General features: G+C 43.1%; 45 protein-coding genes. 16 read left to right on the top strand and 29 right to left on the bottom strand.

From position 1 onward, the window contains the following. Positions 1–23: 23 nt before the first annotated feature. The 3 genes from B5Y40_RS08795 to B5Y40_RS08785 are packed head-to-tail and all read left to right on the top strand — an operon-like array spanning position 24 to position 1,390. Complete coding sequence (locus B5Y40_RS08795) at positions 24–458, top strand: hypothetical protein (protein ID WP_079686304.1); 435 nt, start codon at positions 24–26, stop codon at positions 456–458. 1 nt (position 459) lies between these two features. Then, positions 460–849 (top strand): VOC family protein, encoded by a 390-nt coding sequence (locus B5Y40_RS08790; protein ID WP_079686303.1) that lies wholly within the window; start codon positions 460–462, stop codon positions 847–849. A 25-nt stretch (positions 850–874) separates the two neighbouring features. After that, positions 875–1,390 (top strand): L,D-transpeptidase family protein, encoded by a 516-nt coding sequence (locus B5Y40_RS08785; RefSeq protein WP_079686302.1) that lies wholly within the window; start codon positions 875–877, stop codon positions 1,388–1,390. Between the two features lie 175 nt (positions 1,391–1,565). Here B5Y40_RS08785 and B5Y40_RS08780 read toward each other — a convergent pair whose 3' ends face one another. The 7 genes from B5Y40_RS08780 to B5Y40_RS08750 all read right to left on the bottom strand — a co-directional run bounded on the left by B5Y40_RS08780 (position 1,566) and on the right by B5Y40_RS08750 (position 13,661). After that, positions 1,566–2,660 carry an MFS transporter gene (locus tag B5Y40_RS08780; RefSeq protein WP_245840502.1) on the bottom strand — a complete coding sequence of 365 codons (1,095 nt, stop codon included), beginning with the start codon at positions 2,658–2,660 and terminating at the stop codon, positions 1,566–1,568. A gap of 96 nt (positions 2,661–2,756) precedes the next feature. After that, positions 2,757–4,625, bottom strand: a complete 1,869-nt coding sequence (locus B5Y40_RS08775) for an FAD-dependent oxidoreductase (RefSeq protein ID WP_221408880.1) — start codon at positions 4,623–4,625, stop codon at positions 2,757–2,759. Positions 4,626–4,661: 36 nt separating this feature from the next. Further along, positions 4,662–6,665 carry an FAD-dependent oxidoreductase gene (locus B5Y40_RS08770; RefSeq protein ID WP_079686301.1) on the bottom strand — a complete coding sequence of 668 codons (2,004 nt, stop codon included), beginning with the start codon at positions 6,663–6,665 and terminating at the stop codon, positions 4,662–4,664. A 63-nt stretch (positions 6,666–6,728) separates the two neighbouring features. Continuing rightward, complete coding sequence (locus tag B5Y40_RS08765; protein ID WP_079686300.1) at positions 6,729–8,168, bottom strand: RagB/SusD family nutrient uptake outer membrane protein; 1,440 nt, start codon at positions 8,166–8,168, stop codon at positions 6,729–6,731. A 94-nt stretch (positions 8,169–8,262) separates the two neighbouring features. Then, on the bottom strand, positions 8,263–11,586 hold the full coding sequence (locus B5Y40_RS08760) for a SusC/RagA family TonB-linked outer membrane protein (protein ID WP_245840501.1): 3,324 nt from the start codon (positions 11,584–11,586) through the stop codon (positions 8,263–8,265). A 187-nt stretch (positions 11,587–11,773) separates the two neighbouring features. Beyond that, on the bottom strand, positions 11,774–12,889 hold the full coding sequence (locus B5Y40_RS08755) for a FecR family protein (protein WP_079686299.1): 1,116 nt from the start codon (positions 12,887–12,889) through the stop codon (positions 11,774–11,776). A gap of 175 nt (positions 12,890–13,064) precedes the next feature. Next, on the bottom strand, positions 13,065–13,661 hold the full coding sequence (locus B5Y40_RS08750) for an RNA polymerase sigma factor (RefSeq protein ID WP_079686298.1): 597 nt from the start codon (positions 13,659–13,661) through the stop codon (positions 13,065–13,067). A gap of 216 nt (positions 13,662–13,877) precedes the next feature. Between B5Y40_RS08750 and B5Y40_RS08745 the strand changes: the two genes are divergently transcribed. After that, complete coding sequence (locus B5Y40_RS08745; RefSeq protein ID WP_079686297.1) at positions 13,878–15,344, top strand: potassium/proton antiporter; 1,467 nt, start codon at positions 13,878–13,880, stop codon at positions 15,342–15,344. Between the two features lie 15 nt (positions 15,345–15,359). Here the strand turns inward: B5Y40_RS08745 and B5Y40_RS08740 are convergent, their stop codons facing one another. Both B5Y40_RS08740 and B5Y40_RS08735 read right to left on the bottom strand, forming a co-directional pair. Then, entirely contained in the window at positions 15,360–16,676 is a 1,317-nt protein-coding gene (locus B5Y40_RS08740) for a PQQ-dependent sugar dehydrogenase (RefSeq protein WP_079686296.1), read from the bottom strand. Between the two features lie 17 nt (positions 16,677–16,693). After that, positions 16,694–17,467, bottom strand: coding sequence for a TerC family protein (locus tag B5Y40_RS08735; protein WP_079686295.1), 774 nt, complete (start codon positions 17,465–17,467; stop codon positions 16,694–16,696). Positions 17,468–17,714: 247 nt separating this feature from the next. Here B5Y40_RS08735 and B5Y40_RS08730 point away from each other — a divergent pair, with 247 nt between their 5' ends. After that, the gene (locus B5Y40_RS08730; RefSeq protein WP_079686294.1) at positions 17,715–18,089 is read left to right on the top strand and encodes a hypothetical protein; all 375 of its coding nucleotides are present in this window, start codon (positions 17,715–17,717) and stop codon (positions 18,087–18,089) included. An 89-nt stretch (positions 18,090–18,178) separates the two neighbouring features. On the opposite strand, the gene fucP is transcribed toward B5Y40_RS08730, so the two are convergent. After that, on the bottom strand, positions 18,179–19,405 hold the full coding sequence (gene fucP / locus B5Y40_RS08725; RefSeq protein ID WP_079686293.1) for an L-fucose:H+ symporter permease: 1,227 nt from the start codon (positions 19,403–19,405) through the stop codon (positions 18,179–18,181). A 300-nt stretch (positions 19,406–19,705) separates the two neighbouring features. Between fucP and B5Y40_RS08720 the strand changes: the two genes are divergently transcribed. Beyond that, complete coding sequence (locus B5Y40_RS08720) at positions 19,706–20,491, top strand: murein L,D-transpeptidase catalytic domain family protein (protein ID WP_079686292.1); 786 nt, start codon at positions 19,706–19,708, stop codon at positions 20,489–20,491. Positions 20,492–20,516: 25 nt separating this feature from the next. On the opposite strand, the gene B5Y40_RS08715 is transcribed toward B5Y40_RS08720, so the two are convergent. The 4 genes from B5Y40_RS08715 to B5Y40_RS08700 form a co-directional block, all read right to left on the bottom strand. Next, positions 20,517–22,319 (bottom strand): L,D-transpeptidase family protein, encoded by a 1,803-nt coding sequence (locus tag B5Y40_RS08715; protein WP_159453634.1) that lies wholly within the window; start codon positions 22,317–22,319, stop codon positions 20,517–20,519. Positions 22,320–22,742: 423 nt separating this feature from the next. Continuing rightward, complete coding sequence (locus tag B5Y40_RS08710) at positions 22,743–23,105, bottom strand: SpoIIAA family protein (RefSeq protein ID WP_079686290.1); 363 nt, start codon at positions 23,103–23,105, stop codon at positions 22,743–22,745. A gap of 231 nt (positions 23,106–23,336) precedes the next feature. Further along, on the bottom strand, positions 23,337–24,410 hold the full coding sequence (locus B5Y40_RS08705; RefSeq protein WP_079686289.1) for a PAS domain-containing sensor histidine kinase: 1,074 nt from the start codon (positions 24,408–24,410) through the stop codon (positions 23,337–23,339). Positions 24,411–24,451: 41 nt separating this feature from the next. Next, on the bottom strand, positions 24,452–25,129 hold the full coding sequence (locus B5Y40_RS08700; RefSeq protein WP_079686288.1) for a response regulator: 678 nt from the start codon (positions 25,127–25,129) through the stop codon (positions 24,452–24,454). A gap of 209 nt (positions 25,130–25,338) precedes the next feature. Between B5Y40_RS08700 and B5Y40_RS08695 the strand changes: the two genes are divergently transcribed. Next, positions 25,339–25,755: a response regulator gene (locus B5Y40_RS08695; RefSeq protein ID WP_079686287.1), complete on the top strand. Its 417-nt coding sequence runs from the start codon at positions 25,339–25,341 to the stop codon at positions 25,753–25,755. 7 nt (positions 25,756–25,762) lie between these two features. On the opposite strand, the gene B5Y40_RS08690 is transcribed toward B5Y40_RS08695, so the two are convergent. Beyond that, positions 25,763–26,773 carry an AraC family transcriptional regulator gene (locus B5Y40_RS08690; protein WP_245840500.1) on the bottom strand — a complete coding sequence of 337 codons (1,011 nt, stop codon included), beginning with the start codon at positions 26,771–26,773 and terminating at the stop codon, positions 25,763–25,765. A gap of 147 nt (positions 26,774–26,920) precedes the next feature. Between B5Y40_RS08690 and B5Y40_RS08685 the strand changes: the two genes are divergently transcribed. Together B5Y40_RS08685 and B5Y40_RS08680 are read left to right on the top strand one after the other, a co-directional pair. Beyond that, the gene (locus tag B5Y40_RS08685) at positions 26,921–27,301 is read left to right on the top strand and encodes a hypothetical protein (RefSeq protein ID WP_079686286.1); all 381 of its coding nucleotides are present in this window, start codon (positions 26,921–26,923) and stop codon (positions 27,299–27,301) included. 210 nt (positions 27,302–27,511) lie between these two features. Continuing rightward, on the top strand, positions 27,512–28,531 hold the full coding sequence (locus B5Y40_RS08680) for an LLM class flavin-dependent oxidoreductase (RefSeq protein ID WP_079686285.1): 1,020 nt from the start codon (positions 27,512–27,514) through the stop codon (positions 28,529–28,531). A 79-nt stretch (positions 28,532–28,610) separates the two neighbouring features. Here the strand turns inward: B5Y40_RS08680 and B5Y40_RS08675 are convergent, their stop codons facing one another. The 5 genes from B5Y40_RS08675 to B5Y40_RS08655 form a co-directional block, all read right to left on the bottom strand. Beyond that, positions 28,611–32,087 carry an endonuclease/exonuclease/phosphatase family protein gene (locus B5Y40_RS08675; RefSeq protein WP_079686284.1) on the bottom strand — a complete coding sequence of 1,159 codons (3,477 nt, stop codon included), beginning with the start codon at positions 32,085–32,087 and terminating at the stop codon, positions 28,611–28,613. Between the two features lie 375 nt (positions 32,088–32,462). Further along, positions 32,463–33,221, bottom strand: a complete 759-nt coding sequence (locus B5Y40_RS08670) for a sensor histidine kinase (protein WP_079686283.1) — start codon at positions 33,219–33,221, stop codon at positions 32,463–32,465. 293 nt (positions 33,222–33,514) lie between these two features. Then, the gene (locus B5Y40_RS08665; RefSeq protein WP_079686282.1) at positions 33,515–34,174 is read right to left on the bottom strand and encodes a response regulator; all 660 of its coding nucleotides are present in this window, start codon (positions 34,172–34,174) and stop codon (positions 33,515–33,517) included. A 95-nt stretch (positions 34,175–34,269) separates the two neighbouring features. After that, complete coding sequence (locus B5Y40_RS08660) at positions 34,270–34,644, bottom strand: response regulator (protein WP_079686281.1); 375 nt, start codon at positions 34,642–34,644, stop codon at positions 34,270–34,272. Then, positions 34,613–37,984 carry a PAS domain S-box protein gene (locus tag B5Y40_RS08655; protein ID WP_159453633.1) on the bottom strand — a complete coding sequence of 1,124 codons (3,372 nt, stop codon included), beginning with the start codon at positions 37,982–37,984 and terminating at the stop codon, positions 34,613–34,615. Before B5Y40_RS08655 ends, B5Y40_RS08660 begins: the two co-directional genes overlap by 32 nt. A 383-nt stretch (positions 37,985–38,367) precedes the next feature. Here B5Y40_RS08655 and B5Y40_RS08650 point away from each other — a divergent pair, with 383 nt between their 5' ends. Then, positions 38,368–40,095 (top strand): LytTR family transcriptional regulator, encoded by a 1,728-nt coding sequence (locus B5Y40_RS08650; protein WP_079686279.1) that lies wholly within the window; start codon positions 38,368–38,370, stop codon positions 40,093–40,095. Here B5Y40_RS08650 and B5Y40_RS08645 read toward each other — a convergent pair. The 6 genes from B5Y40_RS08645 to B5Y40_RS08620 all read right to left on the bottom strand — a co-directional run bounded on the left by B5Y40_RS08645 (position 40,076) and on the right by B5Y40_RS08620 (position 47,294). Then, positions 40,076–40,810 (bottom strand): RNA polymerase sigma factor, encoded by a 735-nt coding sequence (locus tag B5Y40_RS08645; protein WP_079686278.1) that lies wholly within the window; start codon positions 40,808–40,810, stop codon positions 40,076–40,078. The two genes, B5Y40_RS08650 and B5Y40_RS08645, sit on opposite strands and share 20 nt — an antisense overlap. A 12-nt stretch (positions 40,811–40,822) precedes the next feature. Continuing rightward, positions 40,823–41,305, bottom strand: coding sequence for a hypothetical protein (locus B5Y40_RS08640; RefSeq protein ID WP_079686277.1), 483 nt, complete (start codon positions 41,303–41,305; stop codon positions 40,823–40,825). A gap of 166 nt (positions 41,306–41,471) precedes the next feature. Next, positions 41,472–41,879 carry a hypothetical protein gene (locus B5Y40_RS08635; protein ID WP_079686276.1) on the bottom strand — a complete coding sequence of 136 codons (408 nt, stop codon included), beginning with the start codon at positions 41,877–41,879 and terminating at the stop codon, positions 41,472–41,474. Positions 41,880–42,003: 124 nt separating this feature from the next. After that, positions 42,004–43,497, bottom strand: coding sequence for a SusD/RagB family nutrient-binding outer membrane lipoprotein (locus tag B5Y40_RS08630; protein WP_079686275.1), 1,494 nt, complete (start codon positions 43,495–43,497; stop codon positions 42,004–42,006). Positions 43,498–43,516: 19 nt separating this feature from the next. Beyond that, positions 43,517–46,777 (bottom strand): SusC/RagA family TonB-linked outer membrane protein, encoded by a 3,261-nt coding sequence (locus B5Y40_RS08625; RefSeq protein WP_143785660.1) that lies wholly within the window; start codon positions 46,775–46,777, stop codon positions 43,517–43,519. A gap of 181 nt (positions 46,778–46,958) precedes the next feature. Further along, a complete protein-coding gene (locus tag B5Y40_RS08620) occupies positions 46,959–47,294 on the bottom strand; it encodes a DUF6496 domain-containing protein (RefSeq protein WP_245840499.1) in 336 nt (111 codons plus the stop codon). A 20-nt stretch (positions 47,295–47,314) separates the two neighbouring features. Between B5Y40_RS08620 and B5Y40_RS08615 the strand changes: the two genes are divergently transcribed. The 4 genes from B5Y40_RS08615 (at position 47,315) to B5Y40_RS08600 (ending at position 51,603) form a co-directional block, all read left to right on the top strand. Further along, a complete protein-coding gene (locus B5Y40_RS08615) occupies positions 47,315–48,526 on the top strand; it encodes a DUF763 domain-containing protein (RefSeq protein WP_221408879.1) in 1,212 nt (403 codons plus the stop codon). Between the two features lie 247 nt (positions 48,527–48,773). Then, a complete protein-coding gene (locus B5Y40_RS08610; protein WP_079686273.1) occupies positions 48,774–50,315 on the top strand; it encodes an FAD-dependent oxidoreductase in 1,542 nt (513 codons plus the stop codon). A gap of 97 nt (positions 50,316–50,412) precedes the next feature. After that, complete coding sequence (locus tag B5Y40_RS08605; protein WP_079686272.1) at positions 50,413–51,147, top strand: DNA-formamidopyrimidine glycosylase family protein; 735 nt, start codon at positions 50,413–50,415, stop codon at positions 51,145–51,147. Between the two features lie 6 nt (positions 51,148–51,153). Further along, entirely contained in the window at positions 51,154–51,603 is a 450-nt protein-coding gene (locus B5Y40_RS08600) for a hypothetical protein (protein WP_079686271.1), read from the top strand. A 40-nt stretch (positions 51,604–51,643) separates the two neighbouring features. Here B5Y40_RS08600 and ligD read toward each other — a convergent pair whose 3' ends face one another. The 3 genes from ligD to B5Y40_RS08585 form a co-directional block, all read right to left on the bottom strand. After that, positions 51,644–54,244: a DNA ligase D gene (ligD, locus tag B5Y40_RS08595; protein WP_079686270.1), complete on the bottom strand. Its 2,601-nt coding sequence runs from the start codon at positions 54,242–54,244 to the stop codon at positions 51,644–51,646. Beyond that, positions 54,244–55,005 (bottom strand): non-homologous end joining protein Ku, encoded by a 762-nt coding sequence (gene ku, locus B5Y40_RS08590; RefSeq protein WP_079686269.1) that lies wholly within the window; start codon positions 55,003–55,005, stop codon positions 54,244–54,246. The genes ligD and ku overlap by 1 nt, the downstream gene beginning before the upstream one ends. 204 nt (positions 55,006–55,209) lie before the next feature. Further along, on the bottom strand, positions 55,210–55,689 hold the full coding sequence (locus tag B5Y40_RS08585) for a hypothetical protein (RefSeq protein ID WP_079686268.1): 480 nt from the start codon (positions 55,687–55,689) through the stop codon (positions 55,210–55,212). A gap of 511 nt (positions 55,690–56,200) precedes the next feature. On the opposite strand from B5Y40_RS08585, the gene B5Y40_RS08580 reads away from it, so the two are divergent. Further along, the gene (locus B5Y40_RS08580) at positions 56,201–56,755 is read left to right on the top strand and encodes a type 1 glutamine amidotransferase domain-containing protein (protein WP_079686267.1); all 555 of its coding nucleotides are present in this window, start codon (positions 56,201–56,203) and stop codon (positions 56,753–56,755) included. A gap of 218 nt (positions 56,756–56,973) precedes the next feature. After that, positions 56,974–57,671, top strand: a 698-nt coding sequence (locus B5Y40_RS08575) for a HAMP domain-containing protein (RefSeq protein WP_221408878.1), incomplete at its 3' end; no start/stop codon positions are given.

Raw genomic sequence — 57,671 nt, 5'->3', positions numbered from 1 at the left:
TACTTGAAGTGTTATACCAGGCTATGGAACAACCACCGAAGAAGAAATTCAACATCCAGATAATTGTGGGAATAATCACTACTGCGATCGTATCGATTATTGTACAACAATACTTTTTTAAAACTCCTTCGTATGACGAGGCTATAAAAAAAGCGGCAACAGAAATAAACAAAACGTGTCCGTTGATGGTGGATACTGAAACGCGACTGGACAGTGTAGAAGCTTTTGGAAGAATGTTACAATACAACTATACACTTGTCAACATGGAGAAAGCGAGCGTAGATACAACAGATCTGAAAAATTTTCTAGAGCCTACGATCCTTAATAATATGAAGACGAGCCCTGAACTTAAATATTATAGAGACTGTAACGCCACCCTGGCGTACCTCTATCTGGATAAGAACAAGCAACGGCTGCTTAAAATATCGATCACGCCAGACCGCTACAAAACACCTTAACATGCAAACTATATTTCAGATTACGCTTGTTGTTAACGATTATGACGAAGCGATACAATTCTATACTGATAAGCTAAATTTCACACTTGTAGAAGACACTGTTTTAAGCGAAACAAAACGATGGGTTGTTGTCGCTCCGCAGGGATCGGATGGTTGCAGATTACTGCTTGCCAAGGCAGCGAGTGATGAACAAAAGAAAAGTATCGGTAATCAAACCGGTGGGCGTGTATTCCTGTTCCTGCATACCGATGATATAGGGAGTGACTATACGCGCATGACAGCAAAGGGCGTCACCTTTGTACGCGAGCCCTCTGCAGAAGCCTATGGCACAGTGGCTGTATTTAAAGACCTGTATGGAAATCTTTGGGATATGATTGAGCCGAAGAAGTAAACATTGCAATACTCTATACCCTGTTATGAAAAGGATAGCCTTCGCAGTTCTGTTTTTGCTTATAAGTATACCCATCACTTACTATTTTTGGCCGGAGCAAAAACTACCTCCTAATACAAAGATTGATAAATTGATAGTAAATAAAGCCGAGCGAACCATGACGGCTTTTTCCAATGGCCGAGTCATTAAAGTATATACGGTATCGCTGGGCCAAAATGCTGTAGGCGACAAAGAATATGAGGGTGACAAACGGACTCCGGAAGGTAAGTATATCATCAACGCAAAGAATCCGAACAGCGGCTACTATAAAAACCTGGGTATATCTTATCCTGATAAAGCCGTCCTTCAGGAAGCTAAATCAAAAGGGATGAAGCCGGGTGGTGAAGTGAAAATTCACGGCTTAAAAAACGGAAATGGTTTCATTGGAAAATTTCACCGCATGCGAAACTGGACTGCCGGGTGTATTGCCGTGACCAATAATGAAATGGAAGAATTATATACTGCGGTGTCCGTGGGCACGCCTATAGTCATTAATCCATAGTCAGGAGTGACCGGCTCGGCGACCACTCCTGCCATATCTACGTTATCTTTCTTCAAAATCAAGATCTTTCCCGAAGGTCTCCTTCATTTTCCACAATGCGATCATGGCAATTATAATGGTTCCTGCACCAACAAAGGCAGCACTCTGAATCATACCAACATTTTCGCGCAGCAATTCAAATATAAATGTAAGCGGCAATACCGTGGCGCGTACTACATTCGGCACGGTGGTCGCTACAGTAGCGCGAATGTTTGTACCAAACTGTTCTGCTGCTATCGTGACAAACAATGCCCAATAGCCAATGGAGAAACCCAAGAAAGAAACACGTACTATAAAATATAGTAACCGACTGTTGCGAGAGCGTGAGATACAACGTTATGGCTACGCTGGTAATGATCATAAAAAGGAACACAACTTTTTTACGGCTTTTCAAAAACTGACTCAGGCTTCCGCTACTCAGATCGCCAAGCGACAGCCCTATATAACAGAACATAACAGCTTTGCCAGCATCAACAGCTCCGGGCAATGAAAGTGTCGAAGCAAATTCTGGTGAGAACGTAATCAGGATTCCAATGACGAACCAGATCGGCAACCCGATGAAGATACAACGCGTATAGCTTAGAAAGGTATTCGCCCTGGTAAACAACTGGAAGAAATTACCGCGCTGCACAGCCTTCTTCTTTGTGGATGAAAACATTCCTGATTCCGCCACACTATACCGAAGTAGCAAGAGGCACAAGCCAAGGCCGCCTCCAATCCCATAGGCTATACGCCAATCGGTATAGGCCGCCACAAAATAAGCCAGCACAGCCCCTAATAATCCTACCGAGGCAACCAATGCTGTACCGTATCCACGGATGTGCTTTGGCAATATTTCTGCCACCAGTGTAATGCCAGCACCCAGCTCGCCTGCCAATCCTATACCGGCTATAAATCGAAGTATAGCATACTCGGGAACGTTCGTAACAAAACCATTCGCCAGGTTTGCCAGCGAGTATAAGAGTATAGATCCAAACAATACCGATAACCGTCCACGCTTATCACCAAGTATTCCCCACAGAATCCCTCCAACCAAGAGCCCTGTCATTTGGACATTGATCAGGAAAATCCCTTCCTTCAGAAGTTGATCACCGCTTAACCCAAGTGCTTTTAGACTGGGCACACGAACTATACTGAATAACAACAAGTCATATATATCTACAAAGTATCCAAGCGCGGCAATAATTACCGGTGGCTGAAGAACTTGTCTCCAGGTGCTTTTTTCATTCATTCGAAAGATGATTTAGGAATTGACGGATGATAAGGGCACAATGCTGCAGCGTTCACTATATTAGTATATATAGATAGCGCTGCAGATCGTTTTACTCTATTCTAGTTTCTGATAAAGATCGCGTAACGCATCTCCCCTGCTTGTTTTACCGGGCTCAGCATTCACTTTTAGACCAGAGAGCTTCTCCCAACTTCCGATGGTTTCTGCATCGATGGGATCACCAAGTTTTGCCTGCCATGCCGGCAGATAACCACGGAGGGCCATGATCTGTATCACTTTAAATTCCGGACTTCCAGGTTTTACATCCTGAAAGTATATAAGTGTTGCCTGCTGATCAATGAGTATAGATTGCAAATCTTCGACCGTTATATTTCTTACTTTCATTTGCTTGTCGATGGCCAATGATGCGGCTATACCGGCCGCTTGTCCCAAGGCCATCCAGCAAGGCTCCATGCGGATCGTTGAAAAACCGATGTGACTTCCCGATACAGGCACTGGCAAAAGAAGATTGTCAACGGTCTTGGGAACAATTACACCATACGGCACCGTATATACCTGTGACGGGTAACTTAAAAAACCATCGAGATGAATCCGGTTAGGTTCGCGTTTTCTTACGGCATGTGAATCAAATGCATAATGACTGGCAGTAACACTTGATGTATGCACAGGAGGACGCTGACCCGGTGCAACTTCTGTAGCATCTTTCACGGTAAAGAAGTACATCCCTTCAAATCTTCTTCCCTCACGCACATATACCTGCCGTGGAAAATTATCATTATCGGTATACTCGTCTTTAGCAAAGCCCCACTCCTTTGCAGCTTTCCGAAAATGCTCGGGCAGTGCTTTATCATTCTGTGCAAACCAGATCAGGCCTTGTATATAGCTTCGAAGACGCAATGCATATCGGTCGCGCCATGCCCAACTGGATGTGGGCCATGGCCAGTTCTCCTCCGGAAGATCTGTAGATATAAATGCCATGTGCTGATTATTCGCATCCGTTTTGGCATTGGGCAGCGGTACCATGTTTGTAATTTTTGCAATGCCCCATACATCGCCCGGGATTTTACTGACGTTCCCTTTCTGAATATGCTTTCGGTTCTCCTCCAGCATCGCGGCTGTAACCTGTTGCATTTGTACACCGGTATGTCGGCCGGTCCACACGTCTTCAATCAACGATATATACTCTTCGCGATTATACGACAGAGGCTTTTTCACTTCAACCCGATTAGCCGGATTGTTGGTGAGGCACAAGCGATAGTTATAGGACTGCACAGCATTGTCGCCCTGAAACGTTGTTCCCGCCCCTTCAGTACCACCCCAGTATTTATATACTATACCTGCACCGCGCTCGTTGAATTCATCTTTACCTTCACGTCCAAGTCGAAAAGGAACATTTGCAGCAGCACCCAGGTCGCCTTCGTATGTTGCATCAATAAAGATCTTACCGGTATATTCTTCCCGCTGTTGGGATTCGCGATTTAGTATATAGATTTTCTCTATCCGATCATTCTGCATGACTATATTTTTTTCGGACACATCGAACTGCCGCATCTTGTGGATCGTTACTTTCGTTTTATGTTCTGCCAGCATTTGCTCCAGGATAATCTCTCCTACGGAAGGCTCGAAGTGGAATCCATCGGAACAATCTTTTACCTGCCTGGAATCTGCGCCATACTTGGCAGTATAGTATAGCTTAATCCGGTTAATGAAATCCAAAAATAAGCCGGTGGTAGCACCGCGTGTTGCGATATCAGTAGCCCCCAACCCATTTGCGGGTAAACCACCAATGTGATTGGTACGCTCTAGTATAACCGATGTCTTGCCTTCCTTTGCCGCTGCTATAGCAGACATGATTCCTCCGGGAGTTCCCCCTACTATAACAAGGTCATATTGCGCGAAAGAACATATTGATAAAAAAGAGAATATACTCAGGAATAAAATTTTCATGATGGATGTAGTCTTCATGTTAGCGGTAGCTTTTTAACATTGATGATAGCGGTCTCAATTGGCGGCAGGTACCCAGATGACTGCATCTGCAAGCACTTTACCATCGGAATCGGCCGAGGATATCTCCACGAAAGCTGTATTTCCTTTGGCAAGTGTATATTTACCAACATCGACCCACTCCCCGGAAGTCTGGCCTTCAACGATGATCTCGGAAGATTTAATAATATGAGAATATTGCTTCTTTCCGTCAGAGACCGTTACGGTAGTGCGCGAAGAGATACCCGACACTTTTGGGAAGTATATATATACATGATAAGATCCATTCTTCGGAATATCCGGAGTAAACCGTACGGATTGATTATTCTTGGATGCGGGATCGTTGACAAAAAATGAAGGTCCATAGCCACCTTTTTTCTCAGCAGTCCAGTTGCCTCGTTTAGTTACACGTTTGGTATCCTCGTTATCGACCAGTACATCAAAGAGGCTGCCATCCGCCAGCGGATTTGCCGCTAGCTCTTGCTGGAGCTTTGTCACATCAATGGCATGAATGCCGATGTTCTTGTTGATGGCCTGTACCGCAGCCGTTGCGGCCGATTGTGCGAGCACCATGAAAACAGGTTCCATGCGAATCGAGCCATACGCTATATGTGTAGCGGACAAACATACCGGCACTAAAAGATTCGTACACTCGGATGCCTTCGGTATGATAGAACCATACGCAATCGGGTAAGGGCCAAATCCGCCAATCTCCACATTGCCTTCATTCTTTACCTGGCCATTCACGACAATCCGTTGGCAGTTGTGAGAATCCATAGTATATGCCGCCATACCAACGCCATCTTTCACCACCAGCTTACCTTCGCAGTTTGCCTGGCTCATTACATAACTTCCCACCATTCGCCTGGCTTCGCGAATATAGAGTTGTGGCGACCAATGTCCATTGTCTATATATTCATCCTTCGGGTATCCCCACTTGAGCATTTCATCCCTCAGCTCCTTGGGAACACGCGGATCGTGTCCAAAAAAATATAGCAGGCCCTTAGTATACTGCTCATGCTCGTAAATAATCTGTTTACGTTGTTCGTAGTTTCCATCCGGATATTTATAGTTCATACCTATCATATCGGTAGAGAATCCACCGCGATTGTTAATATCCGTCTTGTTATTTGGCATGCGACTCCAAATGAAATAATCATCCAGTCTTTTCTTCTGCGGGAATGCTTTGAACAGACGAACTGCTAATTCATACCGCGTAGAGTCGTATTCTTCAGGCCTGGTAATTGGCACAAAATTATTCTTATCAGACGATAAACAAATGCGGTAATTATAGGCCTGCACTTTTTTATCACCCGTTCCTGCCGGTAATAATGCTTCACGGCTAACACCCCAGACCAAACCACTCTCTTGTCTTCCGGGAAGTATATAGGGATCTATACCTTCGGGGAACTGGTGCCCTTCCATCAGTTGCACGCCATTGATGGTTTCATTGAAGTCTTTATTATCTTCTCTTCCTACTACATACGAGACACCGGCTTTTGCCAGCACATCCCCCTCGTAGCTACAATCAATATATACCTTTGCCCGGATCACTACATTTTCAGCACTGCGGTTTGCAGAATGCTCCAGTGTAATCTCCGTGATTCGTTTGTCTTGCTTCCTTACTTCCTTTACACGATTCTCAAACAGCACTTGAAATTTGCCCCGGGCAACGTAATCTTTAAATATATCTTCTGCTACATGCGGCTCAAATGTCCATTGCTCAAATTTACCATAGTGCTGTCCCACACGCCTATAAAAATCACGCGCTAAACCGGTGATTGCATATTTGTTGCCGATATCAGTATATCCTAATCCCCCTGAACTCATTCCCCCCAGATGTCGACCCGGCTCGATCAGGATGGCGGTCTTGCCAAGTTTTTGTGCTGTATAGGCCGCTATAACTCCAGCCGAAGTTCCGCCATAAACACAAATATCCGTTTCAATAATTCGTTGGGCCCACAGAGGTGAATATAGTGACAAGAGTATAACGCATGCCGCTATGCATTTTTTAAAGATCATGCCGTAAAGTTTAGAATGTTATATATACAGGCACCCGCTATAGGCAGGTGCCTATTAAAAAAGCTAGTAACCTGTATTCTGATCAGAAGCGTCCAATGCTTTATTATAGAGCAGCTCCGAGTTCGGGATCGGCCAGAACATATGTTTCTCAGCAACGTCAATATTCTTCACTTCCTTGATACGTTGCTTCGCTATACCCAACCGTTTCAGATCAAGCCAGCGTTTACCTTCGTACATGGTTTCATAGCCACGCTCTTCTACTACCTGGTCAATAAATGTAGTGAGATCAAAATCGCCTATGGCAAAGTCAACCGGAGAAGGTGTATTCGCATCGTAACCATACGCTCTGCGATGTACTCTATTCAAACTCTCCAAAGCTTCCGCAGTGGGCGCATTGTTCGCGCGTGCATTGGCTTCCGCATGGAATAATAGAACATCGGCATATCTATACCATGGAAAATCATTACCAGCACCCAGGTTGGTGGCAATCGGATCTCTGTATTTCCGATACAGGCACGTGTTGGCTCCTAATCCTACATCTACATTATAGAGTATATGTGCCTTGCGGAGATCAGCCTTATCCCAGTTTTTGATAATACTATTTGATGCGGAATCAGTATATTGAGCATATACACCACCCGGACCATAATACTTATACTGTGTTGTGGCACGATGCGCATAGTTTACCAATCCGAATCCCTGCTGACGGGAATATTTAAAATAGAAGATCTCTTCGGATGTCGTCACTACCTCAGGGCCATAAATTTTCTGAAAATCCTCTGACACTGAAACCGGTACTAATGAATACTTGCCTGAAGCTATAACTTCCTGTGCTTTTGCACTCGACTCTTCCCACCGTCCCAGGTTCAGGTATATTTCCGACAGCAATGTTTTAGCAGCCCACTTCGTAGGCTTGCCGGGTTGTGCGGGCGCATCCGGCAGCGAAGCTTCGGCAGCCAGTGCATCACTTTCAATGAGCGCATATACTTCTTCTATACTGGCGCGCTCTACATTTATCTCCGTCATATTATTTTCAGTACGAAGCGGTACACCTTTCCAGTTTCGTACCATAACAAAGTATATCAGTGAACGGAGATACTTGGCTTCGCCAACGTATAAATCTATAGCGGCCTGCGAAATATCATTTCCGTTGGGCACGTTTTTGATTACAATATTCGCATTGCGAATGGACTGATAAAGATTGTCCCACACAGCACTTACACGCGTGATGTTGGTGTTATCAAGTCCCTGGTATAAACTCACGGGAGTCTGACTTCCGCGTGAATTACCATAGTCGACCATTCCTTCCTGCTGTGCAGGATAATTTATTCCAAATGCACCATCTGTGCGCATCGGGCCGTAGATCGCATTCACGGCAGCAGCAGCTTCATCGGCTGTGTTATAAAAAACTTCTGCTGATAAAGATTTAGGATTTTCCTCTAAAACTTCGCTGCAACCTGTTACGGCCAGCGCTGTAATTATATAGGTGAATATCTTTTTCATAATATAAGGTTTAAGAGCTTTTGCTATTGGCTATTCGGCCGCCAGCCTGGTGTGATGTACGAACGTGTGTGGTATACTTTCCAAGTATATATAATTAAAATCCAAGTCGTACGCCTACCGTCATCGATTTGGATGTTGGATAGCTGTAGTGATCTATACCCAGGCGAATAGAATTGGATCCACCGTATGAGTTGATTTCAGGATCATACCAGGAGTATCCCGTAAGGGTAATCAGGTTTTGTCCGCTCACATAGATCTGTGCTTTGCGTAGCCAGTTCAGATTGAAATTGCCTACCGGAAGATTATAACTTAGCTGTATATTTTTAAAACGCAGGTATGATCCATCTTCTACAAAGCGATCGGACACTTGTGTTTGTGTCGAGCGGCTGATGACCGGATACTTAGCATCCGTATTTTCTGGTGTCCAATGGTCTTCATATACTTCCCGCGGCATGTTCAATGCCTGACCATAATCCAAGGTCTGGTTCACAGCACTTAAGTTGAAGATGTCATTGCCGTATGAGCCCTGAATGAATACACTAAGCTCAAAGTTTTTATAGGCCATATTGGAATTGAATCCATAGATAAATTTAGGATTGGGATTTCCAATGATGCGCTTATCGCCTATATCCCGTGTTCCGTTAGCATTAAAATCTTCATATACTATTTTACCGTTAGCATCATACCCTTTCTCAACATAACCAAAGAAGGCACCGATCGACTCCCCTTCGCGCAGTATATTTATATTATCATTTACCACGGATATATCAATGGATTGTCCCAACACATCGTTACCGCCATACAGCTTCACTACTTTATTTCTGTTGATGGACATGTTGGCCGAAACATCCCACTGAAATGGCCCCTCCAGCACAACGGCACTGGCAGCGAGCTCAAGTCCTTTATTCTGAACTTTACCCACGTTCTGGATAGTATAGCCATACCCGAGTGATGAAGGCAGTGGCACGTTGTTCAACAAATCACGCGTATTCTTTACATAGTAATCCGCTGTTAACGTAAACCGATTCTGCAGGAACCCTATATCTATACCTACATCTGACTGCGCGGTGGTTTCCCATTTCAATGGACCTGCCAATCGTGTATCAGGAGCATAGTATGTAACCAGTGCATCGCCAAATACGACTTTCCCCGACACCAGCTGATTAAGCGTCTGGTATGGATTGATTGCTGTGCTTCCGGTTTCACCGTATCCTGCGCGTACTTTAAAGTCAGATATAAAAGATATACCTTTCATGAATTCCTCTTCTGATAATCGCCACGCCAACGATGCGGAAGGGAAGCTTCCCCACTTCTGCCCTTCGCTATAGCGTGAAGAACCATCGGCACGAAAACTGATCGTGGCCAGATATTTTTCGTTAAATGAATAATTTACGCGCGCCAGATAAGACAATAGGTGCCACTCTGAGAAAGATGAACTGGGTACGCCCTGTGTAGCCGCTGCTCCTATATCAAAGGACTCTTGTACATCGCTTACAAATCCGCTGCCGGATGCATTGAGTGTTGTAGTGGTATAATTCTGATAGGTAAAACCTGCTACTGCAGAGAGATTGTGCCGTCCGAATTCCTTGGTATAGCTCACCGTGTTTTCGCTCAGCACACTGCTGATCTGGGTTGTGCCCACAGAAGCCGATCCTGCCGAGTTAATAAATTTCTTTGTGGTATAGCCATCGGTACGATCTTCGGTATTTTCTATACCACCCAGTATTTTAATCGATAATCCTTCAATGGGTGTAAAGGTCAGTGCACCGTTGGTGAGTACTTTATTCGAACGGATGTGATCAGATTGCTGCTCGATATAGTTCAAGGGGTTGGTAATAACGTTGGATCCCCAGGAATATGCTGTCATCAGATTGGTATAGGTACCATCGCTGTTATAGGGTGTTTGTGTAGGATAACCCGATAGCATGGCAGAGATCAATGATCCTCCCCTGTTTCCGCCACCGGAATTTTTCCGGTCCGAATCAATGCGGCTTAATATAGTATTGAGATCGAATTTGAATTTTTTACTGATGTCGGTAGTAATATTCGCGCGTACTGAGTTGCGTATATAGTTACTTCCAATAATAATTCCGTCCTGGTTGAAATTGCTTCCGGAAATAGAGAAGCGTGTCTTTTCGCTGCCTCCATTTATAGTTAAGGAGTGATTTTGAATGGGCGCAGTTTGCAGTGCGAGTTCCTGCCAGTCGGTACCTTCACCAAATGAGTTTATCTCATCTTGTGTAAAATGCGGAGCGAGTCCATCGTTGGCGGCTTGCTCGTTGTAGAACAAAGCATACTCCTTCGCATTCATCATTTCAATTTTCTTACGAATAGTTTGCCAACCGTAGTAGCCGTCATAGTCTACTGTTGTCTTTCCCTGCTTGCCTCTTTTTGTTGTGATGATTACCACACCGTTTGCACCACGCGATCCATATATAGCAGTAGCCGATGCATCTTTCAATACTTGTATAGATTCTATATCTACATTGTTCAGCAAGGTAGGATTACCCGAATATGGGAAACCATCTACTACGTAGAGCGGTTCGTTGCTGCCCTGTAGAGAATTTGTACCGCGGATCCTTACGCTTATAGAACTTCCGGGTGCTCCTGTATTTTGCGAGATCTGTACACCGGGTGCTCTTCCGGAAAGTGACTGCACTAAATTTGTAGCAGGGTATGCATTCAGTTCTTCCGACTTGATAGACGCTACTGAACCGGTGAGATCAGACTTTTTTACTTCGCCATATCCCACCACAACCACTTCCTGTAATGAAGTGACATCAGCCGCCATGATTACGTTGATCGTTGTTTGATTTGCTATAGCAATCTCCTGTGTAAGGAAACCTATAAATGAAAAAACAAGTGTAGAGTTTTCATCTTCAACAGAAATACTATAGGCACCGTTCGCATCCGAAGTTGTGCCGACCGAAGAACCTTTCACAAGTATATTTACTCCGGGCAAAGGTTGATTCTGCTCATCGGTAATCGTTCCGGAGATGAGTATATCGTACGCTCCCGTGCTGCTATAGTCTTCCGGAGCACTATCACTCGAGCCGGTTCGCTCACGGGTGAGGACGATTTGGTTACCGTCTGCCTCAAATACAATATGCAGCGGTTCAAGGATCTGTTTCAGGAGATCTCCGAGGCGCTCGTCTGTTGCCGTTAAGCTGACGTGTTCTTTCGGAGAGATCAGCTGCGACTGATATAAAAATTTAACGTCTGAAGTACGTTCAATTTTTTGTAACGCAGTACGAAGATTTACGTTCTTTAATTCAATCGTAACCTTCTTTTCCAACACTTGTGCAGTGATTTCACTGGCGTGAGCCACGCCTAAAAAAGTAAGGAAGTAAATAAAGTGAATGAATGAAACCCTCATAATGAACAATAGATGTCCATGAACTTGTAGTTCTTTTTTCATACTTTTGAAATGTTTTGTCTTGATGTGATACAGAGAGGCAACGCCCCCTCATCCTCGCCAGGATGAATATGGGTGGCATTCAGAACCGGTGGTGTTAGCCCACCATCGGTTTCTTTTTTTGGTAGTTATGTTTTCATAGTGTTGCTGGTTGAGTTTGGGTAAGTGTATATTCTTTCATCAGAGCATCTCATCGCGTACTACATCCCTTGCCGTAAACAATGATGTGCGAATCAATAATCTCGTAAGTAGCATCTATACCTTTGCAGATAAGTTTCATCTTATCGTATAGCGGAACATCCGATAACGAAGCGTTGATATAGCAATTGGAAAGTACTTCCTCATCGTACACGATCTCTACACCATAGGCATTTTCGATCGCTTTAAATACTTCACGGATAGGTTCATCTGTAAATTCAAATTCCAGCTTGGCAACGGGTACCAACACGCTTGGATTTTCTACGAGTGACTTCACCATCTTCATCGCGTTGCGTTCATATACCACCTGCTGATTGGGCATGAGTACAACACCTTCCACGCGGTCTACTTCGTCTTTAACAGGCGCTTTCTTTTTTTCTTTGCTCAGGTCTTTAAACACCGATACTTTTCCGGTCTTAACCTGCACCATTACCTTTTTTTCTCCTATGAAATTGCGTACGGTGAAGCTTGTCCCCAACACACGGGTAACAATCTCATTCGCATGCACAATGAAGGGGCGATTCGGATCTTTCTTTACTTCAAAGAATGCTTCACCGATCAAGTATACTTCACGGAGATCAATTTTAAAATGTTTAGGATACCGCAGCATACTATGGGGCTGCAATACAATAGATGTACCATCCTCCAGGATAATCGTTTTGGGTACATCGCCATTGTTAACTTGTTTCTCCAGATTTATCATAGCAATCACCGGGTGATGATTGACAGCAGGATGTCCCACGAAAACAACTCTGTAGCTATACCAACCTATACCCAGCACGATCATTACCATCGCTGCTTTACTATACCACTTGCGCCAGAAAGGTATCGTTCTCTTTTCTTCCTGCGCCAGCAGGTTCAATGTAACGGATATATCTTTCCATACCGCTTTTTGTTTTTCAGCATCGGGTATATGTTGAGGCTCCTCCAGTATAGCGCGGATCATCAGTTTCGCCTCCTCCACTTCTTCCTGGCGATGCGGGTATGCCTGCAGCCAGTTCGTCCAGAACACATCGAGGTCAGGGTACCGATGGGCATACTTTACCCACTTGATGAAGTCATCATCGGTAGCGAAATCTTCGGCACTAAAACGGGTATAGTCTTTCATACATGAAGTTAATTCAAACGATATAACAGCTAAAAGCAACGTTTTCTGAATTTAACTCACCTTCCGGAAAAAATATTTTTTTTAAGAAGTGTTGAAGACACACGTACGAGCAAAATCTTACTTCTTCTCAGAAGTATAGAGTATGGAAGTATATCGCTTGGGAAGAAAAAGATTGTCAGCTCAGAAGACAGAATAATGTCAGGCTGATAACATATTTGGCGTAGTGCCTGAGTTGTAGCAACCCGCGTTGAACAAGGTTGCGAGCTGACTGCTCGTTCACATTTAATATAGCGGCAATTTCATCGAACGCCATTTCATCGTAGTAGCGAAGTATAAGTGCTTCATATTGTCGAGGCGACAAATCACTCAAGAGCTTTTTCAGCCTATATATGCGTTGATGATTATCTTCTTCATCGATTAGATTTTCTTCGGAGGAAGGCGTTGATGCTTTCAATGCATCTTCAATGATCGATCCATCGGAAGTAAAATAACTATTGCGCGAATCATTGCGCATCAACCTTCTTCGTAAAGATCGGTATAAGTAAAAACGAACCGAAGTAGTGGAAGACAATGTTTTTCGGAAACGCCAGAGGTCTACAAACAGATCATGTATACCATCTTCAAGTGCTGCTTCACTTGTGCCGATCTTCCGGCCGTAATTATATAGCAACTTAAAATAACGATCATACAACCAGGAGAAAGCTTGCTCATCTCCCCCTCTCATGGCATCCCACTGCTGCAATTCCATATCGATTGTTGAATCTCCGTGCATGATCTTAATGCGTTGAAATAAATCAAATTATTTTACAAAAACCAACTCCGGTCTACATTTAAATCGTTTGAAATTTTTTATATAACTACAACGACCACTCGAAAAATACCGAAATAAGCACACTGGTGCAGATTTTACAGGGATCGATCAACACTCTAAAATCTTCGCTTTCGTTTTTTTATCTTTACCTTTTTTAGCTTTACGACTAGTCTGACCATGCTACTTTCCTCACACAACATTCTACTTTTAGGTTCACTTCTCCTGTTTGTCAGCATCATTTCAAGCAAAACTTCTTTCCGTTTTGGTATACCTGCATTGATACTATTTCTTATTGTTGGTATGGTTGCAGGATCGGATGGCCTTGGCGGGATATACTTTAACGATCCGAAGGTTGCTGAGTTCCTCGGAGTAGTAGCACTTACATTTATACTTTTCTCCGGAGGACTTGATACAAAGTGGGAAAGCGTAAAGCCCGTACTGAAAAGCGGAATATCATTATCAACCATTGGTGTGTTGATCACTGCTGCTGTTGTCGGAATCTTCTCTTCGTATTTTCTAAATATATCTCTAAAAGAAGGGTTGTTACTAGGTGCCATTGTATCCTCTACGGATGCCGCGGCTGTATTCTCGATTCTGCGCTCGCGTAATATAGGATTGAAGGGAAACATCCGCCCACTGCTCGAACTGGAGAGTGGCAGCAATGATCCCATGGCGTATTTCCTCACAGTCAGCTTTACATTCCTGGTTCAAAACCCGGATGCTTCCATTGTTTCATTGGTTCCTAAATTTCTCATTGGCATGGGATTGGGTACCGCTTGCGGGTATATATTTGGCAAGCTCATGATCTATATCACCAACAAGATCAAACTTGATATTGAAGGATTATACCCTGTATTAATATTATCGATGGTGTTCTTCACTTTCTCCTTTACAAACTTTATCGGTGGTAACGGTTTCCTGGCAATCTATATAGCGGCTATCATTCTGGGCAGCAGTAATTTTATTCATAAGAAAAGCTTAATGAAGTTCTATGATGGACAAGCATGGTTAATGCAAATCATCATGTTCCTTACATTAGGACTGCTTGTATTTCCGAGTCAGATCGTACCGTTTATAGGAAAGGGCGTGTTACTGGCGGTGGTGCTTATTTTTGTCGCACGACCTATCGCGGTATTTATAGCCCTGGCACGAGCGAACCTGCGCTGGCGCAAAAAATTATTTATATCCTGGGTGGGTTTGCGTGGTGCAGTACCGATCGTATTTGCTATGTATCCATTAATAGCAGGTATTCAGAATGCTCACATGATCTTTAATCTTGTGTTCTTTATATCCGTATCATCGGTGCTGGTGCAAGGCACCATGCTGCCCGTGGTAGCGAAGTGGCTGAAGGTAAGCGTTCCTGAAAAGCTCAAACGGAAATTTCCACTCGATATAGAAATCAAAGATGATCTGAAAGCAGAACTGCTCGAACTAGATATACCGGCTGACTCCCCTATAGCGGGTAAGGCTGTGGTGGAATTGGATTTACCGCGTAGCGCTTTAATTGTTTTAATCCACCGCGATGGCAAATACCTGACGGTGCGTGGTGATACGGTGATTGAAGGGAGCGATCACTTGCTTATTATGGCTGACACGAAAGATGTGGTTAAAGATATATATGCCTGCTTCCACCTGAAACTATAGAACGGCTATATATACTTACCGGGCACTTACGCGCCAAACGGTATTGGCTGCATCGTCTGCTACCAGCAAGGCACCATCTGCAGCAACGGTGACTCCTACCGGACGGCCATATACCTCATTCTTACTGGCGTCTTTAATAAAACCTGTAAGAAAATCTTCAGGTACACCGGGCTTGTTATTGTTAAAGGGAACGAAAACAACTTTATAGCCTGCAAGCGTAGACCTGTTCCAGGAACCGTGTTGTCCTATAAATGCACCGTTATGAAATTTAGCAGGAAACGCTTTTGAATCATAGAATGAAAATCCCAGAGACGCAGAATGTGCTTCAAGCTTTACTTCGGGAGTGAGTACATTTTTAAGAGAATCCGGTAACGGAAGGTCAACACCTGGATCATCGTGATTACCAAAATAGGTATAGGGCCATCCATAGAATCCATTCTCTTTTACACTGGTGAGATAGTCTGGCACAAGTTCATCGCCAAGATCATCGCGCTCATTTACGGCAGCCCAAAGTGTATGAGTACCAGGTTGTAAATCTATACCTACCGGATTGCGTAGTCCGCCTGCATAAACGCGAAGCCCCGATCCATCAGGATTGATCTCCAGTATATTTGCGCGGTGAAATTCATACTCCATTCCGTTCTCGCCATTGTTACTACCAGAGCCTACCGCTATGTATATCTTGCTGTCATTCTCGCTTGCTATAATATTCCGTGTCCAATGATTATTATACCCACCCGCAGGCAACGGAAGGATTTTCTCTCCTTTTGCTTTTATAGAGTTCTCGCCTGATTTATAGGGATAACGCCAGACACCATCGGTGTTAGCAACATAAAAATGATTGTTGAGTATGAGCATACCGAAGGGTTGTGTAAGACCCGATAAAAAGACATGGCGCTCATCAGGTTTACCATCTTTATTAGTATCACGGAACAGCGTAATACGATTTGCACTTTCGCCCAGGTTCTGCGAATCATCTTTACCTGTGAGTTCGTTCACAATCTTCTTTCCGCCTTTCGCTTCGGTATTTGCTTCCGAAACAAATATATCTCCGTTTTGTCCTATATAGATCCATCGTGGATTTCGCAGACTGTCTGCAAACTTCGTTACGGTAAATCCTTCGGGAGCAACAGGTGTTTTATTTGCAGGCCAACCCAGTACATTACAAAAATTCTTTACGGATTTGGTAGCGTAAGGAACCGGCAATGCGGTATCCTCCAGAGACGTTGCAACGGTATCTGTAGACGCCTTGATATTTTCCCGCTTACGCGAATTGCAAGCCGTTAAAAAAATTACGATCAGCAGAAAAGATATCCGGATGATGGCTTTCATTTATATATGCCGGTTGATTAAATACTACGTACCGTGTTGGTTGCTTTTACTTTCTTATCGGGTTCAGGGTCCACTTGAGTAATAACAACCGTCTTCTTTCTGATCTTCATATTCAACAGCTCTATACCCAGCGCAAACGCCATTGAGAAGTATATATATCCCCGCGGCACATGGACATGGAAACCTTCCACTACCAACAACGTTCCGATCATGACCAGGAAAGCAAGTGCGAGGAGCTTCATAGCCGGATGCTGATTAATGAAGTCGCTGATGGCGCGTGAAAAGAACAGCATCACGGATAGCGAGATCACCACTGCAATAACGATAATGATCACGTTTTCAACAAGACCAATGGCCGTCAGTATAGAGTCCAATGAAAAAATAAGGTCGATTAAAATAATCTGAATAATTGCTGCGCGCAGGCTCAATGGTTTGCTCTTCACTTCTGTTTTACCAGCGCCCTCAATCTTGGCGTGAATTTCCGATACGCTTTTACCAATCAGAAAAAGTCCACCGGCTAAGAGAATAATGTCGCGATAGCTGAGTTGAAAATCGTTGAACGTGAAAATTGGTTTCTGCAATCCAATGAGCCAACTCACTCCCAGCAATAGCAGTATTCTGGCAACCAGCGCGAGACCGATACCTAACGCTCGGGCTCTACTTTGTTGCGCTTGAGGAAGTCGCCCTGTTAGAATTGAAATAAAAACAACATTATCTATACCCAGAACAATTTCCAGGAATGTTAATGTTACCAAACTCACCAGTCCTTCGGTTGTTAAAATAGAATCCATGATCTTTCGCTATGCCCTCAACAGGCTTAAAATTCAGCGCCAGATCTTTTCTTGATGTATTTAAGACTTAATTATGCCGATATGTATCTGGTTGATCTGTTCATTGTACAAGATCTTCTACAGACATTCGCGCTTCATTGGAGAAAACGAATTGCTCATCATTACAAAATTATGCCTTGTCTCATTCATGAAAGCATATAGATGAAGCACTCCGATCTGTTCGTTTCTATAACAAACAAAATATAAAATGGGAGTTAAGTATAACTTTGTATCTTCATTACATCACCGCATTGCTACCATTACAGGTGTTATATTGATAATCGTTACAGCCTGTACCGATCATGATTCTTCGTCTACTGTCAGTTGCAGTGGCGTAACGGTATCATATGAAACGGATGTCAGTCCGATCATTCAATCATCGTGTGCTACCAATTCCAATTGTCATGGTTCAGGGAGTAATCATGGCCCAGGTGAGTTATTAACATATAGTGATGTATATAGCGCCCGGAACTCCATTAGCACAAGTGTAACAAGTGGTGATATGCCGAAAGAAGGATCGTTAACATCTGATGAGAAAAATGCAATCCTGTGCTGGATTACGAGCGGGGCTTCAAACAATTAATCGCATAATCACAATATATACATATAAGCAGGACCTCACCGGAATCAACATCCCAACAAGGTCCTTACTATAGCTTCAATTCTATTTCGTTATTTTCTTACTTTATAAAGTGTGTAGCCGTAGACAAAGATCACGGCATAGCAGATGATTGGCAGATAATACGCAGCGGCAATACTTTTGTTTGCTACAATTCCCATAATTGGCGGGAACAGCGCACCGCCTACTACGCCCATCACAATATAGGAAGAGGCCTGCTGGGTATACTTACCCATGTCTTTTAATCCTAAGCTAAATATAGTGGGAAACATTATGCTGAAGAAGAAGTTTAACATGATGAGCGACACAAAGGACACTGTGCCCCAGCTCTGTGCAATGATAATGCAGAGTACAATATTCGCCAACGCATATATGGAAAGTAATTTATTGGGAGCTATAAATCGCATCAGGAAAGTGGACAAAAATCTTCCGGCCATCATCGCTACCATGCTAAGTGAAAAGAAATAGGCACCACGTTCATCGCTCATGCCAGGATTGATTTCCACGCTATAGTTAATGAAGTATGCCCATGTTCCGCCTTGTGCTGCTACGTTAAAGAACTGTGCGATCGCTGCCCATACAAAATGAGAATGTTGAAATAGTTTCTTCTTGGGGATAACGGCTCCTGTCGATGCTATATCTATACTTGAATCATGTGGATCGGAAATGGGTGGCACTTTTACAAATGCAAACGATACTCCGATCACTGTGATTACGGATCCGATGGCTATATATAGGAACTTCACCGAATCAAGTTCATGCGAATAATCCTGGCCGGCACGAAGAATAAAAAATCCTCCAAGTAATGGACCCAGTACTGCCCCCAATCCATTAAACGATTGTGCGAAATTAATACGTTGATCACTCGTACGCTGATCTCCGAGTGAAGCCACAAAAGGATGCGCTACCGTTTCCAGTGTAGCCAGGCCACAGGCGAGAATAAACAGTGCACCACGAAAAAAAGTAAAGGACTCCGAGTTTGCTGCAGGCACAAACAAGAATGCGCCCAAGGCATATAGAAATAATCCGAGGAGTACTCCGTTTTTGTATCCGAATCTTTTCATGAATAACCCTGCAGGTATACCCATAACGGCATAGGCCCCGAAAATAGAGAATTGGACAAGGCCCGATTCGGATTTGGACACGCTCAATACATTTTGAAAATGTTTATTGAGCACATCGCCCATGGTGATCGCAATACCCCACAACATAAATAAGGATGTAACGAAAATCATGGTAACTAGATATTTCTTTTCTGTAAAGGCCGCTTTCAGGGTCATGATTGTAGAACTTTAGTGCTGAAATATAGTTTTCTGTCTGCATTTCCGGAACACATCACTTGGTTTTCCAGAGCATACTAACCTCTAACATAACTCACTTTATCGACATATCCATTATTTCACAGAAGAGAACTGTAGAAATCGCTACCCGTTACGTATACTTAAGATTGATTTTTTCGAAAGGCGCGGTTCATTTCGACTTGATTTAAGCTCAGATGTACTTTTTCGCGTTTTTTTAATTTTTTTAAAAATCCATTTCGTAGTTGCTTCGCATTGTCTTAAAATAACCCCCTCTTAAGAATGACATACGCAGTATATCTGTTGCTAGCTTGGTATTCCTTTTCGCCTGCACAACCCGCAAAATCAAATTACACTTCTTCTACAAAAATCAATGCAGTCGCAGACTCTTCTCACACAGAGCAATCTGTGGCTGTAAGTTTTGAAGACTCCATCCAATCACTTTATACATCTATAGGTCTTGAACAGTATGACCTGTCCTATAAAGTTTTCAGGTATGCCGTTATCGGATACTATACACTTCGGATGCAGGGAAAACTCAGCGATAAGAATTTGTTATCGATTATAGATTTCACTAAACCCAGTAGCAAAAAGCGTTTCTATACTATTGACATAGCGAGTCATACTGTAAAATTTTTCACGTATGTAAGCCATGGAAAAAATACGGGTGAGGAAATGGCTAAGTCATTTTCAAATATAGTACACTCCAACCAAAGCAGTCTTGGGTTCTATATAACAGCCGAGACCTATATAGGAAGTAAAGGATATAGCCTGAAACTGGATGGTGCAGAGAATGGATACAACGACAATATGCGCAAGCGTGCCGTTGTCATGCACGATGCTGATTACGTAAGCGAATACTGGATCAAGCATTATGGCCGGCTGGGAAGAAGCCAGGGATGCCCTGCATTGCCAAAAGAAATTTCAAAAGAAGTGATTAATACGATTAAAGATCACACTGCTATCTTCGCGTATTACAATGATGAAAATTATCTTTCTACTTCCAAGTATTTAAACCTGGATCAGTTGCTTGATAATTATAGCGTAATCGCTAAGCTCTCCAAGTAACAAACGCAATCTATATACTCTACCTTTATATACCTGCTACTGCAGACGCTTTATCCGTCGGATATAATTGTTCTAACTGGCGTCTGTCATGGCCGTATATATCTTCACGGAAATTAATGAGACCGTTTTCATCTACCCAGGCGGTATGATACTCGATATGTACCGGGTATCTCTTTCTTAAGTGTATTGTAGTAGGTGTGCCCGCTTTCATGGCATTTTGCACCGTAGCTTTATTCCATCCCTTTTGATCGCGCAATAGATACTCTGCAAATAATGCAGGTTCATCCAGTCGCACGCAACCGTGACTCAATGCCCTGTATGTTTTATTGAACAGTGAATGATTGGGTGTGTCGTGTAAGTATATATTCATCTTGTTCGGCATTCCGAATTTCACAAGCCCCAGCGAGTTATCCGGACCGGGTTGTTGTACAATGCGGTATTTATAGGGATTGATCTCTTCATCCTTCCAAGACTCTACAGCAGGATCAATAGTCTCTTCATTCTTGAAGAACGCATAGTTCTTTTGCGTGTAGTATGAAGAATCTTTCCGCAATCTCGGAATGATCTCTTCTTTGATAATGCTGGTGGGCACTGTCCATGTAGGACTGAATATAATATGGTTTACAGCATCATTGAAAACTGGTGTTGGTTTACCAGGAGCACCGACAATAACGCGCATGTTGAAAACCTCTTTCTGATTTTCGATCATTCTCAGTTTATACTCCGGAATGTTTACCATGATATAGTTGTCGTTGTACTTATCCTTTGGCAACCAGCGAAGTCGCTCCATGTTCAAGGCAATGATGTTTGCTTTTTCTTTAAAGGTTTGATTCAGGAATTTCAAAGTCTTCTCCCCTATAATTCCATCGGGCTCCAGGCCATGACGAAACTGAAACCATTTAATGGCGGACACCAGCTCAGCGTCATAGCGCAGGGAGTCCATTTTACCCGAAACAGAGTCCACCGGCATAGCATAGACTTTCAAATCAGTAAGTGCCAGCTTTCTGCGAATAAGCGGTATAATGAGGTTCTTATCTTCAGGCTTGATCTTGCCCACGGAAGTATTCAACGTAAGGGCTACAGGCTCAGACTTTTCCAGCGTGCGGTAATGCTCCAATGCTTTCTGCAGTTTTTGATACTGCTCATAAGCCGGTTGCAGCTTCGTGATGGAAGCAGTTAACTGCTCAGGCTCTATTGTCTCTGCCAGTGCAAACACATCGGACGTACGATCATTCTGCTTTGTATCGCGAATCCAGATCGCTGCTCCGTTGCCAGGGTAGCGGATCTTGCCATCCATCATGTGTGTGGTTAACAAAAAGAATCGCTCACTGATCTGTATATCCAGAGCAGTGATGGCAGCCGTATCCAGTGGCTGTTTCGTATACAGGTCATTTAATTTTTCCTCAATGCCTGTTATCGTATAATCTTCGGGCACAAGTCCATAGCTGACAGAATTCGCTACCAGTTCTGTAAACTTTTGGTAGAACGAATTAGGAGCATATTCTCCAAGCCATTTGGTTCTGTAATCGTTCAGCGCGTAGAAGCGCACTACTTTATCATGGACTTTCAGATTGTAGTCAGCGTCACGCTTCCACACTTCAGTCTTCCGGCTATCGAGCGGATGTTGCAATGTATCGATTGATAAACTGCGTCCAGCTCTTACCACTTTTTCGGTTTCAAGAGAATCAGCAGCCGCTATTGTTTCTTGCTGTACTTTGTTTTTAGCGGTATCAACCGGCGTAATATTTTTACTACAAGAAAAGAATATGGAAACGCAAAGTGCACTTACCCCAAACCCGTAAACTTTTTTATACATCTTATTCCTCATAGTGGTACGTATCACTTCCAGATTTGAAAAAACGGTTCCAACCTCATTTGACTTCTTATCAGCAGTAAACTGCGTGGAGTGTGGATTAACAGAGCATTTATGTCTACAGAAAGGGTCCATAACTTTACTTCTATTGCCAAGAAGTATTATCGATATTGCAACCTTGGGGCCAAGTATTTTTACAAATAAGGAATAGATTTCGTCTTGTGTATGATTTCATTGGAGAAGTGTGAAAATTCTGTTGCCAACGGGTAAATAAAAATTTGTATAGGTTTATGCAGTTAAACAAATCTGTCAGGATAAAGATTAATGATCCGTAAATCTGTCTGACGAAAATTATATAACCTGCAACCCTGGCAGTCTCCAGGTATAAACTTTCAGGTATACCTTGCGTATAATATACTTTATACTTCGTCACGACATTTAGCCTGCCACCCAATCGATCGCTTCCGAAAGTTGATCTTGCTTGTACCCTCTAAACTCTCCCGGAATCATAATGCCAAAAGCATCCGTAAAGCTATTTATACCATCGGAGTCTGTAAGGATGGCTACACGATTCCAGTGTGTTAGTTCTTTTAATCCTAAAAGTGCATCCTGCCACCATGCTCCTATTGTAAAATTCTTCAACGGAGTATCCACCACTAACAGGTAATTCAGTTTACCGGTGCGCTTCACCAACTCGCGTACCGCGGGCAGTACCGTATTTTTGAAATCAGCTTCCGTTACTTCATCAACCGCGCGGAACGCAACCATGGTATTTGGAATTTCAGTGATCTGTTGAATCATATCATTTCTTTATTTCATGACATGAAAAAAGTAGTCCTGTGTAGGATATTACACATTGGTTCAATGCGTTGCTTACAAGGAGAAATGTATGAAATATACTTGTGAATGTTATCCTAAAGACTTCGCTGCATAGGTTGTTTTTAAATACAGTCTCGTATTTAGTCTTTTTTGGTCTGAACGTCCATGGGGAATACTTCTGGGTATAATACAGAAAAATATAAGTCACTATTTTTATTCCTTCGGAAGCTTTACAAAGAATGCTGAGCCCTTATTCTCTTCGCTTTCAAACCACATATCACCGCTCATTAGCTCAACAAGATTTTTAACGATGGGTAATCCCAAGCCAATGGATTTTTCACCTTTTAATCCCGGGCGACCGGTCGCTGCATCTTTGTTAAAAATCGTAGACTGCAACTGCTTCGGTATACCTATACCATTGTCTCTCACACAAATGGTAAAACTATCCTCTGCTTCATCCAGCAGTATATCAATCTGACCGCCTTCAGGAGTAAACTTGATGGCATTTGAAACCAGGTTATGGAGTGTCTGAAAGAATTTGACACTATCAGCATTGATGTAAAGGTTCTCCAGGTTTGTGATCAGCCTGAAATTTTTATCATGATTTGTTTCCACCAGCTTACTAAGCGTAGCTCTGACTCTCTCTATAATATCAAAGCGACTTTTCTTAACGAAGATACGCTCCGACTCCTGGTGCTCTTCTCTTAAAAAATTGGTGACTATATCGATACATTCGCTGGTAATCTCGTGGATGAGATGAACATAGGGGCTCAATTCTTTATACTTTCCATCACTGTACGACTCCTGAATTTTACGGGTTATACTTTGAGATAAATTGAGTGGCCCGTACAAGTTATGGGTAATCGTATCAAGCAGAGTATCTTTCTTGGCTCCGTAGTTAATGATATAATTTTCGTGCTCTTTGCTCTTGCTCACATCTTTTACAAAGCCGATGATCGTGGTTTGATTATCCAGTACATATGCATCGCAGGAAACATGCTTGAGTACTCCGTTGGACAGCCTGATCCTAAACTCGGTACTGGTAATGCAGCCCGCTTGTAACAGGTCTGCGAATCGTGATTGTAAATAATGCTGATCTTCCGATATAATCAAGGCGAGCAACAACCTGGATTGAGAGTATATATCCTCATGGGCTACATCAAAGATCTCAGCGAAGGCTGCATTCAGATATTGAAAATTACGATCATCTGTTTTATAGATAAATACTCCGTCCTTGGAAAGTTTTCCAATGCGTTTGATCTCCAGGTAGTCAGGGCTGTCGTGCATTACTAAACGTTTTATACCATAGACAGCAACAGGGCTGTCATCTATATCTTTAAAAAACCACGAGCCGAAGCATACGCGATCAGCTCTGCTGTGTTCTTTACCTTTGCTTTCTGAATCATGTTCTTACGATGCGACTCCACCGTCTTTTCCGTAATGAACAAGTTCTCCGCTATAATTCTGGATGAATGTCCTTTCGCCATCAACTCCAACACCTCCCGTTCCCGTTTCGAAAAGAACTCGTCTTCTCCCCTCAGGGTATCCTCAATTCCAGCCAAAAATTTATTAATGTTTTTTAACTTTCGCGATGTCTCCGCGCAAATATATTTTTTACCGCTATATACAACTTTTATAGCCTGGATCAATTCCTCGTAACCGGCCTTTTTCGAAACAAATCCCATCGCACCGGCCTTCATAATCTTGGCCACACGGTCGGCATCGTCATAGACAGAGTGTGCTACAATTTTAATCTTCGGATGCTTCTTCTGAACTATATCGCAAACCTCAAAGCCATCAATGGTACGAACATCCTGCATGCCGTCCAAGTAGATGTCGAGCAACAGTACATCGATGTCCGTTTTATCGATAACGTTCAGAAGTTCTTCACCAAGTTTAGCTTCTCCAACTACTTCGATCGACTCGTCATGACCTAACAGGAAGCGGATACCATCACGTATAATTTTGTAATCTTCGAGGTGAAAGACTTTAATCTTTTGAGTCATTTTTCAATTTATAAATCCTTAAAGGTATAAGGCATTATTGGAATCGTTCAAGAATTCCCTCAAATACTGACAAAAATCAGGGATTTCCCTGATAGAATCTTAGACGTTAACAATCTAATATTGAACTTGTAATTATGAACTAATTTAAGCGTGAAGTATAGCAGCCCCCCAAGTATAAAAACCTGCCACCTTCAACATTCAAATCCAAGATGAACCAAAAACAGTTGATCCAGAATATTTACTATGCCGATGACGACCAAGATGATGTTCTCCTATTTAAAGATGTATTTGTAGAATTAGGCCAGCCTATTAACCTGACCATTGCTGAAAATGGAATTGTGTTGTTGGAAAAACTGCTTGCCACCAGGCAACATCCGGATGTCATTTTTATGGATCTAAATATGCCCTTGAAAAACGGCTTCCAATGTCTGAAAGAGATTAAAACACACACCAGCCTTCAGGAAATTCCTGTTGTGATTCTATCTACATCTTCGGCTATGGACAACATAGAAAAATCATACCAGCTGGGAGCATTTCAGTATATACAAAAGCCGATGCGTTTTTCGCTCTTGAAAACTGAAATAGAAAAATGCCTTGTGAAAGTCATCGGGCGATACCAAAATTAGTTTTACGTTAGCCTCTATAACTCACAGGTGCTTTACCAGTCCACCGCTTAAAAGCACGTGTAAAGGCGCTGAGTTCGTTATAGCCAAGCATAGCAGAGATCTCTTTCAACGGGTAATTTCCGGATTGTATATAGTGTACCGCCAGTGACTTTTTTACGGCATCCGATAACTGTTGGTACGTTACACCTTCCTCTTGTAACTTACGTTGTAAACTCCTTGCACTAACATTGAAATTAGCAGCCACTTCTTCCAACGTGAGTACGCCCAGGTAAGCGTTGCTGAACAGGTAAGTATAAATTTTCGACTGGAGGGTTTCCCCGCTCACGGATTCTTTACTGATGGATGTTACTGCATCAAGTAATATCTTCTGGAGTTCATAATGGGCGGTGAGGATCGGCTCATCCCAATAGGAGTTCTCAAACTCCAGAGTATATTTGCCCGCCTTCCGTGAGGGTATACATCGAAGGACTCGTTCATACTCCTGCGCGTTCGAGATCTTAAAAGAGTACTGCACGGCATAGGGCTCAACTTTCCGAAGCAATAAACCATCCAGTTCGTGAATCGTAAAAACCATTAACAGATCCAGCATCTGTTGAAAGGTAAAAGTATCTTCCTGCTTTTTACCGGCAGCGGTAGGTATATATTCAAGTATAAATGTTTTTTTAGATCGCGTTACCTGCATACTTACCAGGTCGGTTACCAGGGGAATCATGGCTGCAGCATGTGTCAACGCCTCCCCTATTGTACTGCTGGTCTTTATGATTTCACCTACTATACCGAGCGCACTCAACTGCATCGATTCTCCAAAATGTAATCCAAATAAAAGATCGCCACTCAAATGACTGGCATTCAGCCAAAGATCATCGCGCTGCTTGTCGCTAATTGCTATAGGTCCTTTTTTCTTCAAGGCGGCCAGATCAATGTTGCTGAGTTTACAAAGTTGCTGTGCAGATATACCGCGCTGTACTGCATAGGCCAGCAGGCTTAGTATAAAACGTTTTTGTTGTTCTTCGATCATGAAACAAATATAGGAATTAAGAAAAGCCATTTGTTACCAGGATATATAAATGGCGGAAAATGGTAAATGGTTGGCGTGAAAAGATAAATGGCTTCGAGGGCCACTGCTATACTTTTACATCATCAATAAACACTAAACAAAACGGTTATGAAATCCTTAAAAAATGTACTTCTTATCAACGCGGTAAGCTCAGGCGCTACCGGTGTTGGACTCATTGTTTTTGCACGCACCGTGGCTGATCTCTTCGGCACATCACAATCACAGGTGTTTACCGGTGTTGGAATTTTCCTGGTTGTTTTTGCAGCCGGTGTATTGTATGAAGGCATTCAAAAATCTCCGCGACCTCTGCAGGTATATACTATCATAACACTGGATGTTCTTTGGGTAATTGGCAGCTTCGCCATTGTACTGCCTCAACTGTTTAACTTATCGGTAATCGGCTATATAGCAATCACGGCAGTGGCTTTATGGGTTGCCGCTATGGCTTACTTACAGATCAGGGAGGTGAAGCAGGTTACAGCGGCATAACTATCATGAGCAGTTTCGAAGTGCAGCACCGCTTCGAAACTGCTTTTGCATCCTGAACATTCCATGTATAGTACACCAGAGTTTCACTTGATCAAGCAAATACTTTTTTCAATATCCGGATGGGCGTTGAACCTTTACAGGATACAATGGTGTTAATGAAAAGTACAAAATAAAACACCTCCTGCTTTGTCAGGCAGGTATCAGTGGTCTATGAAATTGAAACTTAGTGTACTGGATCAGACTCCGATCCGCAGGGGAAGCAATGCGCGGGAAGCTTTACAGGAAAGTATAGCGCTCGCCAAGTTTACCGATAAACTCGGCTATACCCGTTACTGGCTATCCGAACATCATAATATTTTGACACTCGCAGGCGCAGCACCGGAAGTTTTAATAGCACGTTTGGCTGGCGAGACTAAAAATCTCCGTTTCGGCTCAGGTGGTATCATGTTGCCCAACCACAGTACATTGAAAGTTGCTGAAAATTTTCGATTGCTTGAAGCCCTATATCCCGGCCGAATAGATTTAGGAATAGGACGCGCTCCTGGTGGTGACAGGCTTACGGCATCGCTCTTAAATCCTTCCAACACGTTTAGTCCGCAAGACTATATCCAGCAGATCGTAGACATGAAGGCGTTCCTGTCAGACGATGCTACAACCGGCACGGTACACGAAAAGGTTCGGGCAATTCCCCGAATCGATACGCAACCCGAACTATGGATGCTAACCAGTAGTGGCGAGAGTGCATATATAGCAGCACACTTTGGAATGGCTTTGTCATTCGCTCAGTTTATTAATCCGGTAGGCGGCCCCGAAGCGATTCGTGCGTATCGCCAGCAGTTCAAACCTTCTGCACAGTTGCAGCATCCAAAAGTAAGCGTAGGTGTTTTTGTGTTTTGTGGAGAGACGGAAGAAAAGGCAGCACAGGTACAGGCCGTAATGGATTATCGTCTGCTCAGTATCGAGAAAGGAAAAATCGATGAATCTCCTTCGTATGAATCCATCAAGTCGTATGCATACTCACGCGAGGAGCTTGCACGGGTTCAGTACAATCGCCTTCGCACGATTACGGGTACCCCTGACGTTGTAAAGGAAAAGATCAACCAGCTCGCAAAGACTTTTGATGTTGACGAAGTCGTGATCTCCACCTTCGCAGATACATTTGAAGACAGGCTTCGTTCCTATGAATTAATAGCAGAAATGTTCCTGCTTCCGGCTGATGTTTTCCAATAAAGGAAGAACTATATATTGAATATTGAAACAAAAAAAGGGTGCTTCGATGAGCACCCTTTTTTTATATAGTATATCAGAATCAGATCTTCAATATTCTTACCAGGATGGTTTCACCATCGATCTGGAGTTTTACAGTATAGACACCTCTTCTGTTTTGCTGGAGTCTGGTAGTAAAGGTCACGCTCAGGTCATTCAATGTACCAGCACCCGTGTACAGTACCTCACCCGTTGTGCCACGCAATTCAGCCTGGATCACTTCGCTTTCATCGACATCTTTGCTCAGTAACTTCACGTTGCCCGTGGTTGGATTAGGCGATGCTACAATATGCGGCTGTCTTTTCTTTACATCGATGATGGTGAACATTGAAATGCGGGGATTCGCTAACACAAGTCCGTCTGTTGTCTTTTCCAGGAAGAATGAAATAAACTCCAACGGAAACTCAATGCCTCCATCGGCCAACGGTGTTATACCTACGGATACTTCATTGCTGCCAGCAGGTACGTGCAGTTGAATTCGTTGCTGGCTCACGGCAGGTTCAGTGGTATAGTCCATACCATATACTGCACCAGGACCCGGTGTTACCTGGATCGTCACCGTTTGATCGGATGCAACTGGTGTGCTTAGCTTCAACTTCAGATTATATACTCCCGTTCCCTCTTTTGCACTGGCGAACAACTCTGCGAAAGCAATTGAAGGAATGTCGTTGTCCTCGATCGTTAACGCAAATACAGATTGGTCTCCACCCGTCAAACCCCCTTCTTCGAGAATTGTGAACGTTGTAGTTTCCGCCAGTTCATCGATAGCATCGTTCAGCACTATAACCTTAAATGAAGCTGTTGTTGTATCGGCTGCGATCGGCAGGATAATTTTAGAGTCAACGGCGGCTGGCTCGGTTATAAAGTCTTCGCCATATACTCCTTCGCCATCGAGTGCTATCGCTATGTTTTTACCAGTAGCCGACTTTTTACTGATGGTAAGTTGTGCTATATATGTAGTGCTGTCCTCCGACAATGTAACGGAATTTTCCACGAAATCAACACGCGGAGCCTGTAAACTATAGCGAACAATTACCGGCAAGTGATCAGACGTAGTGGACGCATAGTTCGTAATAAAATTGAACGGTGTAATCACCTGCTCGGAACCAGGAATATACTCTTCCCGCAGGTCATCGGTGATCAACTGATGATCGATCATGTCGCTAAAACTGATTGTAGATCTTGCTCCGGCATCGCTTAAACTTTTTGTAATGCCGCTATAGTGTATAGTGTCATTCATAAACGAAGCATACGGGGTTTCCAATCCTGTGGCTATAGATTGATCAAGATCATCGTTCAAATCACCAAGAATAATAACTTGTTCACCTGGAAAATTTGCATCCAGGGAATCTTTCAATACCGCAGCATCATATTCTCTGCGGCTTCTGTCGGCTGCTGTTGCGCCAGATTTACCATGAATTCCCACGAAAGAAATTCGTTCGCTGACACCTTCAATGGTTGCCTGTACCGTAAGCAAGTATGGTAATCGTCCGCTGGAATAAAAACTGGATGGATTGCCTCCGGGATAGCCTGGTAACAACGTTGGGTTGGTTGTGCGGGCTTCATCGTATAACGCTTCAAACAACGGTCTGGCTGACAACACATCGATCGTTGCTGTATCGTATATAAAGCAAACCTTTTGCGGAGGAAATGTATTGCTGGGCCCGTCAAAAGAATATGAATAACGGTCGGAACATATAGCCCTATATTTCCCTAATTGTGCGATCAGGGCAGTGAACAATGAATCATTGGAAACTTCTTCTACGGCAACAACATCGGCTTGCAATGAATCGAGTACTCGCTTTACATTCACGAGCTGCTGCGCTTCATCTTCCGGTCCGTACTCTTCATTGCCATAGTCTTCTTTTTTAGCACCGAAAAATTCAAGGTTCCAGGTAACAACATCAAGCGTTTTGCTTTTTGCTATACTATCGGAAGGAGGTGATGGCACTACGGCTCCCGGTATATCCCGACTGAAACGAGGAAGGAGTTGTGCATTGCTACGGAATCTTCCTACTACCCCCGTAATGGAAGCTATCCCCTGTGGCTTAGCAAGACCCGGTATATTTGTATCGCCATCTATGCGCAGGTCTGCCTGTATACCTCCGGCAGTAATAACCTCTGTACTCTGCGGATAAAACACAAAAGCTTTATTTACCAATTCAACATTCTGCACAGTCACAAGCAAGCCTTCGTTTATCAACAGCTCATTTATAGCGATAGGCTTGGGTGTAATGAATCGTTTGGAAGAATCCGGTTTAATATAGGCTATACCATTGCCGCTTATCTGTTTCTGCTCGTTGAATATTCCAATTGGACCTGTAACAATTACAGAATCCCCAATGGTCACACCATTCGCGAATGCGTAATCAAAAACCGGTATACCACCGGTTGAATCCTGAATGTATGCAGGATTTCCCAGTTCACTGCCAACGGTGATCCTACCCGCCACGGTAACTTTTTCTCCCACCGCTTTGGTGCGCGCCACAGCAATCGGAATTATACTGCTTGCAAAATCAAAACCGTTTCCGGTCACATGTACTACATTAGATGTAGTGCCACTGATGTGAAAAAGAGAATCTCTGGAAATGCCAGGTGCAGTTGGAGCAAATTGCACATCTATAAATCCGCCTGTTGCCGGTAATTTAGCAGAGGCATTAAAATGTGTGCTGTCAGCAGACAATGTATAGACATTGTTAAAAGTAAAAATGGTAATAGAATCTTCGAGATTTGCAGCGATCACCTGGTAGCGCAGACGTGCGCTGTCGTACACGGTTACGTCACCAAAATTCAACGCGGCCGGCACGAATTGTATGGATGGTATATTTGATGGTATACCTACCGGGACAATGGTAAAGTCATCGATGGCCAATCCATCATCTGAACTTGCCACATTGAAATCCTGCCAGCGTATATAAAAAGTCTCTCCCGGCTCGATTGATAATCCGGTAATGGCAAAATTAAGTATACGATTGTTGAGTGTATCATTACCGTTTAAAGCACCTGTGGTACCAACCGTTACTTTGCTATTGAAATCAAGTGCATCTATATCAGTCCATGTACCGGAAGTTAAAGATGTAGCATCTCCGCTATATTGAAAATCAAGACGGTCCGCTCCTCTTCCGGTTGCGCCCAATCTCCATTGCTCACCACGATAGGTGATCTGCAAGGAAGTAATCGTACTACCGGTATAATTCGCGAAGCCTGCACCGACCGTTGTGCTAAGAGACCCCGAAAGTAATCCTCCGAGAGCACGATCTTCAGAAGTAAGTCCAAAGCTATAGGTGTTGCCTGCATTGGAGGAACCTGTACCTGCAGCATACGTTGTATTGGCATTCGTTCCTGACTCTGAAAAAGTCCAGCCAGTCGGGAGTGTAGCCAGGTCGTTGGTTGTTCCGCTGCTGGCGAGCGAATCGAAGTGCTGCGTATAGGGTGAATTAATGAAATTCAAATTCACCTGTGCAAAAGCAACCGCGGGCAAAAACAAAAGAAAAAACACTAACGGGTAATGATGTTTCATGTAATGTGGGGTTTAGTTCGGAGTATCAAACACAGTAAGCCTGCGAAACTACTTTTAAAATATGAAAAGAATGTTGCCGGCAGATTATAAAATGTAGTGATCTTCGCATAGATATAGATGTTTCAACGGATATATTCATAACAAACAAAAAAGGCATCCGTTATGGATGCCCTTTAACCTAAACTTCAAACACACATTTATCTAAATTCGTGACGGAGGCAGAGGTTGCGCACTGTGCAAGATGTGCTAGTACGTTTAAGTAACATAAGCTCCTATCCCCCCGGTAGGCACTATGAAACCACCTCCACCTCCTCCACACACCTTTGGTTTTTATACCTCCGGTTTTATCAATCAACTATATATCTATACTTTATTTTATATACCCGTCTTCAACTGATTCGGAATCCATAAAAAGAACTTCGAGCCTATGTTGCGCCTGGAATATACCGTTACGCTGCCACCCATCCTTTCCAATACTTCGCGCACAACATATAGTCCGACACCCAGGCCTTTCGATCTTTCCGTTCCGCGGAAGAACAGATCAAAGACTTTGGACTCCTCCCCGCTTTCTATCCCGATGCCATTGTCGATTACATTGATCGAACAGTTCGTGAAGTTCACGTTGCCTTGAACCTCAATATACTTTCTCTCTTTGCCAGGGTCGCTGAAACGAATGGCATTCTCAATAACATTGCATAGCGCTATACGCAACCGGCTAGCGTCTGTATATAGCTTTACGTGTTGTTCCACTTTTACGCGCGGTGTGATCGCATGCTCCTGAAGCTCCGCACTGAACTCGTGAAAAATTTTCTGAATCAATTCTGTCAGATCAACTTCCTGTGGCGCTAAATTCTTCCTTGAATTCTCAAGAAACTGCTCCAGTCCATCCAACATATTTTCCATCTTCTGTGTACTATCATTAATATGTGAAAGGAACATTCGAAGCTCATCTTCAGAGTATATATTTCTGTTCTGCAACAAGCCTACCAAGCCTTCTATGGACTTCAGCGGACCACGCATGGAACTTGAACAGCTCGTAATAAACTGTCCGATAACACGCATCAGTTTCTCAACTTCTCTTCCCTCCTCTGAAGCAACCAACTTATTTGCTTCAAGCCTCGTGCCTGCCATCATGTATACCCGAATTGATATTACAAAGATTGGCCCTTATGCAGGAGTAAACCTTTAGCAAAAAGAGGATTTTAAAAAATCAGGGTGAGGATTAGACCCGTACAGACCTGTTCGGGATTTATAGTATAGATCGGAATTATTCTTTCGAATCTAAGGGTGAGGATTAGATTTCTCTAAGGGCTTCCCTTAGTGTTTAACTTTGAATATTAGTTTACTGCACAAATCGGCTTTCTAAAACGCATGTCAGTGCTGTAAAATCATTTTTTTGCGGCTATCCGATTTTTTGAAAAATTTGTCTATCCAAGGTTGATGATCTTGTTCTCGATAGCATAGCGAACGAGTTGTGCCGTATTGGTGAGGTTGAGTTTGCCTTGTATATTAAGCTTATGCGTTTCCACCGTTTTTATATTGATGAAAAGCTCATCAGCTATCTGTTTCAAACTTTTACCATGCGCGATTAACGTTAGCACTTCAAGTTCACGTTTTGTTAGATCTGTTTTTATTTCGCGTGCTCCCGGAATCTTCTCGACTTTCTCCTGCGCATAAAAATCCTGAAAGACGATTGTCATAACATCGGGACTAAAATAACGCTCACCTTTTATCACAGTGCGGATTGCATTTATCAACGCTTCTTTATCTATATCTTTCAAAACATAGCCCGCGATACCTGCCTTGATTCCTGCCGCTATAAATTCTTTATTTGCTTCGGCGGAGATGAGGATAATACGAATGTTGGGATTGATATCGGTGATCCATCGCGCAGCTTCAATGCCGGTCATGCCGCGCATTTTTATGTCCATTAGAAAAACATCCGGCTGAATTTTGTTGGTCAGATTAACAGCTTCTTCTCCACCCTGCACAGTACCCACCACAGTTATATCCGGTACATTTTCAAGCATGGAAGCTATTCCTTCTCGCATGAGTCCATGATCATCTGCTATCGCTACTTTTATCATCTACGTTGATACGTTTAAATTCCAGAATGAATATAAACAGGTTCATGCTTTTTATCCAGTCTGCATAAACCTGCGTTTCAATATATATACTTTCACTAGGCACTCGGGAGCACTTCGTTTATACCCTCCAGGATCATTTCGATTGTTCCGGGCTTACGAATAAATCTGACCGCTCCCAAGGCCAGCACTCTATCTTTACTTTCCTGCTCAGGCTTGGCTGAAAATACAATGATAGGTATATGCTGCCATGCTGCATTTGATTTTAATGTTTCAATCAAAGTGTATCCATCCATTACCGGCATCAGCAAATCCGTGATCACCAGGTCTGGAACAGATTGCATAACCTTGTTCACAGCATCCTGTCCGTTCACAGCAGCTGTCGTTTCATATCCCTCCATCGCCAATACCTGCACTATATTTTTCAGCAGGTCAGCGGTATCATCCACTACTAATATTTTCTTGCCTTCCATCTATAGGTATGGATATTGTGAAGGTTGTGCCTTCATTTAATTTACTTTCAACCTGAATAAATCCTCCCAGTAAATCTACCGTTTTTCTCACAATCGACAATCCAAGACCAGTACCCTGTATGGTGCTTGCATTGGATGCGCGATGAAAAGAATGAAAGAGCTTCTCCATATCTTCTTCCGGTATACCAAGCCCCTGATCTTTTACTTTCAACTGCAACGTGTTATTACTGCAAGCGATGTTAAACCACACAGAATTTTTCCCGGGAGAAAATTTGATTGCATTCGTAAGCAGGTTTACCACGATGATCCGAAGCATCCGCGGATCGCTGGCAATAACTTGCTGATCGCACGCAATGTCCAATCGGATGCGATGTGTCTTCCCCGTACTTTGATATACTTCGTTTGATATACTATCGAAGAAAACGTTTACTTCAATGGGCATAACGCCCACCATCACCTTGCCTGACTCGGCCTTACCTACCGTGAGTACATCTTCCAACAGGTAGTTCATATGCTCTACCTGACGCACTATATCATCCAGTTTCTTATCAATGTCCTCGGGAGAAATTTTAGTTTTATAGCGTCTGATAAAACCAGTAGCGAGCGAGATAGTTGAAAGCGGGGTTCTGAATTCATGCGAAGCCATCGACACAAACTTCGTCTTCAACTCGGCAAGTTCCTTTTCCTTTTGCAACGCATCATTTAATTCACGCGTCCGGTCCTGCACCATTTTTTCAAGCCCCTTCCGGTAATCGATAAGCTCCGTTATATTCTGTGCCACGATAATAACTCCTTTGATCTGTTCTTCTGCATTGTAGCGTGGCGATGCGCTTAACAGCAGAATGATTGACTCTCCATTTCGCGTTAACACCGGCAGTTCAAAATTGTTCAGGGCGTGGCCGCGTATAGCACGCGCGAAAAGATGAGCCACCGTTTCCTGATACGGCACCTCTATAAATTCCTCTATCCATTTTTTCCCTAATGCATCTGATTTACTAAACTGCATAACTTGCGCAGTAACATCGTTCCATTCATTGATGGCTCCGTTTTCATCAAGCCCGAAAATAGGAACGTTGGAAGTTTCAATCAGCACCGACAGTTCTTTTGCAATGCTGGTAATTTTATTCTCGTATTCTTTCTGTGGACTGATATCACGATAGGTTGCAACAATGCCCTTCACACTGGGTATATGTGTAAGGTTAATAGAAGTGCCTTGCATCCAAAGCCAGTGGCCATCTTTATGTCGCGCACGACAGGTGATCGAAATGAGTTTTCCCTGGTTTTGAACAATATCCTCCCAGTCGCGGGTATATTGTTCCAGATCATCCGGGTGTATAAGATCATGACCTTGCAAAGTTTCCAGATCTTTCGAAGTATACCCGAGTTTCCGGGTTAAACTCGGACTCGCATAATGTATAGTTCCATTCAAGTCGACCAGGCAAAAAACATCATCGCTATATTCAACCAGCGCGCGGAACTTCTCTTCACGCTCGCGTAAGGCAACTTCAGCATTTTTAATTTCGGTTGTATCGCGAATATTGAGACAATAGCCAACCATTTCATCGGATTCATTCTTGACCCGTGTGATCATGACGGAAGACCAAAGTGGTTTCTCGTTCACAAAGGATTCTACTTCGTATAGCACGGTAGCACCCTGACTTGTCCTTTCAAGCATTGCCCGAAAAGATTCTTTGCGGCTTTCCGGGATATAGCGAACTATATCTGTACCAATCTCGGGTTCTGTATCAAAGTGTAGCATGAACCGATGAAGATACGCTTTGTTATAGGCAATGATCTTCCGGTCGTTTGCCAGAAGTATAAATGCATCGGGTGTGTTATTAAAGATTGCCTTCAGGTTGGCTTCGGATTGCTGAATAGCTTTCTCGCGATTTTTTTTCTCCGTGATATCCATGGACATGATGATGACGTGCGTCACCTTACCAAACTGATATACCGGTTCATAACGAAGTAAATGAACAATCTCTTTACCTTCTGCGGTAAAGTATGCTTCCGTAAAAACGGCTTCACCTTGCAAGGCTTTCGCATAAAGAAGATGGGCCGTATCTCTCCGCTCCTTCACCACCACATCCGATAGCCGCATTCCCACTTTTGGTTGAATACTTGCCACTCTATAGATAAATCCCTCAAACGTTTTGTTAAAAAGTATAACCGTGCTGTCGGCATCCAGCAGCAACATTCCTTCCTGCGTATTGGTAAAGATTATATCTATATTCCTTCGATACTCACTGAGCTGATCATCCTTTCGCTGAATGATCTCTGCCGCTTGCTGACGAATGGTTTCTTTTGCTATCTCCAGTTTATCATTCAGCTCTACCAGGTTTTCGTTTGAGGTGATCAGTTCTTCATTGGTAGTGGTGAGCTCTTCAAGCGCTACGCGTAACTCTTCATTTGCCGAGGCGACTTCGTGATTGGCATCGTGTAACTGTGTGTTATAGTATTGAAGATGCCATGCATCTGCCTTCTGTTGTACATCTTTTTTATTCAATGAGTTTGTATTGAATATAATGAGCAACACAAAGATGATGATAAAGCTCAATACAATGCTGGTAACACCAAGCTCGGTTGAAAGTATACCATACCAATGTCCCCACAAGCGTATATAGCCTATCAGCACCGGCAGTATAATTACCAGCGGTATCAGTATACGTGCAATAACACTGCCTGCATATGAACTTGTAAGCTGCTTCATCAAGCCTTTTTTCGGGTTCGCGAACAGGAATGCAACAGACAGAAAAAGAAAACCGACTGCTGTCTGTGCAGCCATCGGGAAATAATATTCAGATGAGAAGAACTCGGGCACACGGTATATATAGCCGAGCAGGAAGAATAAACCATTGAGCATAACGAGCACCGCGCAGCGTTGTGCAAAAATCACACGCTTGTTCTTCCCCGAAAAAAGGTGAAGCAATGACAGCACAATCAGTAAAAAATTGATAGCCGTTACAAGCGGCATGCGATTCAACTTATTCTCATCCCGATCGATCGCTAGCTTGTCTGTATAGAGTGCAGTGTCTAGCGTGAAATTCAGACCGAAAACAACCTGTATAACTTTATAGGTTGAAACAGCGGCTATGATGCCCGTGAGTACGAGTATGAAATTTTGTTTTGAATGCGTCTGCTGATCGGATACGGTGAGTATAAATGCACATACGGTAAGGATGAACAAAACTGCTGTGAACGGATTCATCGGCATGGTGCCAGGCAACGGTCGCTTGAAGAACTCGACATCAAATTGCCATCCCGCCAATGTGAGCACAGCGATCACCAACACGGCTGTTGATAATAAACGAGACCAGCGTACAACGTTATGTTCTTCCATAAGTATCCACCATGAACCATAGAAAGATATAAAATTTACGGTGAGATTACACCGCCCTGCCATCTTTTCGCGACAGGTGTTACACGGAAATGCAAAACAAAAAAAGGATTACTCTTTCGGGCAATCCTTATAACCAACCAGACAGTAAAGAGAGAGGGTCTTCGTAGAAAATCTTTTTTCTAACGGCAATCAGGTTCTGATATCACATTCATTTTTTCGCATCAATAATAAATTTTATCATCCGGTTTCAAACCTTTTGCACAAAAATCGTTTCTAAGATTTAAAGCGCGAATATTCTGGCAGCCAACCATCGTTGTCCGATATTGGAATAGAGTTTTTGGATATCAGAATATCGTGCATTTGACAACTAAACCGTGTGACGTATGAAAAAAATGTTACTGCTGGCCCTTACCCTGTGCGTTGTATCCTTCAATATTCTTTCTGCACAATCTCCTGATCCACTACCGCGAAGGGACTCCATCAACGTGTTGTTGGAATTCTCATTGAAAATTTACAGAACATACCCAGATCAGGCGTGTAAACTTGCCGAACGTGCTTTTCGTTACGCAACGGAAGAGAAAGACGTCCTCCTAGAAGGAAAATCTTCTTTCATGTTGGGTATGGTATATAAGGAACTTAACGACCCGCAGCGATCGCTTCGCGAGTACCGGCATGCCCTTCAGTTGTTTGAAACACTGCACGACTCTACACGCATCGGACGCACGTACAACGGTATGGGTACTGTTTATTTATTCAATTTAAATCACGTTACATGGTCGTCTTATTATTTGAATAAAGCGAAATCTTATCTGCAACACGATTCAGTCAATCTGGCGAATGTGCTCACCAATATCGGATCGCTCAAACTCAGAACCGGGAATCTGGATGAAGCACTTACGCTCTATCGCTCAGCATACGAAATCCAGCAGAAGCACAATGATCTTCCTCGCATGAGCGTCAGCTTAAACAACATCGCCACGGTGCTGGATCACAAAAAGGATTTTCGTGCGAGTATAGAATATTACCAGAAGAGTTTACAAATAGAACGGATTCTCGAAAATCGTAAGAGTATAGCTACCGTGCTGTTGGGGCTTGCCGGTGCGAATTGCCAGAATGGTGCGCATGATCAGGCAGAAGTATATCTGCGCGAATCGATGGCGATTTCAAAAAAGTATTCATTCCATGTAAACTACGTTAGCGCCTTGCAGTATATGGCGTATGAATGTGAGCATACACACAAACTAAGTGAAGCGAAGAACTTTGCATTGGAAGCTAATACCCTCGCAGATAAGTATCATCTCTCGCACATTAAAGGAGAAATATACCATCAGCTAAGTATACTGCATGAAAAGATGGGAGAATTAAAAGAAGCTCTGGTCTACCAGCAGAAGTGTTCATCCTTCAAAGATTCCATTGCCAATGTTGAGCGTAAAGCAGCTGCAGACCTGGTGGATTTAAAAGAAAAGACCGTACAAGCATCTACGCCTGCACCTGTAGTATACTGGCCTTGGTTAAGTCTGGTGCTGGTGGGAAGCGCCTCGTTGGGATTTATATTTTATCGCAAGCGAAAGCATCAACATCATTCACCTGCCATCACCGAAATGGATATGAACGAAACCACTGTACAGGCAGCACAAGAATATATAGTGCCTGAGGTTGGGAAGTATAGAATAACGAACAATGTGCAGGATATAGCGTCTGGTAACAATCCTACGCCCGAAAAATCTCAAGCTATAGCACCCGACAACGACATGGCTATACCAAAGCCAGCAGTGCACCTGGAAGTAATCAACGGGCAGGGCATGAAGCTCATCAACCTCGATGATGTTCAGTGGTTTCAGAAAGAAGGAAAATCATACCATGCCTTTACTGAAAAAGGGAATTATCGCGTGCGCCAGAATATGGCTGACCTGGAAGATTCTCTCCCGAAAACGAAGTTCTTCCGCATTAATCGCTCGGTGATCATCAACACTTCACAGATGAGCAATTATTCTTTCTGGGAGAATCATAAATATATTATCCGGATGCGCGATCCACGGAAATCAGAATTCACAATTTCACGAAACCGGCTACGGGAAATGAAAGAAACATTTAATGTATTTGAAAATTGATAAGGTCCGCAGTACCGGTCTGCTCCAAATGGAGTGCTATATAAGTTTGAACTTTACGGATATAGTCACGTTCAAATTTACCAGTACGTTCGTTAACCTTGCCTTCTTCAATAAAGCATTGTTTCTTTTTTGGACATTGACAGGTATTTCCCGGTGTAAGCAGACTACATTTTTTTGAAATCCAGTTTCGCAGGTCTTTCCGTGAACGTGATAATCGTTTCCGGTAAGCATCCGGTGTAATCTTTAGTATATAGGATGCTTGCACATGATCCATCCGGAATATATCTGCGAGTACCAACGTGATACGTTGCTCTTCGCTCAGGCAAAGCAACGCACCCGAGAAATAATCCGTCAGAAAGTTTTCCGGAAGCATTGATTCTTCAGAGTCGTCTTCTTCCAGCCACAGGCCTGATGTTATTTGTCGCTGCTGCGATTTCTCTTTACGTTTCGATTGTAAGACATGATTCACCGTAATTCTATAGAGCCAGGTTGTAAAAGAGCTCTGCTGTTCAAATCCATGAAGGTGTTCCCACACGCGAATAAATATATCCTGCGTGACGTCTTTAATTTCTTCAGCAGTGCCTCCGAATTGCTTCACGAGTCGCGACACGAAAGTATTGTGTCGCACAAAAAGAATTTCCGCGGCAGCGCTGTTTCCGGCTTTCGCCTCTGTTACCAACTGATCATCGGTATACTGGTATAATCCGGGCTTCATACAACGGTAGGGTTATGCACATCGAACAGTATATTGTTTTTCGTGGGCGAGGTCTACTAACTGGTCAAACCCAAGTGACAATGATTTTGAATGCCATTGGACATTACCATGACGAATGTAGCAGTCGTGCACGGGGCTGTTCCAGTAACCGGATGCTGTATCAATAAAAAACTTCTTGGCCTCAGAACATATATATTCCAATTCAGAAAATACTTCCGCGGGTAAGATCTCGTGCCGATCGATGCCGGGCACTTGCCTTGCCGGAATAACCTGGATCGATGTCATATCACGTGAAAGCTCCAGGGAAATCATAAACCCGAGACCAAACCAGAGGACATGGTCCGGGAGTTGTTCTTTTACATGCAATGCAATGTCACCTGAATTAAAGAAAGAGAGCGCTCCGACAATGGCCGGTTGTTGTTGTGCCAATTCAAACCGGACACAGGCAATGCCGTCCGGATTCTTAAAAATGTGCGTGTTTACGTGAGCTTTCATAGAGAACGGGGCTTTATATATTTATTCAAAAATCACCCATCCCGCGTGGAAAAAGATATACTATAGCTTCGAAATGTAGCTTTAGCGTTCCGAAATAGAGCCCTTCGCCATTGAAATTACAGGTGAAGTCTGTATGCCAGCAACCTGCATCGTGAACGATCGTCCCTTAATTCATAATTGAAATTGATGTCATCACAATTTTATTCCTGCACTGTGCTTCGTGAGAGATCATGAACACCAGAAATTCATACGGTGTACTGAAGCTCTTGACTTTCCCTTCACGCATGGTCTTTTGAATCAACTGTGTGATCGCATCACCGGTTTTCCCTAGCCCCTCTTTTAGTGTTTCCTTTTCCAAGCCGTGGTCGTTCAGTTTTTCAAGCCCATTGGCCAGTGTCGGATCATTCTGCTCAAGCCACAACAGCCGCGTATTATAGATGTGAACGAAGTGTTTGGTGAGATCTGCTTTTCGGTGTCCGGAAAGTAATTTTCGAAATTGCTCTTCCGTAAAAGAATCCAGCAGCAGCAAATTGATACGGTTATTAATGTCCCAGGTATCGAGGAATCTCTTCATATCCTTAAAATTCAAATTGGTAAAAGCGTGTAACCCATTCGTTGCGGGATACTCTTTTTTTGTTAAAAGTGCCCGGAATTTCTTCCGGACACTTTCGGTTAGGAATCAAACAAATCCAACAAGGTTATTGTACATCCCACCACACGTGGCTATCGTGTGTATCGCCACCGGTAATTCTTCCGGATGCTTCCTGGTAGTTTAGTTTATTCAGTGTAGCCTCTACGTTGGGATAAGCATATCTTCTGGGAATCTGCTTGCTTGCGTTCACCGCATAGGGCGTAGGTTGTAAGTTCGGATAACCGGTCCTTCTCCATTCAAACCATGCTTCTGTTCCGTTCGGATATAAAGCGATCCACCGCTGAGTGCCAATCTTCGAAAGCTTCTCCTCTTCCGTGCCTGTAAATTCCACGGCATCCTGTGTGGTATATTCTTCGAACGCATCCTGATCAAAAACACCTTGTTGATTCCACGATGCCTGAATGGCAGCATAGTATAGATCTGCAGCATCATCTGTTGTCCAATTCAACAAAGCGGCTTCCGCTTTTGCAAACAAGATCTGTGATGCCGTAAGTATATAGCCACGGGATGTAGTTTCACGAATGGCACTTCCCGGACGAGAATATTCATTCTCGTTTGTCCAGTCAATTAACATATCACGCTGCAATCCATACGGAAGTCCTATATATTCGTCTGATTCAGTCGGATCAACAAAGACCGTGACGCGTGGATCATTCAGATCTTTTAAAGTATTCACCAACACATCACTTGCACCGTAATCGTCACGCCCATCAAATAGTACATGCAATGGATTCCTCAATTTATCATCATCCAAAAATGCTACGAAAGCGTTATCGCTGTTATCGATGATGTGACCGTCATCATCATTCAGTGCACTGAGAAATTCTGTCTTCGCTGTACCGGGATCAACGTTTGAAATGCGCAACGCCATAAGCATACGCAACGAGTTCGTAAACTTTTTCCATTTGGCAGCATCTTCATGGAAGAGAATATCTCCGCCAAGCATCGATCCGTTATCAAACTGATCACCTGCTTCGCGCAACTCCTTGAAGAGATCACTATATATCTGCTGTTGAGGGGTATATGCAGGTTGTGTATTTTTCTTTAGCGCATCTGTATAGGGAACATCTCCCCAACGATCGGTTACCACCCAGAATAAATACGCCTTGAGAATCCGTGCTACTGCAAGCTGATTGTTGTTGGATGCAAACTGCGACATCTGCAGTTTTGTTTCTTCATTTGTATTGAAGTCTATAATCGACTGCAGGTCTTGTAACGATACAGCATAGTAATTGTCCCAAAGGGCAAACGTCGTGGAGTACTGTGAATCTTCAGGATACTGACTCTCCGACCAGTACTGGACATATAGCATAGGCTCGGGTGCACCAACGGTTTGAATGCCAGCTATACCTCCGCGCAACGAACGACCGGCTTCTGTAGAGGGCACGCCCGTTATAGCTTCCGTGAGCAAAGCGAACGGTACAGGTACACGCGATGCGTTCGGGTTGTCGTTGGTGTCACCGAAATCAGAGCAACCAACGCTCAATAACAACATGGCAAAAACTTTCCATTGTCTTTTTCTGAATATAGTGAATGACATAATGATTATTTAGAGGTTATCAGAAGGATGCTTTAATATTAAATCCAAGCGAGCGCGTGCCCGGTTGTTGACCGTTCTCTCCCCACCGCTGAGAAAGTTCAGAGGCATCTATATTCCGGTTGGATAGATATAGCAGCCATGGGTTTCGTGCTACTACTGAGAACGTAAGGTTCTGCAGGATGCTGTTGTTCTTTAACGGTACACGATACCCTAAACTGATCTCACGAAGCTTTACATACGATGCATCAAAGACCGAGTTGTCGAGTATATCATTGTTACCAAACTGGTGGAAGTAATCGAATGCGGATAGATCATACTCTACGGGTTGACCTTCTGCATTTATACCTTTCACATGTATACCACCACCTTCGGCTACATCATCACGTACGTTTTTACCATTGCTATTTGTAACAGCTGTGTTTTCCAGCAATCCGGAATATTCACCCCAGTAATTGGACAGCGAGAAATATTTACCACCACGCTGGAAGTCCAGGGCTACGGCCAATGAAAAATTCTTATAGGTAAAATTGTTCAGTACACCGCCCGTAAAATCCGGAAGCACAGAACCAAAGAATACATCGTTCTTGAATGCATACGTACCATCATCATTCAATACCGGCTGCCCGTTGACGCGTTCTATACCAACACCACGAATTTGTCCCCACTTGTTACTGCCGCCATCGTAGTCTGTTTTATTCACCAGGTATACATATCCGAAGTAATCGAATGTATCATATCCCGGAGTTGACGCGTTAACCGAATTTATACCTTCAGCAAGTTCAATGATGCGCGAATTGTTACGCGCCAGGTTCACACTTATATTCCACTCAAATGCACGGGTAGATATAGGGGTTCCTTCCAATTGAAGCTCTATACCGTTGCGTTCCACCCTGCCTGCATTAATAACCTTATCTGAAAAACCACTGGCTGTACTTACATCAACATTCAGGATTTCGTTTTTCTTTACTTCATTGTAATACGTAAAGCTTATACCAGCGCGATTGTTCAGGAACTTCATATCGATTCCCATTTCATACGCAGAAGAGAGTGATGGTTTGATATTGGAGTTCGTTAATAGATCGGGAGTTGTCATGAGTATATTTCCATCGAACTGAATTTGATCCACCGGATAGGTAAGGTATAATTGATAAGGATCGAGGTCTGAACCAACTTGCGCCCAGCTACCCCGTAGTTTTCCATAGGACAAAAACGGAATAAGGGGTTGTGTTAATTCACTAAATACGAATGATGCACCAACGGACGGATAGAAATAAGAATTGTTATTCTTTGGCAACGCTGAACTCCAATCGTTTCGCGCTGTAACTTCGAGAAAGGCAAAGTCCTTATACCCTACAGAAGCTCTTCCATATAGACTTCGTACACTTTTCTCCTGACGGTAGTTGTAATAGTTCAGAGCTCCTTTTGAATTGGACACTGTAAAAAGATCAGGAACAACCAACCCGCCATTCGTAGCCATCCGTACATCTTTATATACATTTTGACGAATGTTACCCCCTGCATTTATATCTATATCGAAATCACCAAAAACCTGGTCGTAGCTCGCTAGAAACTCATAGTTATTTTCTGCGTTGGACGTTTGCCCTGTGCTATAGGCTGCTTGCGCGTTTGTCTGCGCTACACTTTGCTCGATGATATAGGGTGTCTTGTTCTCATAATTTGAAGACGACTGATTTCTCCGGAAGAATCCTTGTACTCGGAAGTGATCATTTAGCTTTACCAACAAGTTTATATCACCGAACAAGCGATCACGCTTCGTTGTGAAATTAATATGATCCATGTAGGAGTACGGATTATACCAGTAATTTCCACGGTTAAAATTCGTGGACGTATAATTTGTTGCTGCGTTCGGGTTACTGTGATTCCAGCTTGCCAGGGCACCGGTAGGTGTTCTGAAATCACGCAGCTCTTTCAATATACTCATGTCCAGGTCGCGGTGAAACCATTGGTTAAAAGAGCCTGCGCCCGTATAGTTTGAGTAGTTATCATCAAAATTTCCAAAGACGGTTTCGTTGGTATAATTGATATTGGAGCCGATTGTGACATACTTGCTCAGCGTAGCCGAGTTTTGCGTAGATATATAATGACGTTCTAAATTTGTATTCGGGATGATACCGGTCTGCTGAAGATTGGTATAGGATACACGCACGAAATATCCATCACCAGTCTTCGAGAAGTTAATGTTATTATTAAACGTTTTACCGGTTTCATAGTATTCTCTCACATTATCAGGCTGCGCTGTATAATTTGCTGTTTTGAAAGAATATTTATTTCCCGGATACCATGCATACCAAGGTATATATTCAGAGCCATCCATCTTCGGTCCCCATGAGGCATCATCCGAGTAATCGTGATACTTCTTGCCATCAAATACAGCCCAGTCTGCAGGATGTACACCCGGATTATAGGTAAACGTTCTGAATGCCGAGCTTCCACCGCCACCATATGTATTCTGATACTCGGGCAATATATTTACCTGCTCAAAAGTAGTTGTGCTGTTTAGTTCAAGACCTATACCTTTTGTTTTCTTGCCACGCTTGGTTGTGATCTGAACCACACCTGCATCACCACGCTGTCCGTAGAGGGCAGTGGCATTCGGACCTTTGAGTATAGATATAGACTCAACATCATCCATATTTATACCTAAATCAATAGGCGATGTTCCCGTTGCACCCCGCTCAAAATTATTTACCGGTGTTCCATCAATAACATATAGCGGGCTCTTTTCAGTAAGCGAAGCTGAACCGCGAATACGAATCGTTGCCGCTGCACCTAGCTTGGCACCCGACTGATTCAGTACCTGTACACCTGCTACTTTACCGGCAAGTGTCGTGTTGAGATCAGCATCACGCGTAATGCGAAGCTTCTCATCGGCGTTTAACTGTTGTGTCGCATACGACAATGATTTTTCTTTTCGCTCAATACCAAGGGCCGTCACGACAACCTCTGAGAGCTGTTGAAAATCAGGAGCAAGTGCGACATCTACAACGGAGCGTTCGCCGACTGCCACTTCCTGTGTTTTGAAACCTATAAATGAAAACACAAGGTCTGTACTTTCGGGCGGCAATGCTATAGTATATTTACCGCTTGCATCGGTTACGGAACCAATGGTGCTTCCCTTCACCATTACATTTACTCCGGGAATACCCTGACCATCATCTGTCGATGTCACCGTCCCGGAGATACTTCGGTCTTGCGCGATACTGGTCCCTGTAACAAACGCACAGAGCCCCAGCAATACGATCTGTAAAATCCTCTTCATAGATTTTGGATTAAGTTTTAGGAGGTTGGATGCGCACAACCGAGTGGTGTGACCGATGAGAAGAAAAAAAAATAAAAAATCCTGACGGAAACTATATCCGTCAGGATCTGTCAATCTCTCAAAACATTTACAAACAACGTGTCAAATTGTAAACCCTATATATTAGATACTTTTAAGAAGATCATTTGCGACTTTTCTTCGCAGTTTTCTTTGCGCCTTTTCTGGCCGATTTTTTAGCTCCTTTCTTCGCAGTTTTCTTCGCTCCCTTCTTGGGAACCTTTGCTCCTGCTCTTCTCGCTTCGGATAAACCAATGGCGATCGCCTGCTTGCGGCTGGTCACTTTTTTTCCGCTGCGACCACTTTTAAGCGTTCCGGCTTTTTTCTCGCGCATTACCTTCGCGACTTTTTTCTGTGCTGATTTTGAGTACTTTGCCATAGCTTCGTTGTTATTGTTTTGATTAAACTTAAAATTCCATGCCTCTATACTTCCTTTTTTAAGTATGGAACTTTCGGACAAATACTTTACTTTACAATCTGATGACACTGAAGCGTTCCGGTTCCGCAGATCTTCCTTTACATTATGGACATGTTCCCCGTTGGCTTGCCGAACGGATGGGCAGGCTTGGGCTTGCTATCACGGAAGCTATTTTAGCAGAGTATGGAAAAGGTGAAGTGCTGCGCAGACTCAGTGATCCATTCTGGTTTCAAAGTCTGGGTTGTGTGATGGGCATGGACTGGCATTCATCGGGCATCACAACCTCTGTGATGGGTGCATTGAAACGCGCGCTCAATCCACATGCAAAAGAGCTTGGTATATATATCTGCGGAGGCAAAGGAAAAATATCAAGACAAACTCCAGTCGAATTATTAAAGGTAGGTGAACGAACAGGACTCGATGGCGAATACCTGGTGCGTTGCAGCAAGCTCAGCGCTAAAGTTGACAACACTGCTATACAAGACGGCTTTCAGCTATACCTGCATAATTTTATAGTCAGTGATGAAGGACAATGGGCTGTTGTACAACAAGGCATGAGTCCGATGAGTACTACTGCCCGAAGGTATCACTGGCATTCGGCATCACTCTCCTCCTTTGTAGAAGAGCCGCACACATCTATCTGCGGAGAAAATCAGGGAAGTATATTAAACATGGTTGCCAAAGAAGCTCTGCCTACGCGATCAAGCTTACTGGAGATGGCGCATGAATCTCCGGATAGGATGATGAAGGAGATACGACAACTTACCATGCCCTCGCATCATGAAGTGCAAGCGGCTGATGTTGATATAAAAAGATTAGGAAGTATACTTTGGCTGGCACACGAAAAGCAACCGAAAGATTTTGAAGAGTTACTATTACTCGAAGGACTCGGACCGCGTACACTTCAATCTCTCACATTGGTAAGTGAAGTGATTTATGGAACACCTTCACGGTTTAAAGACCCAGCTCGTTTTTCATTTGCACATGGAGGAAAGGATGGTCATCCGTTTCCGGTTCCTGTAAAGGTATATGACGAAACCATTGCTACGTTGAAAACCGCTGTTGAGAAAGCAAAGCTTGGCGAAACCGATAAGCAGCAAGCGATCAAGAGTCTCTCCGACCTTTCTATTCGTGCTGAAAAAGATTTTATTCCGAATACAAATTTAGAAGCTGTCATTCAAAAGGAACGCGATGAATCTTGGAAATACGAAGGCCGCACTGTTTTTGGCAAAGCTGTTCCACCAAAGAAAAATCAACAGTTGAAACTGTTTTGATAAGAAGAAAATTTTTACTTCTTGCTTCCCTATATATACTGCTGGCTTGATGTCATCCTATTGAACAATATAGTCCTGCGTATAAAATGCGGGCTCTTCTAATAAACTCCTAATACTTTTGTGGAGTTACCACCCCAGGGTTTTCCCTATAGTTTTATACCCGATACAAATTATCCAAAATAAACCGCGCTAACGTGTGGCCGGAAAATTTACCATACACCGTAACATGCACTTAAAATTAAAAGTTATGATTACACGAGATGGAGCCTATGTAAGTCTGTGGCAGGATATGCCGGTTTATGAAACACAGCGTAAACCATCCTCAACGCTTTTGTATGATGTAGTAATTGTGGGAGGTGGAATTACGGGTATATCGACCGCGCTTTTACTGCAAAAGTCAGGGAAGAATTGCCTGGTACTGGAAGCTCACAATATAGGTTTTGGAACTTCGGGCGGAACAACTGCGCATTTGAATACATTGCTGGACAATCCGTATACCACCATTATAAAAAATTTCGGAACGGATCAGGCAAAGCTTGTTGTGCAGGCAACACGTGAAGCTATACATCTCATCAAACATCACGTGCAGGATTATAGCATTGATTGCGGTTTTGAAGAAGCGTCTGCATTTCTTTTTTCACAAGATGAAAAACAATCCAAAGAACTGGACGATATCGCGAAAGCGTGTGAAGAGGTAGGATTGAATCTGCAGTACACTTCCTCCATTCCAAGTCCTATTCCTTTTGAAAAAGCGATACGTGTAGAGGAACAAGCCAAGTTTCATCCGCTGAAGTATATATATGCATTGGCAAAACAGTTTGAAGCACTCGGTGGCACCATTCTGCAGTATTCACGCGTAAACAATACCACGGAGGAAGACGATATCATTGAGATAGAATCTGAATCCTCTACCTTTAAAACGAAGAAGCTTATTTATGCCACACATATACCTCCTTCCATAAACTTATTGCACTTACGCTGCTCACCATGGAGAAGCTACGCTATGGCTGTAAAACTAAAGGATGGTAAATATCCTGACGGACTGTTGTATGACATGTATGATCCTTATCATTACTATCGTACGCAGGTTGTAGATGGCGAAAGATATCTGATTGCAGGTGGTGAAGATCATAAGACTGGTCACGAGGCTAACACGGAGAAATGTTTCCGCCAGCTGGAGAGTACAATCAGAAGATATTTCGATGTAAGTGAAATCGCATATCAATGGTCGTCTCAATATTTTGAACCAACGGATGGCCTACCCTACATCGGGCATTTACCAGGCCATTCAGAAAATGTATATGTAGCCACCGGGTATGGCGGAAATGGAATGACTTTCAGCAGCGTTGCAGCCATTGTACTGCGCGATCTGATCAATACAGGCGAGAGTATATATGCAGATCTTTTCTCACCATCGCGGATTAAGCCTATTGCCGGGTTTGTCGATTTCATTGAACACAATGCCGATGTGGTAAAACAATTCATTGGCAAGTGGTTTGCAACGGAGGAACTGGATGGCGTGGCCGGCCTTGCGCAAGGCGAAGGTAAGGTTGTGAAATACAATGGTGAAGTGATCGCTTTATCAAAAGATAGTGATGGTACACTGCACGCAGTATCTCCGGTTTGCACGCATATGAAATGTAGCGTAGCCTGGAATCTTGCAGAGCAAACGTGGGATTGCCCATGCCATGGTGCACGCTATTCAGCAGACGGCAAAGTAGTAACCGGTCCGGCAAGTCGCGACCTTGAACCGATTGAATTGCGTACGTTATCCGAGAAAGAAAACTGATCATCACCTATATATACTATAATCATGCGGCATACTGATTCAATTCGTATGCCGCATTTCATATGAACGACACTTCATTTACGCAACTGTTCTCCAAATGCCAGAAGGACCATCGATCGTTATTTTAAAAGAAGCCGTCGAAGCTTTCAAAGGAAAGAAAATTACAAAAGCGAGTGGCAGCACCAAGAAGTTTGATCCGGCATTACTCAAAGGCAAGAAGATCACAGACTTTAAAAGTTGGGGAAAACACTTTTTGATTTGCTTTCCAAAGTTTACGGTGCGGGTACATTTTCTTTTATTCGGAACGTATCGGATCAACGAACAAAAAGATTCTATTCCGCGATTACATCTGGAGTTCGGCAAGAAAGAGTTGAACTTCTATGCATGTGCGCTATCACTCATTGAAGCACCACTGGAAGAACTCTACGATTGGACAGCTGACGTGTTGAACGAAACCTGGAACGCTGCAAATGCGATGAGCAAGCTAAAGAAGAATCCATCACAATTAGCCTGCGATGCTTTGCTCGATCAGAATATATTCGCAGGTGTCGGTAACATTATTAAAAATGAAGTGCTCTTCCGGATCAAAGTTCATCCGTTAAGTATGGTTGGGAAACTGCCGCTGGCAAAGAGAAAGAAACTCGTATATGAAGCGGTGAACTATAGTTTTGATTTTCTCGAATGGAAGAAAAAATTTGAGTTAAAAAAACACTGGCTGGCACATACCAAACGAACATGCCCCCGAGACCACGTACCCTTGAAAAAAGAATATTTAGGCAAAACGAACCGAAGAACGTTCTTCTGTGAAGTATGCCAGAAACTATATATATAAACACGTATGAATATTTGGATCGCCATTGCAGCAGGTATAGGCGGAACGGCTGTCATGACAGCTTTCATCTATATACTATCTTACATCACACAAAAACGCCTGAAGGTAGTAAAGATACTGGGGACGATGCTCACTTTCCAGACAACGCCTGACAAAGGATTGTCTGAAAGCAATTTCGCTATTGCAACGGGTATAGCTGGGCATTACCTGGTAGGGATAATATTTTCGTTGATATACCATTGGCTGTGGTCAAGAGGAATCGGCTCACCGGACCTGATAACCTGTGCAGTATATGGATTTATAAGCGGCATAGTAGGCATTGGCGTCTGGCGGCTATTCTTTGCCATTCATCCAAATCCGCCTGCAGTTCCGTTAAAGTCTTATATAATCTCCATTCTCACAGCGCACATCTTCTTCGGATTGGGAGTATGGCTAACGATCAAACTACTCACGTGATCCGTTAGTGGTTAATCGTCTATAGCTGTCGCCAAACATACTACCCACCACCAAGACGCTTGAGACACTTCTTCATATCTATACCTTTCAGCAATACTCCTTTAAATAGGTCGCCTTTTTTCTCTAATCGTTTTGGCAATGTCTTCATGGTGAATTGTGAGGGAGATAAACCATGCTTTACCTCTTTCCATTCGAGTGGCGTAGATATAGTAGCACCGGGAACAGGCCGCAGACTATACACCGAGGCAAGAGTTTGACCGCGTTTGTTTTGAAGGTAGTCTAAGTATATTCTATTCTTGCGTTTATTAAGTGCCCGTTCCATCGTTGTGATCTTCGGCAATTTCTCTTCCGTAAACGAAGCTACAATCTCGGCGAACGAACGCGCCTGATCATAATCATATTTAGCGCCAAGTGGAACATATATGTGTAAACCCGATGCACCTGAGGTTTTACAAAATGCGCTGGCCCCTGCCTTATCCAATACCTCTTTTATAGCTTGTGCCGTATCGATTACTTCCTCAAATGTACTCTTGTCAGAGGGATCTATATCCATCACCAGGTAATCCGGACGATCGAGGTTTTTTGTGCGTGAATTCCAGGGATTAATCTCGATGCATCCCAGATTGTTCAGGTACAAGAGCGTTGCCTTGTTATTACAAAGAATATAGTCAATATCTTTTTGAGCACTATCAGAGTATAGCTCGATACTCTCCACCCAATCCGGAGCGGCATCTCCTGCATCCTTATGAAAAAATCCTTTGTCCGTAATGCCGTTGGGATTTCTTTTCAGCGATTGCGGCCGATCCTTGAGGTACGGGAGTATATATTTGGAGATACTATTATAGTAATCGATCACCTCTCCTTTTGTGATGCCCTCTTCCGGCCAGTATATCTTGTCGAGGTGCGTAAACTTCAATTCATGCTTTTCTACCTTTACAATCTTGTTATACTCATCTGAAGTATCTTTGCCGCGCTTCTTTACAGGTTTGGTAGCATCAGGTTTTACAGAACTACTTTTAATCGGAGCCGCTTTCTTTGTTTTCGAAGTCTTCACAGTTTTATCAGTTGATTTATTTTTTTTCGGAACCTTTACATCCAGGTGATCCACTTCCTTAGCGCTCTTATCAATGCGAAGCCCCATAAAAACAGGGTGTCGCAGAATTCCTTCATCTGTTACTTCTGTAAATTTTATTTCGCATACATGAACCGGATCAACCCACGTTACCGGCGCGTTGATCGGTACCTTAGTGTCGAATGGAGATTTCTCACGAATGGAAGGTTGCAGCTTGGTATATACATCCTTCAATATCTTCTCTGTGAACCCAGTGCCGGTGTGCCCTATATATTTGAGCTTACCTTTCTCATACATGCCCAACACAAGCGCACCAAAGTATTTTCGGCTTTTACGAGGTTCAGTATAGCCGGCAATTACAGCTTCCTGTGTATTGTGATTTTTGATCTTTAGCCAATCATATGTTCTGCGCCCTATATAGTACTTGCTGTCTGCACGCTTCGCTATAATTCCTTCCAGCCCCATGGCGACAGCATTTGAAAAGAATGCTATACCATCTCCCGCTACATGGTCTGAATATTTTAGCACATTACTTTTCGGAATGACTTTCTCTGCAATCTTTTTTCTTTCTACGAGAGGAAGATCTGTAAGGTCTTTGCCTTTATACGACAAGCAATCGAAAACGTAGTATAGCAACGGAAGCGAACGGTTCTCTCCATACTGCTGCAGCTTCTGAAAACTTGGCTTGTCATTTTTATCCAGCACCACTACTTCACCATCCAGCACAACATCATCCTTTATTCCGGCCAATGCATCCACTACTGCCGGATATAGTCTGTCAAACGATAATCCATTGCGGGAGTAGAATTTAAGCTCTTTCTTATTTACCTCTGCAATGGCGCGATAACCATCCCATTTAATTTCGTATATCCAATCCGGGTCATCAAATGAATCTTCACGGATATGCGCCATCATGGGCGTTATATATTTCTCCAACTTTGCGTTCGAAGAACGAACAGAACGTACCGGTGCTGCTGTAGTTTTCGCCTTTGCCTCACTTTTCGTTTCTTTTTTCTGCGTAGTTGTTTTTTTATTCTTGCGTATACTTTCTATATGATATTCATCTGTTGCAAATTCATCTTTGTGCTTTATCAATAGCCAATTTTTACCATCACCATTTTTTAATTGCACCAGTGCAAACGAACCTTTAAGTTTTTTGCCATGCAGTACAAATTTCAAAGAACCTTTCTTCAGTTCTTTACCGATCTCATGCTGATAGTCAGAAGGGTCATCTACATTCTCAGGTTCATATATACCGCTGTCCCAAATCTCCACGGTTCCGGCACCGTAATTTCCCTCTGGTATTTCGCCTTGAAATTTTCCATAGGCGAGCGGATGATCTTCCACCATCACGGCAAGACGTTTATCTTTCGGATTCAAAGACGGCCCTTTCGGTATAGCCCAGCTTTTCAAAACACCATTTACCTCCAGACGAAAATCATAATGAAGACGTGAAGCATCATGACGTTGTATAACAAAAGACAGTGCTGAAGCGGAAGCCTTTTTTTTACCGACCGGTTCGGGCGTGCGTTTAAAATTGCGCTTCCCGGCATAGGTGGTTAAACTCATCAGGATGCTTTTTTAAGACTTGCTTTCAATTGCGACATCAGATCTTTAGATTTCCGATGCGTTACTTTCATTTTTGGGTATACTGTTTTCTTACCCGTTGCTTTTGCCTTTATTAACTTTTGCAGTTCTTCTGAATATGTATCCTTAAACTTATCGATTTTAAACGAACCGGTTAACTGATCAATCAGCGAAAGCGCCATCTTCAATTCTGCAGGTTTAGGTTTAGATGACGGAAGTTTTAATTCAGAGAGATCACGGATCTCTTCGGCAAAGCGAATCCTGTTCAGTATAATAGCTTTATCTTTTGCGCGTAACACGCAGAGGTGCTCACGACTTCTAAGTACGAAACTGCCAACAGCAGCCTTACCGCTTTTCTCCAATGCCTCATATAGCAGACTATAGGCACGCGTCCCCGAACGCTCGGGCTCCAGATAATAGGGCGTTTCATAATATATAGGATCGACCTCATCTTCTTTTACAAAATCAGTGATCTCAATCATTTTACTTTTTTTGGGACTGGCGCGTTCAAAGTCCTTGTCATCCAGAATTACATATTCGCCCTTGTATTTATACCCCTTTACTATATTTGACCAATTCACCACTTCACCGGTTTCTCCATTTACACGCTGAAACTTTATGTTCGCGTGATCTTTTTTATCAAGCAGGTCGAGATCAAGCTCACTTTGCTGCGTGGCACTATATAATTTCACGGGTATATTTACCAACCCAAAACCAATGGTTCCTGTCCAGATCGCTTTCATGTGCTTGTAATTTATAGTTGTGTTTAAACCCTGTAATGAGGCGATAACAACACGCCTGACGCAGAGACCCTACGACACTAAACAGATAAATAATGTGCCAGGAAAAAGAAGCCTCATTCCAAGTCCTCTCTTTCCGGAGAGGACCGAAGTCCTTCCCCGTAGAGGGGGATGGGATGAGGCCTATATATGTATTAGGACGGACGCCTAAAAGAATCGGATTCTCTGAGCTGAAAAGATCTCTTTTACTTTTTTAAAACTGAATGTCTTCTTCAAAACTGCATCTATACTTTCGTGACGATTAGAAGTCATTCCGCGGTCTAACGGATCGCTCTCGGTAACTTCGCTTCCGAGCTGAAACCACACAGCATTATCGGCAGCATAGAGCCAGCATCTATAATTCGTATCGTTCGAGTTAAAAACCCCAAAGGCAACCTTGTTGTTACGAATGAGGCCGTCGGAGAATAAGTTGAAGGCATGTATACCATCCCCCTTCGGCTCGAACAAGAAGGTAGAATCATCCTTTGACAGGATCATCTGTTCCTTCGGAAAAAAATCTTCTATTCTGATTATATTACCATTCACAAGATCGGGGGAGTCCAATCCTGACCGGAACGTACTGGTACCAATTTTAAAAGGAATATTTACCAAGTCAAATTCCAGAATCCCTGTCCAGCGTGTATGCATATTTAAGAGGATTAGCGAAAGGTATACTAAAATATCATGCCGTGTGCCATACCCTTCGTCTTCATGCTTACGCTTCGTTCATAAAAATGTTACCCATTTGTTTGTAGAAAACATTGTCCAACCCCAACAACGTTGCTCACAATCGTTGTATATTCTTTTAATGTAATACGATCGATATGCTTCCAGGCATAGTGTTTTAAATTATGATGGTGTCTTTCATTTCGTTGGGAGTGCCTAATTTGATAGGTTGTAAAATGTATACGGCTGAGAAATTATTCCCTCTGCCTGATCCAGGTAATACTGGCGTAGGTAAACGAAGCGAAAGATACAAAGGCTGCCTTTGCAAAAAGACAGCCTTTCTTTTTGAAGTTTAATCTGATATTTATTGATGTTCAGCCCTATATATAGGATCGGAAGAGGCATAATTTTTTGCCTTTTAACTTGTGTGCTTCTCTGGACGAATGTCTTGGCACATTAAAATATTTTTATAAATCCTAAATCAACTTAAAACATGGAAGCAAGATTGGCGGAGAAAAAAGTTGCCATATTGGCAACACATGGCTTTGAAGAATCAGAATTCACAGAGCCGATCAAAGCGTTGAAGGAAGCAGGTGCTACTGTTGAAGTTGTCTCACTTCAAAAAGGCAAAATAAAATCGTGGGCAGAAAAAAACTGGGGACCGGAATATGATGTAAATAAAACAATAGATGAAGTCAGCTCACAAGAATATGATGCTCTCGTACTTCCCGGTGGAGTCATCAACCCTGATCAGCTGCGTGTAAATAAAAGTGTTGTAAATTTTGTGACTGATTTTTTACAAGAGCATAAACCTATTGCTGCCATTTGTCATGGACCATGGACATTGGTTGAAACCGGTTTACTGGAAGGTCGCAAGATGACCTCCTATCCTTCTATTAAAACTGACTTGATTAATGCAGGCGTAATCTGGTCAGACAAAGAGGTGGTTGTCGATAATGGATTGGTGACCAGCCGAAGCCCCAAAGATCTTCCTGCGTTTTGCAGAAAAATGGTTGAAGAGATAGCAGAAGGTGTTCACCAGGATTAATTACCTATATAATACAATGGGGAATGCTATATATAGTATGCCAGGGAAATTTCTCTGGCATACTTTTTTAATATGCATTTTCATCGACCGATGTAGAACTAATTCCGCAGGAAATAACCGCTCAAAGATTATTTTTCAAATAATGCACTATTAAATGTCGGTACGCATTTATTTGTCAGTTTTTCTCTAGTAAATTGTTAATCTAAATTTTCTACCTCATGGGCAAAAAATCCAAGGCGACAGCTTCTTCGAAGAACGGGGATGTTGTGGAAGTAATTTCACGACCGAAAGTTTCCCGTAAAAAGAAATCTCTTCCTCTCCATACTATAGATCAAAATGAATATCAACAAGTGATGGGCATCCTGGATAACCGGGAACTTCTCCGTGTGTTGACTGAAGTCAGAAACGGAAATTTTTCCGTGCGTATGCCATTCGATCAGGTGGGGGTAAGCGGCAAGATCTGTGATACGCTGAATGATATCATTTCACTGAATGAAAAAATGATGCAGGAGTTTATGCGTGCCGGTAACACGATCGGTAAGCAAGGTAAACTCACACAACGTATCGAGATTCCGAATGCAAAAGGATCCTGGGGTACAGGTGTAAATTCACTCAACGTACTTATATCGGATCTCGTGCACCCTACTATTGAAATTGCGCACGTAATCAGTTCGGTGGCAAAAGGAAATCTTTCACAAGAGATGCCACAGGAAATCGGAGGCCACGTACTGCAAGGAGAATTCGCTCGCATCGCGAAAGAAGTAAACGACATGGTGAAGCAGCTCAATCTGTTCTCCATGGAAGTAACGCGTGTAGCCCGGGAGGTAGGTTCCGAAGGTAAACTTGGTGGACAGGCTAAAGTAAAAGGTGTTGATGGTGTATGGAAAGATCTTACAGACTCCGTAAACCAGATGGC

The sequence above is a fragment of the Ohtaekwangia koreensis genome, from assembly GCF_900167975.1.
In the GTDB taxonomy this organism is placed as follows: Bacteria; Bacteroidota; Bacteroidia; order Cytophagales; family Cyclobacteriaceae; genus Ohtaekwangia; species Ohtaekwangia koreensis.
This window is presented reverse-complemented; position numbering and strand designations above follow the sequence as displayed.

Coding starts and splice junctions, on each gene's coding strand:
- B5Y40_RS08720 (WP_079686292.1), top strand. CDS start 19,706: ATGACATACGCAGTATATCTGTTGCTAGCTTGGTATTCCTTTTCGCCT.
- ku (WP_079686269.1), bottom strand. CDS start 55,005: ATGAAAGCGATCTGGACAGGAACCATTGGTTTTGGGTTGGTAAATATA.
- B5Y40_RS08685 (WP_079686286.1), top strand. CDS start 26,921: ATGAAATCCTTAAAAAATGTACTTCTTATCAACGCGGTAAGCTCAGGC.
- B5Y40_RS08745 (WP_079686297.1), top strand. CDS start 13,878: ATGCTACTTTCCTCACACAACATTCTACTTTTAGGTTCACTTCTCCTG.
- B5Y40_RS08730 (WP_079686294.1), top strand. CDS start 17,715: ATGGGAGTTAAGTATAACTTTGTATCTTCATTACATCACCGCATTGCT.
- B5Y40_RS08775 (WP_221408880.1), bottom strand. CDS start 4,625: ATGAAGACTACATCCATCATGAAAATTTTATTCCTGAGTATATTCTCT.
- B5Y40_RS08670 (WP_079686283.1), bottom strand. CDS start 33,221: ATGATGGCAGGCACGAGGCTTGAAGCAAATAAGTTGGTTGCTTCAGAG.
- B5Y40_RS08605 (WP_079686272.1), top strand. CDS start 50,413: ATGCCAGAAGGACCATCGATCGTTATTTTAAAAGAAGCCGTCGAAGCT.
- ligD (WP_079686270.1), bottom strand. CDS start 54,244: ATGAGTTTAACCACCTATGCCGGGAAGCGCAATTTTAAACGCACGCCC.
- B5Y40_RS08735 (WP_079686295.1), bottom strand. CDS start 17,467: ATGGATTCTATTTTAACAACCGAAGGACTGGTGAGTTTGGTAACATTA.
- B5Y40_RS08585 (WP_079686268.1), bottom strand. CDS start 55,689: ATGCATACACGCTGGACAGGGATTCTGGAATTTGACTTGGTAAATATT.
- B5Y40_RS08630 (WP_079686275.1), bottom strand. CDS start 43,497: ATGTCATTCACTATATTCAGAAAAAGACAATGGAAAGTTTTTGCCATG.
- B5Y40_RS08710 (WP_079686290.1), bottom strand. CDS start 23,105: ATGATTCAACAGATCACTGAAATTCCAAATACCATGGTTGCGTTCCGC.
- B5Y40_RS08610 (WP_079686273.1), top strand. CDS start 48,774: ATGATTACACGAGATGGAGCCTATGTAAGTCTGTGGCAGGATATGCCG.
- B5Y40_RS08780 (WP_245840502.1), bottom strand. CDS start 2,660: ATGAATGAAAAAAGCACCTGGAGACAAGTTCTTCAGCCACCGGTAATT.
- B5Y40_RS08580 (WP_079686267.1), top strand. CDS start 56,201: ATGGAAGCAAGATTGGCGGAGAAAAAAGTTGCCATATTGGCAACACAT.
- B5Y40_RS08625 (WP_143785660.1), bottom strand. CDS start 46,777: ATGAAGAGGATTTTACAGATCGTATTGCTGGGGCTCTGTGCGTTTGTT.
- B5Y40_RS08770 (WP_079686301.1), bottom strand. CDS start 6,665: ATGATCTTTAAAAAATGCATAGCGGCATGCGTTATACTCTTGTCACTA.
- B5Y40_RS08675 (WP_079686284.1), bottom strand. CDS start 32,087: ATGAAACATCATTACCCGTTAGTGTTTTTTCTTTTGTTTTTGCCCGCG.
- fucP (WP_079686293.1), bottom strand. CDS start 19,405: ATGACCCTGAAAGCGGCCTTTACAGAAAAGAAATATCTAGTTACCATG.
- B5Y40_RS08715 (WP_159453634.1), bottom strand. CDS start 22,319: ATGAGGAATAAGATGTATAAAAAAGTTTACGGGTTTGGGGTAAGTGCA.
- B5Y40_RS08750 (WP_079686298.1), bottom strand. CDS start 13,661: ATGCACGGAGATTCAACAATCGATATGGAATTGCAGCAGTGGGATGCC.
- B5Y40_RS08760 (WP_245840501.1), bottom strand. CDS start 11,586: ATGAAAAAAGAACTACAAGTTCATGGACATCTATTGTTCATTATGAGG.
- B5Y40_RS08785 (WP_079686302.1), top strand. CDS start 875: ATGAAAAGGATAGCCTTCGCAGTTCTGTTTTTGCTTATAAGTATACCC.
- B5Y40_RS08635 (WP_079686276.1), bottom strand. CDS start 41,879: ATGAAGAGATTCCTCGATACCTGGGACATTAATAACCGTATCAATTTG.
- B5Y40_RS08790 (WP_079686303.1), top strand. CDS start 460: ATGCAAACTATATTTCAGATTACGCTTGTTGTTAACGATTATGACGAA.
- B5Y40_RS08690 (WP_245840500.1), bottom strand. CDS start 26,773: ATGATCGAAGAACAACAAAAACGTTTTATACTAAGCCTGCTGGCCTAT.
- B5Y40_RS08765 (WP_079686300.1), bottom strand. CDS start 8,168: ATGAAAAAGATATTCACCTATATAATTACAGCGCTGGCCGTAACAGGT.
- B5Y40_RS08660 (WP_079686281.1), bottom strand. CDS start 34,644: ATGGAAGGCAAGAAAATATTAGTAGTGGATGATACCGCTGACCTGCTG.
- B5Y40_RS08615 (WP_221408879.1), top strand. CDS start 47,315: ATGACACTGAAGCGTTCCGGTTCCGCAGATCTTCCTTTACATTATGGA.
- B5Y40_RS08600 (WP_079686271.1), top strand. CDS start 51,154: ATGAATATTTGGATCGCCATTGCAGCAGGTATAGGCGGAACGGCTGTC.
- B5Y40_RS08680 (WP_079686285.1), top strand. CDS start 27,512: ATGAAATTGAAACTTAGTGTACTGGATCAGACTCCGATCCGCAGGGGA.
- B5Y40_RS08640 (WP_079686277.1), bottom strand. CDS start 41,305: ATGAAAGCTCACGTAAACACGCACATTTTTAAGAATCCGGACGGCATT.
- B5Y40_RS08655 (WP_159453633.1), bottom strand. CDS start 37,984: ATGGAAGAACATAACGTTGTACGCTGGTCTCGTTTATTATCAACAGCC.
- B5Y40_RS08665 (WP_079686282.1), bottom strand. CDS start 34,174: ATGATAAAAGTAGCGATAGCAGATGATCATGGACTCATGCGAGAAGGA.
- B5Y40_RS08645 (WP_079686278.1), bottom strand. CDS start 40,810: ATGAAGCCCGGATTATACCAGTATACCGATGATCAGTTGGTAACAGAG.
- B5Y40_RS08795 (WP_079686304.1), top strand. CDS start 24: ATGGAACAACCACCGAAGAAGAAATTCAACATCCAGATAATTGTGGGA.
- B5Y40_RS08705 (WP_079686289.1), bottom strand. CDS start 24,410: ATGCACGACAGCCCTGACTACCTGGAGATCAAACGCATTGGAAAACTT.
- B5Y40_RS08740 (WP_079686296.1), bottom strand. CDS start 16,676: ATGAAAGCCATCATCCGGATATCTTTTCTGCTGATCGTAATTTTTTTA.
- B5Y40_RS08650 (WP_079686279.1), top strand. CDS start 38,368: ATGAAAAAAATGTTACTGCTGGCCCTTACCCTGTGCGTTGTATCCTTC.
- B5Y40_RS08700 (WP_079686288.1), bottom strand. CDS start 25,129: ATGACTCAAAAGATTAAAGTCTTTCACCTCGAAGATTACAAAATTATA.
- B5Y40_RS08695 (WP_079686287.1), top strand. CDS start 25,339: ATGAACCAAAAACAGTTGATCCAGAATATTTACTATGCCGATGACGAC.
- B5Y40_RS08755 (WP_079686299.1), bottom strand. CDS start 12,889: ATGAAAGACTATACCCGTTTTAGTGCCGAAGATTTCGCTACCGATGAT.